This is a genomic window from Azospirillum halopraeferens DSM 3675 (assembly GCF_000429625.1).
Lineage (GTDB): Bacteria > Pseudomonadota > Alphaproteobacteria > Azospirillales > Azospirillaceae > Azospirillum > Azospirillum halopraeferens.
The window spans coordinates 56,419-106,705 of record NZ_AUCF01000026.1 but is presented as its reverse complement, the minus strand read 5'-3'; the positions used below and the strand labels follow the sequence as shown (position 1 = coordinate 106,705).

Below are 50,287 nucleotides of genomic sequence, written 5' to 3'. Positions count from 1 at the left end.
TCCAGTCCGGGAAACGGGCTCTGTTGTCCCTGGAGGCCCGCGGAATGCCATCTGCCACTCTCAAAATACCTGAACCGTCTTAGACAGGAGGCCCCATCTCCTGAGAACGTGGGGCCATCATGGCGAAGCGGACACCACCCGAATTGGCCCCTGATGTCCGGGAGCACGCCGTTCGGATGGTGTTCGAGCCTGCCGGGATGCGCCGCGGCTTGGTCATTGCGCCGCGAACAGGAACTCGATCACGTGCCTGATGTGCGCCTCCGAGGCGCGGCGGGCCCTTTCGCTGTCGCGGGCCATCAGAGCGTCGAGGATGTTGCGGTGATCCGCCTCGTAGACGGCGCGTCGCTCCGGCGTGACGCTGACAAACTTCAGCTGTCCCCATTCGGCGTAGGTTCGCACCTGCTGGACGTGGTTGCAGATCAGGCGCACGAAGTTGTTGCGCGTTGCGTCGGCAATGGCCAGGTGGAATGCCCCGTCCCAGTAATCGAACTCGGGCACGGTGGTGGCGGCTTCGCTGCGTTCGACGCACTCCTTCATCTTCACGAGATCCGGCCGGGTCGCGTTGATCGCGGCCAGACCGGTGAACTGCGGTTCGAACAGCAATCGCGCCCGGGTCACCTCACCGGGGCTGAGTTGGTCGATGTCGAGCGGAGCGGCCTGACTGAAGGAGGTTCGCGCCTCCGATACGAAGGTCCCCCGTCCGACCGCCCGGCTGATGTGACCTTCGCGCTCCAGTTCGTCCAGCGCCTTGCGGACCAGGGTGCGTGATATGGCGTGCTGATCGGCCAGCTCGCGTTCGGTCGGGAGCCGGTCGCCCGGTTTGAGGGTGCCACCATGGATCTCCCCGAGGATTTTTTCCTTCAACCCAACCATTGGTGATTGTCCCGTTGCTTCAATGCGCCGGTTCCCTGTGGGGCGCCGGTTCCCTGCGGGCCGTGCGCCGATCGATCGGAGGATAGATGGCACTTTTCACCGGCAAATGGAACGGAACGCGGCGGTCGGCACACCGGTGCGCAAAAATGCGTTGACCAATTTCCTGCTATGGTGCAACCTTTCATGATAATTGGTTTGCTTGAGCGCCGGTGAAGGGGTTCACGGGATTGCGCGATTCGACGCGGCCGGCACCCCATCGACCCGGACCGCAATGACTGGCTTGCCAACCCGATCACCGAATGAGGCCGGACGATGAGCACAGCGCGGCCGCTCCGCAGAGGACGGCAGTAATGCAGCTTAACGCTCTGCAACTGAAGGAAATGGCCACCGCGGTCCTGGTTGCCCACGGCGTGCCGGAAGCGTTTGCCGACGACCAGGCCGACCTGCTGGTCGAAGCCGAACTGCGGGGTTTGCCGTCGCACGGCGTCCTTCGTCTGCCGCGGATTGTTGAGCGCATCCGCAACCGGGTGATCGATCCGTGCGCAACCGGATCTCCGAATTGGTTCGGCCAAAGCTTTCTTCAGGTCGATGGCCGGGGCGGGCTCGGACCGGTCGTGGCGCTGGCGGCGTTGCAGGCGGCCCGCGAGCGGGCTGAGGAGACCGGAGTCTGCGTCGCCGCGGTGGCGAACGGCAATCATCTGGGGATGCTCGCCTGGTATGTGGAGCGGCTCGCCGGCCAGGGACACGCCGCGATCGCCATGACGACCAGCGAGGCCCTGGTTCATCCCTGGGGCGGCCGGGTCGCCATGATGGGCACCAATCCCATCGCGATCGGCGTTCCCGCCGTACCGGACCCTTTCATCCTGGATCTGGCGACCAGCGTGGTTGCCATGGGCCGTATCCACGACCACGCCGATCGGGGTGAGCCGATTCCGCAGGAATGGGCGCTCGACCGTGACGGCAACCCGACCACGGATCCCGAGGCGGCGAAGAACGGCGCCATCGCACCGTTCGGCGGAGCCAAGGGCTATGCCCTGGGGCTCGGGATCGAGGTGCTGGTTGCGGCCCTGACCCGATCGGCCATTGGTCGCAACGTCGCCGGCACGCTCGATTCGGAGCGGCCCTGCAACAAAGGAGACCTGTTCATCGTGTTCGGACAGCAAAATTCCGCCGCAACGCGGCTGGTTTCCTCCTATCTGGAGGAGGTCCGTCGCAGTCCCGCCGCTCCCGGCTTCGCTGCGGTGGATGTGCCCGGCGACGGCATGCGCCGGCGCCGTGCCGCGGCGCTCAGGGACGGCGTTTGGATCGCCGACGATCTCTGGCACCGTCTCCGGCGCCTGCGGGCGGGGGAGGTCGGAGCATGAGGGCGTTCGGAGTCCAACGCTCGCCGCGGACCATCCTGTTCGGGGCGGGCCAGCGCGCGGCCCTGGCTCACCTCGTGCGGCCCCATGGCCAGCGGGCGATGATCTGCACCGACAGCCGGTTCGGCGCCGATCCCTTGTTGAGCGGCATGGCCGCCAGCCTGCGGGACGCCGGCCTGACCGTCGGAGTCTACGACGGCACGCTCGCCGAGCTTCCCATGAGTTGCATCGATGAAGCGGCGCAGGCCGCACGTGACATCCGGCCGGATGTGATCGTGGCGGTCGGCGGCGGCAGTTGCATCGATCTTGGCAAGCTGGTGGCCGTGCGCCTGACCTATGACGGCCCGCTGTCCGACCTGTACGGAGAGTTCAGGGTGCCGGACGGCGTGCTGCCGGTGATCGCCGTGCCGACCACCTCGGGCACCGGTTCGGAGGTGACGCCGGTGGCGGTGCTGGATGATCCGGGACTTGGCGTCAAGATCGGCATTTCCAGCCCGAACCTGATCCCGCACGCCGCGGTGTGCGATCCCGAACTGACCCTGAGCTGCCCGCCCGGCCTGACGGCGAACACCGGGGCCGACGCCATGACCCACGCCATCGAGGCGTTCACCACCCTGCGCCGCGATCCGACCCCCGATCTCGGTGTCGCCAACGTCTTCGTCGGCAGCAACGTGATCAGCCACATGCAGGCGGCAACGGCCATCCGCTGCCTTGCCGGCCATCTGGAACGCGCGGTCCGCGACGGCTCCGATCCGGTTGCGCGCGAACAGGTGATGCTGGGCGCCCTGCTGGCCGGCCAGGCCTTCGGTACCGCCGGGACGGCCGCCGCCCACGCCATCCAATATCCGGTGGGAGCCTGCACCCACACGCCGCACGGGCTCGGTGTGGCCCTGCTGCTTCCCTATGTGATGGAGTTCAACCGCCCCGACTGTGTCGGGATCTTCGCGGACATCGCCCGGCTGTTCGGCCTGCCGGACGCACCGGACGATCTCCTGTCGCGACAGGCGATCGACGCCGTGGACGGGCTGTTCGGCCGCATCGGCATTCCGAAATCACTGGCCGCGCTCGGCGTCCGTGAAGCCGACCTGGGCACGATTGCCGAGCAGTCGCTGACGGCCCGGCGTCTCGTGAAGAACAACCCCCGCCCGCTGGACCTCGACGGCGTCCGGCGGATCATCGCGGCTGCCTTCGAAGGCAACCGCGACCTCCTGCGCTCCTGAGGCCCCATGACCACCACCCTGTACGACCACATTGCCGGTGACTGGCTTTCGGAGGTTCCGACCGGTCTGTTCATCGGCGGCCGCTGGCGCCCCTCCTCCTCCGGTGACTGCATCGACGTGATCGATCCGTCCATCGAGCGGTGCCTCGCCCGAGTGGCCGACGGCACCGTCGACGACGGCCTCGCTGCGGTCGAGGCCGCCGCCGCCGCCGCTGCCGGATGGGCCGCCACGCCGCCGCGCCGGCGCGCTGAAATCCTGCGCCGGGCGTTCGAACGGATGACCGCCCGGGCTGCCACTCTGGCGAAGCTGATTTCGCTGGAGAACGGGAAGGCGCTGCGCGATGCCGAGGGCGAGGTGGCCTATGCCGCGGAATTCTTCCGCTGGTACGCCGAAGAGGCGGTGCGCATCGACGGCAGCCTCGGCCTGGCCCCGGGCGGCGCCAACCGCATCCTGGTGCAGCATCAGCCGGTCGGGATCTCGGTGCTGGTCACCCCGTGGAACTTCCCGGCGGCGATGGCGACCCGTAAGATCGGCCCGGCCCTGGCCGCCGGCTGCACCTGCATCCTGAAGCCTGCCACCGAAACGCCGCTGACCGCGCTGGCGGTTGCCCAAATCCTTGCCGAAGCGGGGGTTCCCGACGGGGTGGTCAACGTCGTCACCACCCGCCGATCGGGTCCGGTGGTCAGCGCCATGCTCCATGACCCGAGGGTGCGCAAGCTGTCCTTCACGGGCTCCACCGCGGTCGGGCGAACGCTTCTGCGCGAAGCCGCGGATCAGGTGATCGGCTGTTCCATGGAACTCGGCGGCAACGCGCCCTTCCTCGTGTTCGAGGACGCCGATCTCGATGCGGCGGTGGAGGGGGCGATGGTGGCCAAGATGCGCAACGGTGGCGAGGCCTGCACCGCGGCCAACCGCTTCTACGTCCATCGCTCGGTGATCGACGCGTTTGCCCGCACCTTCGCCGATCGGATGGCCGGGGTCCGCATGGGACCGGGCGTCGATCCCGCGACCGGCCTCGGCCCGCTGGTCAATGCCGCCAGCCGGAGCAAGGTGGCCGCCCTGGTCGAGGATGCCGTCCATCGCGGTGCGAACGTGCTGACCGGCGGACAGGTGCCGTCCGGCGCCGGCTATTTCTACCCGCCGACCGTGCTGACGGACGTGGCTGCGGACAGCGCCCTGCTGCGCGAGGAAATCTTCGGGCCGGTGGCGCCGATCATGCCCTTCGATACCGAGGACGAGGCGATCGCCGCCGCGAACGACACCGAATACGGCCTGGTGGCCTATGTCTACACCGGGGACCTGGCCCGCGGCCTGCGGGTCGGGGAGCGTCTGGAAAGCGGCATGATCGCCCTCAACCGCGGTCTCGTCTCCGATCCCGCGGCGCCGTTCGGCGGCGTGAAGCAGAGCGGTCTGGGGCGGGAGGGGTCGCATCACGGGCTGCTGGAATTCATGGAGGTCAAGTACATCGCGACCACCTGGTGACCGCCGCTCCCCCGGCTCCGGGGCGGCAGCGCCCCGGAGCCGAACGCCCCTCCGAACCATTCATGTGTATTGGTTATACCATCTTCGTCCCGCCACCGGGTCCGCGGTGGCGGAAGAGGCACGCGGATCACGGGCGATCTACAGGCTGACGTCGTACCCGCGACGCACCGATGCGTCCAGGCGGGGGCGGTTGCTGATGAACGCCAGCGCGTGTTCTATGCTGGTCCGGGTCTCGAAAAGAGGGGACAGCACCGCGTCCTTCATATCCTTCGGGTCCACCGACGTTCTGAAGAAGCTCACGGACATCACCGCCGCGACCTTTTCCTGTTCCAGGATGGGAACGCCGACGGTCGTCATGCGGACCGGCTCGGTCTGCGGGTCGCGCGTGGCGTATCCGTCGCGCCGAACACGATCCAGATAACGACGGAACGCCGCCTCCTCCTTCTCTCCGAATTCGGCCGGCAAACTCGTGCGCATGCGGGCAAGATGCTGCTCACGCTCTTCTTCGCCACAGAACGCCATATAGGCGCGGCCCATTGCCGACTTGAGCAAATCCGGGCGCTGGCCGAGGACGGTGTTGGTATGAACGACAGGGCTGATCGTTCCTGTCCAATACAGAATTTCTATCGCATCTCCGTCGATGACTCCCAGCCCTACCGGCCATCTGATCTGCCTGGTAAGCCCGATTGACAATGGACGGGCGATTTCGATCACCCGGGGAATTCCGCTGTAGCCTTGGGACAGTTCGGTAACTTTCTGGGCCACGCGATAGCCACCGCACATGTTGTCGCGGATCACATAGCCCTCGTGCATCAGCGTCTCCAGCATCCGCACGACCGTCGGGCGCGGAATGCGGGTCTCGGCGTGAATCGAGTTCACCGTCGCGATGGATTGTTCATTGACCACCTTCAGTACGTGCAGGGCGCGGCATACGGAATTGACCGGAGGATAAGAGCGGTCAAGCGGGTTTGTAAAACCTCGTCGGGAATTGGTACGGCAATGCACGTTTGTCTGAGATTCGCTACGGGGGTCTTTTGCCATAGCTTTATCCGAGCGAAGTTGCCATCGGATTTACCGTAGAAATCCCGCCCATATTTCCGCTTTCCTTTCAGCCGCAGCGCCGGACAACCCGCCCGAGCGGAGGTCCGGCCCCCAACGAAAGCACAATGATTTGCGTTTCGCAACGTGAAATCAGTCCAGATTCCCGGGCCGGCCCGCGGGTGGAATCGTCCCCCACCAAGACTTTAATCATGTCATTGATTATAAATGGTATTTTCCGGTCAAGCGAGCGGGGTGCGCCGTTTGTTCCGGGCCGATCCCACGGACATCCGCCCGCTCCGGGGGTGGCGGTATCCTCGGTCCCGGCTTGTTGAGGGCTTTGCGACAAGCTATCCCTGTCCCGGCAGCCACGTGGAGAGTTCGGCGCCTGACCTCACGGTCCGGGCACTGAAAACACCACGTCGACGTTACTTTATTCTCGATGACCTGAATAATTTGGCTCCGTAAATGCAGCGGATGCTGATCGGACATCACTGTCATCGGGACAATATTCTCCGGTTTTCGCAATAGTTTCTCTGAACAACAGACCGATCGAGGAGGACCACAGTGTATGATCTAAGCGATCCACGGTCGCGCATGGCCGCTTCGGCCTCGCCGCGGGCGACCGCCGCACCAACCGTCTTCGCTGCGGCCGAATACGGCCTTTTCTACAAGACGGAGCCGCAGGTTGTTGCGGACGGCGCCGGGACCTGGCTGACCCGCGGGCAGAATTTCCTGGTCGGCTACAGCGAGGTCGATCCGGGCGGCGCGTTGGCGCGACGCGAACAGGTGGACGAATATGTCCTGCTGCTTCCCGATCGCGACACACCGGCCATTGTCGAAGCCGGCCGTGAACGGATCGAGGTCGACGGCTTCTCGCTGGTGATCGTCCCACCGGGAGACAGCCGCATCACGCTGCCAAAAGGGGGCCGCGCGACCCGCATCTTCTCGACCCGGTCGGATGACCTCAACGCGCTCTGCTCGAACGCCCATTCCTACGCCGAGCCGCATCCGAACGTGACGCCGGCCGAACCCTGGCCGGACCCGGTGGGGGGCTTCCGCATTCGCGTCTACAGTCTCGACGTGCCGCCGACGCCCGGACGATTCGGCCGAATCTTCCGCTGCACGACGGTCATGGTCAACTACCTGGACGAACAGCATGGTCCGCGCGACACAGCGAAGCTGTCGCCGCACAGCCATGACGACTTCGAGCAGGGATCGCTGGCGCTGGCCGGAACCTACACCCACCATCTGCGCTGGCCCTGGACACCGAACCTGAACGCGTGGAGGGACGATGAGCATGCCCTTGTGGAAACGCCGTCGCTGACGGTGATCCCGCCGCCGGCGATCCACACCTCTCGCGGAATGGACGCCGGTCTCAACCAGCTGGTGGACCTTTTCTCCCCGCCGCGCATGGACTTTTCCGAACAAGGCTGGGTGCTGAACGCCGACGAGTATCCGATGCCGTCATCCCCGGAGTGACGGCGTGCAACGCGACGCCTCACGCAACGGCCTTGCGCAGGCGGGATGGGCAGCAAGCTCGCCTCCCGGCGTGCCGGGGCCGCGGCCGGGGTGGTGCGGCACGGGGGCGAGCCGGCGATGGGCGAGGCCTGTCGAACCGCCTCGCCCCGGGCTGCCGGGTTCGCGACCGAAACCCCGGGATGCGCCGCCCTCGGCCGGTCTTTGCGCCTCGGAGTGTGCGCGGCCGCGGCGGACGGCCACCCCGGTGATGTCACCGCAACGTTCAAGCCGAGAGAAAACCGATGATCTATGATCTTGACGACCTGAGCCCCGACATCGCCGACGACATCGCCTGGATCGCACCGGACGCGATGGTGATCGGCAACGTCCGGCTGCAAGGTGACAGCAGTGTGTGGTTCGGTGCCGTGCTGCGCGGCGACAACGACCGGATCGACATCGGGGTCGCCAGCAACATCCAGGACGGTTGCATGCTCCACACCGATCCCGGCTTTCCCTTGACGGTGGGCGATCGCTGCACCGTCGGCCATCGCGCGATCCTTCATGGCTGCACGGTCGGTGCGGGCTCGGTGGTCGGAATGGGGGCGACGATTCTCAACGGCGCGGTGATCGGCCGCAATTGCATCATCGGCGCCAATGCGCTGGTGACCGAGGGCAAAACGATCCCCGACAATTCGATGGTGATCGGCTCTCCCGGAAAAGTGGTGCGCACGCTGGAGGCGGCGGCGCAGGCGGACCTTCATGCGCTGGCCGACCACTATGTCCATAACGGCCGCCGGTTTGCCGCCATGCTCCGGAACCCGCGCCTGCGCTGATAGGGAAGGCACGGAAGCGGCGCTCGGTCGCAGCGCAGCGTCGCTCCGCCTGTCATTCCGGATCTGCTGCACGATCTTCCTGTTGGCGCGTTTGACGAGGCATGTCCCGTCGCGCCTGTCACCGGCCATGGTGACGCCGGATGCCTCACCTTGGCGCGGTGCCCGCGCCACCGCGCACCCCTTGGTCGTCACATAAACGGTCTTCTGCGTTCTGAAGCCCGGCACCGGCCGGGTCAACGGCTTCGGCTTGCCGTGGTCGGCCTCCACCGCGTCGTCCTGGCCCCTCCCCTGCCGGTGCTTTCTTTCTCTTCGGGACCTTTGCCTCGGTCTTCCGGTTCGTCAGGGCCGTGAGTGATCGGCGAAGACGCCGCGCTCGGCCATTCCATGCTTCGGGCCCCGATGGCGGACCCCGCGCCGGCAAAGCCGGCGCACCGCCCCGAGCACGATCTCGTTCCCCACCGTGACCGAGGCGGCTTGCCGCCTTTCGGTGTGTTTCGCGAGTGCGCGGCAGTGGCCCGACGCCGGCAGCCGGCCGTCGCTTCCCGACCCGCCTGCAAAGGTTTCATTGTCCGAAAACAAGCGTGAGGACGATTGGGGGACACAGCGCGATTTGTTCTAATACCGCCGTAGTACAGTCCGACAGCGCATCTACGGGCCGGAGCTCTTCCGATTTCGGCACGCTCATACGCCGCGGCAGACGGCGCCTGTTACGCAATCACCAGGGAGGAACACCAATGGACACGCTGAATCCGGAAACCCGCCTGAACCGCAGGTCCGTCCTGCACGGCCTTGCCGGCACGGCCGCCGTGGCCCTGTCCGGCGTCCGGCCCGGCGAAGCCCTGGCCGCGACGTTTCCGAGCAAGCGGATCACCGCCATCGTCCCGTTCGGCGCCGGAGGCGGCTCCGACACGCAGACGCGGATCTGGGGTGAAGCGATCGCCCCGCTGATCGACCAGCGCGTCGTTGTCGAGAACGTCGCGGGCTCCGCCGGCGTGGCCGGCACCAAGCGGGGCATCGCCGCCGATCCGGATGGCCACACCGTGGTGGTCGGCGCAGCATCGACGATCGCCATCAATCCCTTCACCAACAAGGCCGCCGACTACAACCCGTCCGTCGACCTGCAACCCGTGGCGCTGCTCGGCTATACGCCCTATGTCCTGGTCGTGGCCAATGATCTCAAGATCAGGACCCTGGCGGAGCTGATCGAATACGGCAAGGAACATGATGGCAAACTGACCCATGCCGGCTGGACCGCCGTCGGCGAGCTTGCCCGCAAGGGTCTCGAACTGCGGACGGGTCTCAAGATGAGGCCCGTGCCCTACAAGGGCAGCATGGAAGCGATAACCGACGTCATCGCCGGACGCGCTTCGGCGAGCATTGTGGACATTTCCACCGCAATCCCTTTCACGGGAAAGACCGTCGGATCGGGGAGCGTCACGCCGATCCTGATGACCGGGCCCGACAAGTCTTCGGCGCTGCCCTGGGTGCAGACGACCAGAGAGGCGGGCCTGAAAGATTATGTCATCGACTCCTGGACAGCGGTTTTCGTGCCGAGGAAAACGCCGGCCGACATCGTCGAATTTCTCAACACCAAGACCCGCCAGGCGTTGAAGACGGAGAACGTCAAGGCACGCTACGCCGATCTCGAGATCGAGCAGCGCGACTACGACGTTGACGTCATGCAGGCTTTCATAGCGCGGCAGATCAGTGGCTGGAAGGCGCTGATCGAGGAGATCGGTTCCGCCGATTGACGGGCGCCATTGTCGACCCGTGACCGGGGACGCCCGGGGATTGCGTTCCGGTCAGGATCCGTTCCGTCCACATGGAATCCGAGTATGACGTCCGAACCAATGGATATACGACGCCAGGACACCGTCCCGTGCTATGCGCGCATCAACGTGATTGGCGGCGCGGTCATGGTCTTCATCGCCGGTCTCGTATGGTGTGGCGCGATCACGCTTGACCTCGGCACGATCGCCGACTTCGGGGCCGGCGCCATGCCGGCGGCCCTGTCGATCATTCTGGCCGCCGCCGGCGGCGTGGTGCTGATCCTGGGCTTCATCCAACGCGACGAAGAGGCCGAGCGGGTCGAGTTTGCGGTCGCGCCGGTGGCCATTCTTGCGATCGCCATCGCGATGTTCGGCTTTTTCGTCCGCGGAGGAGATTTCGGCCTCGTCTCGACGCCGCAGCTTGGCCTCATGGTCGTCGGGCCGCTCACCGTGTTCATTGCCGGTTGCGCCACACCCGAGATGCGCGTGCGAGAACTCCTGCCGATGTCATTCGGGTTGACCGCGATGGTCCTGCTTGTGTTCTGTGATATTCTTAGCGTGACGATCCCGGTCTTTCCCAAACTCATACAGGACACCGTTTCCTCATCGTTCGGCCTCGATGTGGCGATGAGGGGCGTCTACCTCGCCTATGGGGCGCTCGCCGCAACTCTCCACGTCGCTTTGCCGGGAGTGGGGGGCAACCGACGTGACTGACCTTTTCGATCATCTGCTCCTCGGCTTTTCCGTGGTGCTGTCGGTCCAGAACATCCTGCTGTGTCTGGTCGGCTGCCTCGTGGGCACCCTGATCGGCGTGCTGCCGGGAATCGGTCCCCTGGCGACCATCGCCATTCTGATGCCGCTTACCTACAATTCCGAGCCGGCCGGTGCGCTCATCATGCTCGCGGGCATCTACTACGGCTCACAGTATGGTGGTTCGACCACCGCGATCCTCGTGAACATGCCGGGGGAATCCTCCTCGGTCGTGACGGCACTGGATGGCCATGCGATGGCGCGTCAGGGGAAGGCCGGCAAGGCGCTCGGCATCGCCGCGATCGGGTCGTTCATTGCGGGAACCTTCGCTACGCTCGTCATCGCGACTCTCGCCATTCCGCTCTCGAAGATGGCGCTCAGCTTTACCGCCGGCGACTATTTCGCCTTGATGGTGCTGGGTCTGAGCCTTGCCATCGTGGTTGCCGGCGGCTCCCTTCTCAAAGCATTTTGCATGCTGATCATCGGCGTGATCATGGCGCTGGTCGGCGCGAACCCGGTCACCGGCGAGCCGCGCCTGACCTTCGGCAGCGACGTGCTTTACGATGGCTTCGACGTCGCCATCGTCGCCATGGGCCTGTTCGGCATCGCCGAGATCCTGCGCAATCTCGATAGCCCCGAGGGGCGGCCGTTCGTCCGCGACGCGGTCGGGGGCTTGCTGCCGACCCGAGAAGACATGCGGAAATCCGCGGGCGCCATCACCCGCGGGTCGCTGCTCGGTTCCGTAATCGGCATCATTCCCGGAAATGGCGCAACCCTCTCCTCGTTCGTGTCCTACGCTATGGAGAAGTGGGTCGCCCGACGTCCAGAAGAGTTCGGCAGGGGCGCCATCCAGGGTGTGGCGGGCCCCGAATCCGCGAACAACGCCGCCGCCCAGACGACCTTCATCCCGCTTCTCACCCTTGGCCTGCCGTCGACGGCGACCATGGCGCTGGTCGGAGGGGCGATGACGTTGCACGGCGTCATTCCGGGGCCGCGGGTGATCAGCCAGCATCCCGACCTCTTCTGGGGCATGATCACCTCGATGTGGATCGGCAATCTCATGCTGGTGATCATCAACCTGCCTCTGATCGGCATCTGGGTGAAGTTCCTCAAGGTGCCCTACCGTCATCTGTTTCCGATGATCGTGCTGATCTGCTGTGTCGGCATCTACTCGATCAATTCGCAGCCGTTCGACGTGCTGCTGGTCGGTATCTTCGGAATTATCGGCTATGGACTGCACAAGCTGAGGTTCGAGCCGGCGCCGTTGCTGCTTGGGCTGGTGCTCGGCGGCATGCTGGAAGACAACCTTCGCCGCGGCCTCATCCTGAGCGGCGGGGACATCGGGGTGTTCCTGGGCGCGCCGCTGACGCTCGCCCTCCTCACGGCGGCGGTTATCGTCGTCGGCTCTGCGCTGTCTCCGTCGATCGCCCGGAAACGGCAACAGTTGCAGGAAGAGGACTAGGCGATCCGGCGTCGGGCCGGTGCCTCAGACCGGTCGGCGCACCGGTTCATCATCCCTTCAAACCGCACCCCGGGGTCGCGTCGGCGCACACCGCACCGGCCACCCGTCACAGACAAAAGAAACAGGAGAATAGGATGCGTGTTGACGATAACCGACTTGCACTGACGCAAACGCTCCATGCGTTGTTGATCGACTACTGGCATGATGTCGACACCAACTGGGGCCGAAACGCCCCGGACTACTACACCGACGACGGACTCTTCGTGGGGTCTGCGGCCGCCTATGAAGGTCGCGAGAAGATCCGCGCCTTCTACAAATGGCGGGAGGACCGCGGGGATCGGACGGTCGTGCATTCGGTCCAGAATTTCCGGGCCATGTTCGACGGAGGCCCCGACAAGGCTCTCTGCCACTGGGTCCTGATGCTGTATGCCGCCGACGGGAAACCCGTTCTGCCGACGCATCCGCCGATCCAGATCGCCTACATGACGGATCGCCTGGTGAACACCGACGAGGGATGGAAGGTCACCTATCGACGGTTCGAACCGTGGTTCGAGGGCGGTACGCCGCCGACCAACCCGGTGCTCGATGAAGACTGAATGGACACCCGCGCCTTTGGCAGAGCATGGCACACCGCCGTGTGAACCGTACGGGCAAGCCCCCGCGCGCTCCAACCCGAATTGAAGATGCAGAGGACTCATGCAGGACGTTGTAATCGTAACGGGCGCGAGCAGCGGCATCGGTGCCGCGACCGCGCGTCTGCTCGGCGCCGCCGGCGCGTGCGTCGTCGTGAACTACAAGAGTTCGAAGAACCTGGCGGAGGATGTGGTCGCCGGCGTCGAGGCGGCCGGCGGCAGGGCCATTGCCGTTGCAGCCGACATGGGATCGGAAGCCGACATTCTTCGGATGTTCGACGAGACCGACCGGGCGTTCGGTCCCCCGACCGGACTCGTCAACAACGCGGGCATCAACGGGCCGAAGCACCGCACCGCCGAGACGTATGAGTTCCGGGAGACGATGGACATTCTCGCGGTCAACACGGTCGGCGTGCTGATCGCCTGTCGTGAGGCGATCAAGCGGATGTCGACGAAGCACGGCGGAAAAGGTGGCAGCATCGTCAATGTATCGTCGATCGGCGCACTGACCGGTTCGCCCGGCCGTTTCATCCACTATGCGGGGTCGAAGGCCGCCGTTGACACGATGACAAAGGGTCTGGCGGTCGAGGTCGCGCGTGACGGCATTCGTGTCAACGCCATCCGCCCCGGCATGGTCGATACCCCGATCCATGCCAAGGCCGGTCAGGCGGACAGGGTGAGGGAATTCGCCGCCCAGACCCCCCTCGGGCGGGCCGGTCTGCCGGAGGAGGTGGCGGAAGCCATCGTCTGGCTGCTTTCGAACAAGGCGTCGCTTGTCACCGGGGCGGTCCTGGATGTGATGGGCGCCCAGCGTTAGCGTCGTCACCGTCGCACGGATCGGCCGATGTCGGCTACGACGCGCGCGTCAACGCGCTGCCGGGCGGGGGCGTGCCGTCGTCCGGCAAGGCCGGGGAAGGCCATGGTGGCCGTCACCCCCTGATTTTCCGGTTTCACGATGCCCGCGCCCTGCGCGCGGGAAAGGATGAACCATGTCGACCACACCCGCCCCGACGGGCTTCCGCAAACGTTTCATCGCGGGCGAGACGCTCATCGGGACCTTCATCAAGACCCCCGCGACGCATCCCGTCGAGATACTCGGCCAAATCGGTTTCGAGTTCGTCGTCATCGACGAGGAACATGCGCCGTGGGACCGTGTCGCCATCGACCGCGCCCTGCTGGCCGCGCGGGCGTCCGGGACTGCCGGCATCGTGCGCGTGGCGGAACCAACCGCCGCCAGGATCCTGGCCGTTCTCGACGACGGTGCCGCCGGCGTCCTGGTTCCGCATGTCAACTCGGCCGCGAAGGCCGGAGAGATCGCCCGGGCCTGCCGTTTCCGCGGCGGGCGGCGCGGCTTTTCCAACACGACCCGCGCCGGCGATTTCGGCGCCGTCGGCATGTGGCCCCATGTCGAGGCTCAGGACGCAGCGGTCACCTTCATCGCGATGATCGAGGATCCGGAGGCGTTGGATGAGATCGATGCCATCCTGGATACCGACGGTCTCGACGGGGTCTTCATCGGGCGCGGCGACCTCACGGTGGCGCTGGAGGCGCCCGCCATGGACGCACCCGGGATCATCGGGGCCTGCGAAGCCATCATCGCCGCAGCCGGGAGGGTGAGGAAACCGGTGGCGGTGATGGTCGCCACCGCAGAGGATGCGCGCCGGTTCCACGAGATGGGGGCGACGACCTTCATCGTCTCGTCGGACCAGGGGTTCATGCGCCAGGCGGCCATGAAAGCCTATGCCGACATTTCCACCGCGGGTGCGAGGACCGCCTGAACGGCCGTCGGGAAGGAGTCGAACCATGACCTCTGGGAAAGTGATCATCACCTGCGCGGTGACCGGGTCGATCCACACGCCGTCCATGTCGCCGCATCTTCCGATCACCGCCGCGGAGATTGCGGACGCCGCGATCGGTGCTGCGGAGGCCGGCGCGGCGATCGTCCACCTGCACGCGCGCAATCCGGAGAACGGGCTGCCCGACCAGTCGCCGGAAGCGTTCGAGCCGATCCTCCGGGTGATCAAACAGCGGTCGGACTGCGTGGTGAACATCACCACGGGCGGCGCCGCCACCATGACCGCCGAAGAGCGCCTGAGACCGGTCGCGACCTTCAAGCCGGAGGTCGCGTCGCTCAACATGGGGTCGATGAATTTCGGGCTTTACCCGATGCTCACCCGCTTCAAGGAGTTCAGGCACGATTGGGAGCGGCCCTATCTCGAAGGCTCACGGGACCGCGTCTTCAGGAACACCTTTGCCGACATCGAATATATTCTGACGACCTGCGCCGAGAACGGGACGCGCTTCGAGGTCGAATGCTACGATATCGGCCACCTCTATACCCTTGCTCATTTCGCTGACCGCAAGATCATCCATCCTCCCTTCTTCGTGCAGAGCGTGTTCGGTATCCTGGGTGGGATCGGGTCACATCCGGAAGACGTGCTCCACATGAAGCGCACCGCGGACCGGCTGTTCGGCGACCAATACTCATGGTCGGTGCTGGGGGCGGGCGCCAGCCAGATGCGCATCGCCGCCCAGGCCGCGGCGATGGGCGGCAACGTGCGCGTCGGCCTGGAGGATTCGATCTGGCTCGGTCCCGGACAACTGGCCAGGACCAACGCCGAGCAGGTGGTCAAGGTGCGGGGCATCATCGAAGGGCTGGGCCTGTCGACCGCCACGCCCGCGGAAGCCCGCGACATCCTGAAGCTCAAGGGCGGCGACCGGGTGGCGTACTGAACCGAACCGTACCGGACCTCTCGAAGGTCCTTCGGCTTGAGGCATCACCAACCTTGCAGAGGCCGTCGCCCACCTCGGCGACGGCGCCTGCTCGCGCTCAACCGGGAACGGGCCGCGGTGCAGCCGTCGGCCGGCCGGCGCCGCAAGCCGGAGCGCGACCGCCGGGAACGGCCGCAAACCCGCCGAACCGACCGAGGATGTTCCCGCCGCAACCCGTCACGGCCGACGGCGAACCGGCTGACATGACCGACCGGAGTGTGGATCGCGGGATGGACCGATCCCGGCACAGCGTACGGGTTGCGCGGTATGCCTACGCCGGCCGGGCCGGCGTCACCACGCCCCCGGGCGACGCCCGGTGCTGTTGCAGGTGCTCGATCAGGGCGCGCAGCTTCGGCGCGAGGTTCCTGCGCCCGGGGTAGTAGAGATAGAAGCCGGCGAAGAACGGGCAGAACTCCTCCAGGATCGGCACCAGGTCCCCCCGGGCGATGGCCGGGCGAAAGCTCTCCTCCATACCGAAGGTGATGCCGGCGCCGGCGATGGCCAGCTTGATCATCAGGGCCATGTCGTTGGTGGTGAAGCGCGGGGCCACGGCAACGCTGAACTCCTTGCCGTTCTCGGCGAATTCCCAGCGGTACGGGGCCACCCCCGGCGCCGGGCGCCAGCCGATGCAGGCGTGGGACGCCAGGTCCGCCGGGTGCGACGGCACCCCGAAACGGTCGCGATAGGACGGTGCGCAGACCGCCAGTTGCCGCTCGTCCCCCGCCACGGGTACGGCGATCATGTCCTGCTCGATCACCTCACCCAGGCGCACGCCCGCGTCGTAGCCCTCCGCCACGATGTCGAACGTGTCGTCGGTCACGGTGATGTCCAGGTCCACCTCGGGATGCTTGCCGGCGAAGGCCGCGAGAAACGGGCCGGCAAGGAACCGGTCGGCGATCGACGACACGGCGAGCCGCAGCCGGCCGCGCGGACGCCCCTTCAGCGCCTCGGTCCGGTCGACCGCCGCGCGCATGTCGGCGACGGCCGGCGCGATCTCGGCGAACAGCCGTTCGCCGGCCTCGGTCAGGCTGACGCTGCGCGTGGTGCGCAGGACCAGCGCGATGCCCATGCCCTCCTCCAGCCGGCGCACCGTCTGGCTGACGGCGGACCGGGTCACCCCCAACCGGTCGGCCGCCGCGCGGAAACTCCGCTCCTCGGCCACCAGGACGAACACGGCCAGCGCGTTGAGATCAGGTTCCATCGGCAACCCCCGATGTCCCGGATAGCCGGGCTCCACCGTGACCGTCAATCCGGGATTTGACAAATACGGGACGGGTGCAGACACCGTGATCGACACCGCTCTCCGCCATCCGGGGGGCGCCGGCAGCCGGAGGCATCGCCATGACCGCGACCGCGCACCTGAAACGCACCAACCGATTTCGCCGGGTTTTCACCGCGTTCTGTGGGATTCTGATCCTCGCCGGACTGGCAATTGCCGGCAGCGTCCTGGTCTTCCCGGTCGAGATGCTGGACGACGAGGGCCGGTTGCCGGGCGAAATGCCGCCGGCCTTCGCCTTCGGGCTGCTTCTCGCCGCCCTCGGGGTGCTGTTGGCGGCAGCCGGCGGGGCCGTCGCGCTGCTCCGGTCGGTGTGGCGCGCCACGCGCCACCGGCGTCCATGAGCGGACCGCGGCACCGCCCCTCCGCGATTGTTTAGCACATGTTGCCAAACCGGTAATCGGTCATCGTCTTATCGGAACAATGCCAACCGGCCATCTTCCGGAGACGCCATCGCGTGGCGTCACCACAGAGGACCGGATCATGACCATCGACAAAACCATTCTCATCACCGGCGCCTCCGGCGGCATCGGCGCCGGCATCGCCCGGGAGCTGGCGGCGGCCGGCGCGACGGTGGTGCTGGGCGCCCGGCGCGTCGAGCATCTGGAGGCGCTCGCCGGGGAGCTGAACCGGGCCGGCGGGACGGCGCTCGTGCACCCGCTCGACGTGACCGATCGCAGGAGCGTCGCCGCCTTCGCCGACGCCGCCCGTGCCGCCCGGGGGCGCGTCGACGCCATCGTCAACAACGCCGGGGTGATGCCGCTGTCGCTCATGGCCTCGATGAAGGTCGAGGAGTGGGAGCGGATGATCGACGTGAACATCAAGGGCGTGCTCTACGGCATCGCCGCCGTCCTGCCGGAGATGACGGCGCGCGGGTCCGGCCACATCATCAACATCGCCTCGATCGGAGCGCTGGCCGTGTCGCCGACCGCCGCCGTCTATTGCGCCACCAAGTTCGCCGTGCGCGCGATCTCCGACGGGCTGCGGCAGGAGCACAGGAACCTGCGCGTCACCTGCATCCACCCCGGCGTGGTGGAAAGCGACCTGGCGAACACCATCACCGACCCGGTCGCCGCCGAGGCGATGAAGACCTACCGCGCCGTCGCGCTCAAACCGGACGCCATCGCCCGCGCCGTGCGCTTCGCCATCGAACAGCCCGACGACGTCGACGTGAACGAGATCGTCGTCCGCCCCACCGCTGCCACCTGAGGAGGCCGGCGTGACCGGAACCCTGCACATCCCCCTGCACACCCCCCTGCGCCGTGCCGCCGCAGCCCTGCTGCTGGCCGCACCCCTGGCCGCCGCGACCGCCGCGCCGGCCGTTGCCGACACGACCGAGGAGCGGCTCGGCCGCGGCGAGGCCGTGATCCGCAGCCTCAACCACGGACAGCCCCAGCCGACGCTGGAGCGCATGCGGCAGGAGTTTCCCTTCCTTGCCGACGCGACCGGGGCGTACGCGCTGGGCGACGTCTGGTCGCGGCCGGGCCTCGACAGCCGGACGCGGCAGCTTGCCGCGGTCGCCGCCTTTGCCGCCACCGGGCAGACCGCGTTCATGAAGGTCCACGCCGGCTACGCCCTCAACATCGGCGTGTCCGAGGAGGAGCTGAAGGAGATCGTCTACATGATCACCGTGCCATCGGGCTTCTCGCGGGCCATTTCCGCCTCCCAGGCGCTCTCGGAACTGTTCGCCGAGCGCCGGACCGCCCCGTCCGCAACGGAGAGCCCTTCGCCATGACCCCCGTCCGACACCTTGCGCTGGCCATTGCCGTCGGCGCCGCGCTCATCATCCCGACGGAAGGCCCCGCCGCCATGAACGATCCCGCCGCCGCACGTCAGGACCACCCCTATGTGGGGATGTGGGTCACCGACGACGGCCACGTCCGGCACAACCTGCTGCCGAACGGCCGCTACGACGAGGCCCGCGGGGACCGCGAAAGCGCCTACCGGGGGCGCTACGAGGTCCGCGGAGATCACATCGACTATTGGGACGACACGGGCTTCACCGCCGACGGGACGTTCATCGACGGCGTGCTCCATCACGGCGGCATGATCCTGCGCCGCCGGGAATGATACCAACGGCACCTGAAGGGTGCCGTTGGTATCAACCCTCTCGATCAATGCCCGGGCATTGATCTGCCGGGTTTCACGGCCGGAAAATGATGGAAGTGATCATTTTCCGGCCGTATGACACGCACGCACGGGAAAGCCTCCGGCCGCTCACGCCGTCCGCAGGCTTTCCGCCCCGTCGCCGGCGGGGGCCAGGTCCGGCAGGGCGTGCGGCAGGTCGATGGTGATGCGCGTGCCGCCCTCCCCCGACTCCACGCCCAGGTCGGCGCCGAGAACGGCGGCGCGGCGGCGCATGTTGGCGATGCCCCGGCCGCCCGGGCGTTCGGCGAAGCCGCCGCGGCCGCGGTCGGCGACGACGATGCGCACGGCGCGCCCCGGCCGTTCCGCCGGGGCCGGCGCCATGGCGATGGTCACCTCGCGGCAGCCGGAATGGCGCACGGCGTTGGTGACCGCCTCCTGCAACAGGCGGAACAGGGCCAGCGCGTGCTCCGAGCGCAGCCCCTCCACGTCGGGCAGGGGGGCCATGCGCCAGTGCAGCTCCATCCCCTGGGCCTGGAGCTGCGGGCCGATGCGTTCGCGGAACAGGGCCAGCATCATGGCCAGGTCGTTGCCCACGTCGTCCAGGGACGCCACCACCAGGCGCAGGTCGTCCAGGGCGCGGCGGGCGGCCAGCGCCACCTCCCGGTACTCCGGCCCCCGCAGTTCGCACTGCGCCACCATGGAGACGAGCTGCCCGGCCAGCCCATCGTGCAGGTCGCGGGTCAGGCGCAGCCGTTCGCTCTCCAGCGCGGTGGCGCGGATCTGCGCCTGTTCGCGGGCGAAGCTGGCGCGCAGGGCCTCCTCCGCCGCCGCCACCTCGCGGCGCAGCTTGGCGTTGAAGCGGCTGACCTCGTTCAGCGCCATGGCGAACCGCCACATCAGGGTGGCGCTGATGACCGTCAGCAGGAAGGGCGCGGCGAAGCGGCTGAGGTAGGGGCGCTGGTCCGCCAGGACGCCGAGAAAGACCAGGGCGTCATGGCCCATCAGCGGCATGATCGCCAGCAACCCGCCGCAGATGATGCGCGCCGCCGCGTGGTTGCGCCGGAAGGCGGCGTTGATGACGATGCCCGCCGACACGATCGCCATGGCCAGCGCCCAGGGCATGGCGCCCAGCAGCCACAGCCAGCGGAACCAGGGCTGGAACAACCCGGGGTCGGCGGCCACCGCCGCGAAAGCGGCGCTGACCACCCCCGGCACCACCACCGCCCACCGCAGGGGCAGCGGCCGGGGACGCCCCACCAGGCTGGCCATCAGCCCCGGCAGCAGCGTCGCCTGCCACAGCCCCGTCAGGTTGGCCGCCCGCAGCAGCCAGTCCGGCCAGTTCGCCCCCGCCAGGAACAGCGGCAAGCCGTGCAGCACGCCCAGCCCCAGGATGATGCCCATGGTCAGGTGCGTCCACTCCTCGCGGCGGCCCAGCCAGACGATCAGCAGCGACAGGGCGAGCGCCGCCTGCCAGGCGATCAGCAGGCGCGGCAGGGTGACCAGCAGCGCCTCGCGCGCGCGGTAGGCCGGGCGCACGGCGGCGTCCGGTCCGACGAAGACGCGGTCGATGTGGCCGGCGGTGCGCGACCAGCCCTCCATCCGGAGATCGAGCGCGTTCTCACCCGCACGCAGCACCGGCGGCGGAATCGTCACCAGGAACGGGCCGGCCTGGTTGACGAGGGCCCCCGTGCGCACCGGACGGCTGTCGGCCAGCCGGTAGCCGTTGACCGACACGATCAGCCGCGACCCGAAGGTCGGGACGTACACCGCCCACGGCTCCGCCGCCTCGTCCGGCCGGCGGTCGAAGGTCAGGCGGTAGAGGCCGGTGCAGGACACCTGCCCGTCCGGCGGTTCGCAGCGGTGGGGCAGCCCGACCGGGCGGCCGGGGTCCGCCGGCACCGGCGCGTCGAGGGCCGCCAGGTCGGTGTAGAGCGCACGGTCGACGGCCAGGGCCGCGTCGGGCACCACCGGCCGCCCGGAGGACGCGGCCACCGCCACCCCCGCCAGCACCAGCAGGGCGTAGAGGACGGCCAGCCGCCACGCCGGCGGCACGCGTACGGCCATGGCGTCACTCCGACAGCTTGATCAGCTTCATCTCCACGGCGGCGAAGACCGCCTCGCTGCGCGAATTGACCTCCAGCTTGCGGTAGATGTTCTTGATGTGGCTGGGCACGGTCTGCCGGCTGATGCCCAGCCGGTCGGCCAGATCGTTGTAGGTGAAGCCCTTGGCGATGCCCCAGAGGATGTCCATCTCGCGCGACGTCAGCAGCGGCGGCGCCGCGGCCGGGGCCTCCGGGGCGGCCTCCGCCGGGGCGGCGTGCACCCGGCGGATGATGTGGCGGGCGATGGCGGCGGAGATGGGCGAGCGCCCCTCCATCAGGTCGCGCACGGCGGTGATCAGGTCGATGGGCCGCGCGTCCTTCAGGATGTAGCCCGACGCGCCGGCGCGCACCGCCTCCATCACCGTCACCTCGTCGCCCAGCACCGAGATGACCATGATCTCCGTTTCGGGATGGCGCCGGCGCACCTCGCGGATCAGGTCGGTGCCGTGGCCGTCCGGCAGCTTCAGGTCGGTGACCAGCACCGACGGCCGGGCGCGCTCCAGGGCCGCGCGCGCCTCCGCCAGCGTTCCCGCCGCCGCCAGCAGGGCGATCCCCTCGCCGCCCGCCAGGGCCGCCGCCAGGAAGTCGCGGGTCGGCGCGTCGTCCTCCACCAGGATCACCGTGATGCCCTGCTCCACCGGCCCCTCCGCTCGCCCGACACCCGACTATAAGGGGGTGGTGCCGGCCGCGGCCATACCATGAACAGGGTATGGTGCGGCCGGGGCGTCCGGGCGCAGCCCCTCCGCCAGCAGCAGGCCGAGATCCCCGGCGGCGGCACCGGCACCGGCGCGCACGCGGATGGCGAACACCGCCTCCCCCGCCTCCGGCAGGTCGGCGCCGGGCGGGGCGGCGGCGATGCCGGCCCCGCACCAGCGGGCGGTGCGCAGGGTCACGGCGATGCCCGCACCCACCGCGGCGCGCAGGCCCGACAGGCTCTGGCTGGTGGCGGCGATGCGGTAGCGGCGCCCGGCGCGCTCCAGGGCGGCCAGGGCGGCGTCGCGGAAGCCGCAGGGCGGGTCGAGCAGGGCCAGCGGCACCGCCCCGTCGTGCCGGACCGGGCCGTCGGCGGACGTCAGCCACACCATGGGCTCGCGGATCAGGCCCACCTCGTCGGGGGCCGGCTTCAGGCGCATGGCCACCATCACGTCGATGCCGCCGGCCTCGAACGCCGCCGTCAGGTCGGCCGTGCGCCCGACGCGCAGGTGCAGGCGCACCCGCGCGTGGGTGCGGGCGAACAGGCGCAGCAGAGGCGGCAGCCCGTGCTCGGCCACGTCCTGGGTGGCGGCGACCGTCAGGGTGCCACCGGCGCGGCCGCCGCGCAGGCTCATCAGCGCCGCCCGGTGCATCTCCAGGATGCGGCGGGCGTGGCCGGCCAGCTCCTGCCCCGCGTCGGTCAGCACCCGCCCGCGGCCGGCCGGCAGCAGCAGCGGCTCCCCGACGATCTCCTCCAGCCGCTGCATCTGGGCGGTGACCGCCGACGGCGACCGTCCGACCGCCGCCGCCGCCCGGTTCAGCGTGCCGCCGTCGACGAAGGCCAGGAACGTCTTCAGGAGATCGGGGTCCAGGTGGTCCATGGTTCGGTCGCATCGAATTGACCGTTCCATATTATTCGATTTTTTTGTGCCATCAAGCGCGGCAGGGTGAAGCCGTCGATCACGAGGGAGGCTTCCATGCCCATCATCACCGTCGCGCTGACCGCACCCCCCGACGCCGCGCTGTCCGCCCGCATCGCCGGGGAGATGACGGCCCTGACGCAGGAACACCTGCGCAAGGACCCGGCGGTCACCGCCGTGGCCATCCACTACGTCGACCCCGCCCACTGGTTCGCCGGCGGCCGGTCCCTGGCGGACCAGGGAACGCACACCTTCTGGCTGGACATCAAGGTGGTGGACGGCACCAACACCAAGCCCGAACTGGCCGCCTACATGGACGCGGTGTACGCCGCCATGGGCCGGCTGGCGGGCGGCGTACACCACGAAAGCTACGTCCTGATCCACGAGGTCCCGGCGGCCGCCTACGGCTTCGGCGGCCTGACGCAGGAACACCGCTTCATCGCCGGACGCCTCGCCGTGCCGGCGCGGTGACCTCGGCGGCGGGGCACGCCGGCTGTCCCGGCACGGTCCCCAGCGAGGGGGTCAGGCGCTTGGCCATGCACTGCTCCCGCAGCAGGGTGCGCAGGCGCTCCTCCATGGGATGGCCGGTGCCGGCCAGGTTCTCCAGTTCCAGCGGGTCGTTGGTGAGGTCGTACATCTCGTATTCGTCGGGGGCGGGGGCGACGGTGGTGGTGCGCCGGTAGGTGACATCCCGGGTGCCCGCCCGGTCGGTTTCGCGCTCCATGTTGCGGTCGATCACGTTGCGCACGCCGTCGGCGACGGGCTGGCCCGGCGAGGTCCAGTCCTGCGGGTTCTCGAAATAGCGACCGTACTTCCACAACCGCCCGTCGACCTCCGCCACCACCGCCTCGACGCTGCCCGGCTCGATCACCGACGCGTAGTCGATGCCGATGATGTTGGCCTGGTCCAGACCCTTCGAGGGATCGTCGTCCGACATGTAGTAGATCGGGCCCGCCAGGGACTCCTCGGTCGCCGTGCCGAAGATCAGCGGCGACAGGTCCCGCCCGACGAGCGGCTGCGCGTCCGTGAAGTCGGGTGCCAGGGTGGCGCGCAGGCTCTCGGCGTCGAGACCGGCGAGCCCCAGCAGGGTGGGCAGGATGTCCACATGGCTGGTCGGCAGCGACAGGGTGCGGCCGGCGGGAACGCGGCCTTCGCTGCGGACCACCAGCGGGACGCGCAGGGCCTCCTCGTACATGGTGTACCATTTCTGGAACAGGCCGCCGTGGGAGCCCAGCAGATCGCCATGGTCGGAGGTGAAGACGACGATGGTGTCGTCGCGCTGCGGCGACGCGTCCAGCCGGGCGAGCACCCTGGCGATCTCCCCGTCGACGTCCTCGTGAAGCTGATAGTAGAGCCGGAAGTAATCGTCGGTGACGATGCTCGGCTGCATGAACTTGCGGTAGGAGGTGCGATAGCTTTCCTGCACGCTCGGCTTTCGGCCTTCCAGCGTCTCGTCGGCGGAGTCGGCGAACGCGGCATCGAACAGGTCCCCGGGAACGTGGTCGCCGACGGTGAAGTCGTACGTCCCCGCCGCCGCACCGAGGCGGGCGAAGAACCCCCACAGCGCGATGTCGTGCGGGTTGACGAACGACGCCATGACGAACCAGGGAGCGGCCGCTCCGTCGCCGTCGAGGCCGTCCAGCAGTTCAATGATCTGTTCGGCGAAGCCGGCATCACGGCCGCGCCGGCCGCCGCCGGCCGAGGCGCCGCTGTTGAGGGGATCGGCGCCGTGCGGCTCCGGCCCGATCCAGCCGTCGAAGCCGAAGGGGCCGAGCGGGTTGGCGCTCTGATAATAGCGCTCCGCCTCCGGCAGGCGGTTGCCGTCCGCGTCGAACGTGTCGACCGGGGTGTGGGTGCCGGGCACCGTCAGGTTCTCGTCCGACACGTGCCACTTGCCGCGCCAGAAGGTACGGTAGCCGGCGGCCCGGAAATAGTGCCCGATGGTCGGCACGGTGCGGGGATGGAGCCAGTGCATGTCCGGATCGTACGCCGCCTTGGCCGCGCCGTCGGTCTGGCTGACCCCGTGCAGCGACGGGTAATGCCCGGTGTACAGGCACGCCCGGCCGGGCGCGCAGGCCATGGAGGCGGCGTAATGGCGCCCGAAGCTCGTCCCCCCTTGCGCCAGCCCCTTCTGGGCGGTCAGGTAGGTGTCGCGAAACGCCGCGAGATCGGCCGACTCATAGGGCATGGGCGCCCGTTGCTCGTCCACCATGATGACCAGGATGTTGGGCGGCCGCTCGTTGAGCGACGCCCCGGCACGCGCCGAACCGGCTGACGTCATCGCTTTCCCCATTGAAATATTCGCTTGCGATGTCGGCAACGCCGGCCGCGCCATTCCAATACATACTTGTGTACTTTGATCCAATCTGGAGTATCCAGGCGCGCAATCCGGGCGTTTGCAGACTCTGAAGTCTGGCATTTATTCGGAAAGCACGCAAGTTTCTGCTATGTCACTGCTTGGGACGACAAGTCTCGGCAGGCCCTCACGCCGTCCGCGGTGCGGCCCCCGGGCGGCGCGGGCGGGTGGCGGCGAGGCCGGAGGCCACGGTCAGGGCGGCGGCGGCCAGCAGGGGCCAGCGGGCGCCGCCCCAGTCGCCGCCGGCCAGGGCGACGGCGGCGGCGATGACCGGCGGGCCGATGAACTGGCCGATGGCGGAGCCCTGCATCAGCATGCCGTTGGCGGCACCCATGTGGCCGGGCGACGGGGCGTGGGCGGGGGCGCCGGCGAACAGGCAGGTGGGGATCATGCCGGCGGTGAAGGAGAACACCAGGCACAGGGCGAATCGCGCCGCATCCGGCAGGGCGTGGCTGAAGATGCCCAGGGCGGCCAGGGCCATGCCGGCCGAGCCGGCGGCGACCAGCCGGCGGGCGGCCACGCCGCGGCGCAGGTTCCAGCCGCCGAACAGGTTGCCGGGGATGTTGACGGCGATGACCAGCGCCGTCATCAGCGCCGCCGCCGCGGGGGTGGCGCCCACATCGGCGGACAGGAAGGTCGGCAGCCACACCATGAGCGACACCCACTGGAACGCGTAGGCGCCGAAGGCAAAGCCCAGCAGCAGCAGGCCGGGGCGGACCAGCGTCTCCGCCACCACCCGCACCGGCGTGCCGGCCGGGCGCTGCGGCAGGGCGACGGCGGCGACCGCCCGGTCCACCGCCACCAGCGCCGCCAGGGCCAGGCCGGCCACCGCCAGCCACAGGCCGCGCCAGCCCGCCGCGTCCAGCAACAGCGGGGCGATCACCAGGCCCAGCGCCATGCCCGTGGGCATGAAGACGCTCCACAGGGACAGGGCGAAGGCGCGGTCGCGCTCGGCCGCCGCCGCCAGCACCACCGCCGGCAAGGCCACGACCACGGCGATGAAACCGATGCCCTCGACGAAGCGGCTGGCCAGCATGCCCGCCAGCCCGTGGCTGAAGGCACCGCCGGCACCGCCCGCCGCCAGCAGCAGGAAACCGGCAAGGATCAGCCGCCGCCGGCCCAGCCCGTCGGCCGCGGCACCCACCGCCAGCGCCAGCAGCATGCCCAGCAGGTTGAAGGTGGACACGACGAACCCCGCGTCCACCAGACCGATGCCCAGTTCGGCGCGCAGCGGCGTCAGGGCCGGCGGCACCTTGCCCAGGTGCAGGGCGGCGACGATGCCGCCGGCCAGCGCCGTCAGCACCACCGCCCAGCGGGTCGAAGCCGGCAGGGTCACGCCTTGTTCGCCCGCATCTGCGCGATGTGGTCGCGGTAGCGCATGTCCTCGGTGCGCACGTGCTCGTCCAGCCAGCGCCCGAGGAAGGCGTTGACCGTCTCGCCGATCTCGAACGAGGATTCCACGGACCGCTCGTACGACATCTTCACCGCGTTCAGCCATTCCACGAACAGGCGGTGGCGCTGCACGTGCTCCTCATAGCCGGGGTAGCCGGTGCGCCGCATCAGCTCCTCCTCGTGGGCGAAGTGGTCGCGGGCGTAATGCTCCAGCCGGGCGATGATGTCGGACAGCACGTTCTCCGCCACGTCCGCCTGCTCCAGCGTGTGCAGCAGCCGGAACAGCTCGCGGTGCTCCGCGTCGATGTCGGGCACGCCCACGCTCATGTCCGGACGCCATTCGTAGGTGCTCATGTCGGCGGTCTCCCGATCGCTACAGCAGGGCCAGGGCCAGGCCGGGGAAGAGGATCAGCAGGGTCAGGCGCACCACGTCCGACAGGATGAAGGGCGTGACCCCGCGGAAGATGGCGCTGATCGGCACGTCCGGCGCCACCGACTTGATGACGAAGACGTTCATGCCCACGGGCGGGGTGATCAGCCCCATCTCCACCGCGATCACCGTGACGATGCCGAACCACACGGGGTCGAAGCCCGCCGCCTGGGCCAGCGGGTAGACCACCGGCACGGTCAGCAGCAGCATGGCGATGCTGTCCATCACGCAGCCCAGCAGCGCGTAGAGCACGAGGATGCACAGCAGCACCGCCAGCGGCGCCAGGTTCAGGCTCTGCACGAACTCCACCAGCGAGAACGAGATGCGCGACACCGACAGGAAATAGCCGAAGATCTCCGCGCCGATGATCATGAAGAAGATCATGGCCGACAGCATCAGCGTCTCTTCGACCGCCTCGCCGAACTGCTGGAAGGTCATGCCGCGGAACAGCGCCACCAGGAAGGCGCCGAAGGCGCCGATGGCCGCCGCCTCGGTCGGGGTGAAGAAGCCGCCGTAGATGCCGCCGATGATGAAGGCGAAGATGCCGCCGAACGGCACCAGCCCCTTCAGGCCGGCCAGCTTCTGGCGCAGGGTGGTCGGCTCGCCCGGCTGGGCCAGCGAGGGCTTCAGAGCCACCACCACGGCGATGGTGGCGCAGTAGAGGAAGAGGCCGAGCAGGCCGGGGATGATGCCGGCGATGAACATGTCGCCGACGCTCTGCTCGGTCACCAGGGCGTAGAGCAGCAGCGCAATGGACGGCGGGATCATGATGCCCAGCGTCCCGCCGGCGGCCAGCGTGCCGGTGGCCAGCGCGTCGGAGTAGCCGTTCTTCTTCATCTCCGGCAAGGCCACCCGGGCCATGCTGGCGGCGGTCGCCAGGGACGAGCCGGAGATGGCGGAGAACACGCCGCACGAACTCATGGCGGCCAGCGCCATGCCGCCGCGCCAGCCGCCGAACAGCGTCTTGGCCCCGGTGAACAGCTCCGTCGACATGCGCGCCTTGGAGGCGAACACCCCCATGAGGATGAACATGGGGATGGGGCTGAAGCTGTAGTTGGACAGCGTCTCGAAAGGACCGCTGTCGAGGATGGACAGGGCCGGGGCGAAGGCGACGATCAGGCCGAACCCGACGAAGCCGGTCGCCGCCATGGCCAGGGCCACCGGGCAGCGCAGCGCGATCAGGATCAGCATCCCGGCGACGCAGAGATATCCGATAAGAGGAGCGCTCATGATGCCCTGACGCTTTCCGAGATCTGCTGGACGGCGACCAGGACACCGCGTACGGCGAGCACGCCGGTCGCAAAGGCCGTGGCGCCGTAGATGTAGGTGAGCGGGATGAGGAGATCCTGGGTGGACTCGCCGGTGAGCGCCACCCGCTGCGCCGCCTCGACGAAGCGGGTGGTCATGCCGATCCCCAGCAGGCCGAAGCCCAGGGTGTAGATGCCGGCCAGCACCCCCTTCACGCGTTCGCTCAGGTTGTTCGTGAACAGGTCGACGATGACCTGGCCCTTGCTGACGGCGTAGGGCAGCGTGAACAGGATGGTAAACAGCAGCGTGAAGTTGACCAGCTCGATGCCGCCGAGGAAGGTGAAATCCACCGACCCGCGGGTGAAGCCGAAGACGCTCCGGCTCACCACGTCGGCAAGGACGATCAGCATCATGAGGATCAGGAGGACGCCGGCGATGTGGTACATCGCCTGCGCCACGCGGAAGGCCGCATCCGCCAGTAGCTTCACCGAGGATCTCCTCTCCCGGAGGGGTGGGCTCAGCGGCAGGTCTGCGCCAGTTCCAGCGCCCGGGCGTAGACCTTGCGGGCCGGCAGGCCCTGGCCCTCGACCTCGGCCAGATAGGCTTCGGTGGCGCGCTCGACCACCGGCTGCCAGGCCGGGTTCTTCGCCCCGCCCTCGATGGTGACGATCTGATGGCCGGCTTTGACGGCGGCGGCGCGGCCCTCGGTGTCCAAATCGTCGAACACCTTGGCGGCCAGCGTCGTCCACGCCTTGCCGGAGTTGTCGTCGATGACCTTCTTCAGGTCGGCCGGCAGGCCCTCGTACAGCTCCTTGTTCATGGTGACGATGAACGACAGGGTGTACAGGCCGACCTCGGTGTGGTGCTTGGCCAGCTCGTTCAGGCGGAAGGCGTGCGCGCCCTCCCACGGCAGGGAGACGCCGTCGATGGTGCCGCGCTGCATGGCCTGGTAGGATTCCGGCGCCGGCATGCCCACGGGCTGGGCCTTGACCTCTTCCAGGATCTTGGCGACGACGGCGGTCGGGCGGCGGATGCGCAGGCCGGCCAGGTCGTCGGGCGAGGTGATCGCCTTGGACGTGGTGTGCAGGTGCCCGGGGCCGTGGGTGAACATGAACAGCGGCCGGGTGTCCTTGTACTCGTCGGCGATCAGGCCCTCCTCGTACAGGGACTGGATGATGCACGAGCCGTGGGCGGCGTTGTCCACCACGCCCGGCAGTTCCACCACCTGGGTCAGCGGGAAGCGGTTGGCGGTGTAGCCCTGGACGGTCGCCGCCATGTCGGCGATGCGGCTCTTCACCGCCTCGTACTGGGCCGGCGCCTTGGCCAGGGTCTGGGACGGGTAGATGTCGACGGCGATCCGCCCGTTGGAGTCCTGCTTGACCTTGTCCGCCCACACCTGGAACAGGTCCTTGTGGGTGGTCGACACCGCCGGCCAGAAGTGGGAGAAGCGGAGCGTCACGTCGGCCGCCGCGGCCGGAGCGGCGACGCCGTAGGCGACGGTGCAGACGATCGCGGCACCGGTGAACTTCCTGAGCATATCGGTTTCCTCCCAACGATGTTGTGCGGTCACGCGCGATCGGTGATCGCGACGGCCGTGGGTCGACTCAGGCGAAATCCTCGGTGTCGATTTCCGCCAGAGTGGATTCGGGGTAGCGCGGGCCGTCCACGGTCCCGCGGTTGATCAGCGATTCCAGGCGCGCCACCGTGGCCGGGTCGAGCGACAGGGTGGCGGCGCCGGCGTTCTCGCGCAGGTGGTCGATGCGCGTGGTGCCGGGGATCGGCACGACGTGGGGCGCCTTGGCCAGCGTCCACGCCAGCGCCAGTTGCGCCGGCGTGCAGCCCGCCTCGCGCGCCACCGCCGCCAGGCCGTCCAGCAGCGCCAGATTGCGGGCGTAGGCGTCGGGCCGGAAGCGCGGCAGGCCGCGCCGGATGTCGCCCGGCGCCAGCGTCGCTACGTCGCCCAATCCCCCGGCGAGGAAGCCGCGGCCCAGCGGCGAAAAGGCGACGAAGCCGGTCCCCAGCTCGGCGCAGGCGTCGAGCACGGCGATCTCCGGATTGCGCGTCCACAGCGCGTACTCGGACTGCACGGCGGCGACGGGGTGCACCGCGTGGGCCCGGCGCAGGGTGGCGGCCGACACCTCCGACAGGCCGTAGCCGCGGATCTTGCCCTGCGCCACCAGCCCGGCCAGGGCGCCGGCGCTGTCCTCCACCGGCACCGCGGCGTCGAGGCGGTGCAGGTAATAAAGGTCGATGACGTCGGTGCGCAGGCGCCGCAGCGCCTCCTCGCAGGTCCGCCGGATGGCCTCCGGCCGGCCGTCAATCGTCCGCTTGCCCGTGGCGTCGGGGCCCAGGCCGCACTTGCTGGCCAGCAGGTACTCGCCCCGCCGGTGCCCCACCGCCTCGCCCACCAGCGTCTCGTTGGCGCCGCCGCCGTAGAGGAAGGCGGTGTCCAGGTGGGTGTAGCCGAGGTCGAGCGCCTCGTTCAGCAGGCGCACCGCCGTCGCCCGGTCGGGCGGCACGCCGTAGGCGTGCGACAGGTTCATGCAGCCGAGCCCGATCGCCGAAACGGTGAAGGGCCCCAGGCGGCGTTGCGGCATCGTGCCCATGTCAGCCATCCGCGTTCAGGCATTGCTCCAGGCGGTGCAGCGTCTCCATGGCGGGCAGGCACCGCGCCACGGAGGCGTTGGGCTCGCGGCCGTCCCGGATGGCGCTGAAGAACTCCCGGTCGATCAGCTCGATTCCGTTGTTGGAGACGGCGACGCCCGACAGGTCGATGCGGTTGCCCTCCCCGTCCTCCAGGTCGTCGTAGCGCGCCACATAGGTGCCGTTGTCGCAGATGTAGCGGAAGTACGCTCCGAGAGGTCCCTTGTTGTTGAACGACAGCGACAGGGTGCAGAGCGCCCCTGAGGGCACCTTCATGCCGATGCTCATGTCCATGGCGATGCCCAGATCGGGATGCATCGGCCCCTGGAGCGCGAACACCTGCGAGGCGGTCTGACCGGTCTGGTACTGGAACAGGTCCACCGTGTGGCAGGCGTGGTGCCACAGCAGATGGTCGGTCCAGGTGCGCGGCTTGCCCAGCGCGTTCATGTTGGTGCGGCGGAAGAAATAGGTCTGCACGTCCATCTGCTGGATCGTCAGCTCCCCCGCCCTGATCTTGTTGTGCACCCACTGGTGGCTGGGGTTGAAGCGTCTGACATGGCCGGCCATCGCCACCAGCCCCGTCCGCTTCTGCACCTCCACCAGGCGCCGGGCGTCGGCGACGGTGTCGGCCATGGGGATCTCGACCAGCACGTGCTTGCCCGCTTCCAGGCAGCGGATGGCCTGGGCGGCGTGCAGGGGTGTCGGCGTGGCGAGGATCACCGCCTCCACGTCCGTGCGCGCCAGGCTCTCCTCCAGGTCGCGGGTGGCGTGGGGAATGCCGCGGTCCTTCGCGAACCCCTCGATGTCGTCGGGCCCGCCGCCGACCACGGACACCACCTCGATGCCGTCGATGGCGGCGACGGCGTCCAGATGCTTCATGCCGAAGGCGCCGGCGGCACCGGCAACGCAGATCTTCATGGTGTGGGGCTCCCGATCACTGGTGCTCGCAGGCGAGGACAAGGTGGCCGACCGCCGTGTTGGAGGCCGGCACGTGATAGTGGCGATGGAGCTGGCGCACCGGGCCGCCCAGCGCGCCGCGCATGACCAGCCACATCACCAGCTCGATCCCCTCCGACCCCGCCTCGCGCAGATACTCCACGTGGGGGATCGCGGCGGCGGCTTCCGGGTCGGACACGATGAGGTCGAGGAAACGGTTGTCGAAGTCCGGGTTGATCAGCCCCGCCCGCTCGGCCTGGAGCTGGTGGGACATGCCGCCCGTGCCGAAGACCACCACCCTGAGGTCCTGCGGGAAGCTCTCCACCGCCCGGCGGATGGCGCGGCCCAGGTTGAGGCAGCGGTTGCCGGTGGGCGGCGGGTACTGCACCACGTTGACCGCCAGCGGGATGACCGGGCACGGCCAGGCGTCCGGCTGCCCGAACAGCAGCGACAGCGGCACCGTCAGCCCGTGGTCGACCTCCATCCGGTTGACGATGGTCAGGTCGAACTCGTCCAGGATGACGGACTGGGCGATGTGCCAGGCCAGCTCCGGATGACCCTTGACCACCGGCACCGGCCGCGCCCCCCAGCCCTCGTCCGCCGGCACGTACTCCGCAGCACAGCCCAGCGCGAAGGTGGGGATGACGTCCATGGAGAACGCGGTGGCGTGGTCGTTGTAGACGACGATGGCGACGTCGGGCTTGAGGTCCGCCATCCACCGGCGCGACGGCTCGAAGCCGGCGAACAGGGGCTGCCAATAGGGCTCCGCGGTCCGGCCCTGGTCGATGGCCACGCCGATGGCCGGGACGTGGGAGGTCGCCACGCCGGCGACGATCTCAGCCATTGCCCCACTCCTTCTTGCTGCGGTTGCCGTCGATGGGCCGGCCGCCGGCCAGCATCATCGCGCGGTATTCGTCTTCGGTGACGCCGGTCATGCGGGCGGCAAGCTGCTGGAAATTGATGCCGTCGGTCGCCGCCAGCTTGGACGTGTAGTAGATGTTCCCGCCCAGCCGCAGCATGCCGTTCCAGTCGCGCTCCAGCACGGCGCGGCGCTGCTCGTCGCTGAGGGGGAAGCGGTTCAGGTAGCCCTGCTCGTCCGCCTTGAACGCCTCGCGGTTGGCGGCGTGGCGCAGCGACATGCAGAACATGTTGAGATGGTAGCCCCGGCGCGACTGCTCCGCGTCGAACACGTAGGTGCCGGGGATGTCGGCGTAGGCGGGCGGCGGTACCTGCCGGCGCGCCGGGGCGTGGCCCAGCCCTTCCAGCACCCGGTCGGCGCGGGCGGCGTAGTCCTCGCCTTCAGCGGCGGACAGCCCCATGGCGCCGATGCGCTGCTGCCAGTCCACGGTCGCCGCGGCCATGCCGTTGGGCAGCCCCAGCTCGGCCACGGTCAGCGCCACCTCGCGCATCTCGGCGGCGCGGCGCAGCCCGTGGGTCATCACCCGTTCCAGGTTGTAGGCGGCCTTTGCCCGGAAGTCGAAGCCGGGGAAGGTGGCGTCCAGGGAGTCGAGCACCACCGCGTCGACGCCCGCCTTGCGGCCGGCCAGCACGCATTCGGCGAACAGCGCCTCCATCCCCTTCATCATGACGGAGCGGATCATCTTGATGGACGAGGCGGTGCCCACCTCGCCCTCGGCGATCTTCACGTCCATGTCCAGGGCGGCCAGCCGCTCGGCCGCGACCGCGGCGTGGGCGCCGCTCAGCAGCAGGGGCGTGCGGTGCCGCTTCGGGTACACCGGGGCCATCACCGCCACGTCCACGTAGAGGCCGCGGCCCGCCTGCGCCACGGCCGCGGCCGACCGGCGCTTGGTCCCCGGCGCGCAGGAGTTGCCGTCGAGGAACAGGGCCCCCCGGGCCAGCAGCGGGGCGGCGGCGGCGGCCACCTTGCCCGCCTGGTCGGCGGTGACCAGCGAGAACACCAGGGCCGCACCCTCCAGCGCCTCGGCCGCGGTGGCGCAGCCGCGGATGCCGGCGCGCTCGTAGTCGGCCAGCTTGCCGGCGCGCACCGCCGGGTCGGGATGGTCGGTCTTGATGTCGTAGGCCGTGACGGCGGCGGCGCGCTCGGCGCCCCAGCCGGAGACGAAGGCCGAGGCCGCCTCGCCGAAGCCGATGCAGGCTATGCGCAACTGGTCGGGCATGAGCTTCACGATGTCCGGTTTCGTTCCGGCGGGCCCGCCGCGGCGGCCCGCCTCCCACCCTCACGGTGTATCACCCGATTGCATGAGGGCATAATTGATTGCCGTACCTCCCTATTCATTTTTTGCATAATGGCACGGCAATCAGGTGGCGTGGATGACCCGCCCCGCCTCCTTCATCAGGGCGATGAAGCGGGCCTGGGCGGCGGTCGGGCGCCAGTCCGTGCGCAGGGTGTAGCCGATGGGCCGATTGGTGTGGGGCAGCCGCAGGGGCAGCGGCGCCAGCAGCCCCCACTGCATCTCGTGGCGGATCTGGTGCAGCGAGATCAGGGTCAGCCGGTCGCTGGCCGTCAGCAGGCCGCGGATCAGGTTGATGGCGCCGGTCTCCACCAGGCTGCGCGGCGGCGGCACGCCGGCCTCGGCGAAAAGCTGGTCGAAATGGGCGCGGGTGGGGGTGCCGCGCCGCGGGATCACCCAGCCGCAGGCGGCGATGTCGGCGATGTCCGGGCGCGGCTTCTGGGTCAGCGGGTGGCCGGCCCGCCCGACCACCGCCAGCGGGTCATCGAACAGCGGTTCCTGCACCACGTCGTCGATTGGCACGGGGTTGCGCAGCGCCCCCACCAGCAGGTCCAGGTCGCCCTGGCGCAGCCCGTGCAGCAGATCCTCGTAGGGGCCGTCCACCACCTCCACCCGGGCCTCCGGGCGCTCGCGCAGCAGGGCGTTGATGGCGGTGGGCAGCAGGAAGGTGCGGGCCAGCGGCATGGCGCCGATGACCACGCGGCCGGAATCGGCGCGCTTGCGGTCGTCCAGCTCCTCCAGGCCCTTGTCATACTCCACCAGGGCCAGCTTGGCGTGGAGCACCAGCGCCTCGGCCGGGCGGGTGAGGGCGATGCCGCGGCTCGCCTTCTCGAACAGGGGCACGTCGGCCAGGTGCTCCAGCTCGCGCGCCGCCCGGTGCAGGGCCGGCTGGGAGATGCCGACGGCGCGGGCGGCGAGGGAGAAGTTGCGGGCGTCGGCAATGGCGATCAGGGCACGGAGTTGCACGCCGGTCAGCAACTGCTCCAGGTTCTGCGGCGGCCGGGTGCCGCGCCGCCCCGCCGCCCGCACGATCTCCGCCACCCCCGACTGAAGGTGGCGCAGCATGCGCTCCACCCGGTCGTCGAACAGCCGCCCCGGCTCGGTCAGGTACACCCCGTCTGGGCGCCGCTCGAACAGGGTGACGCCCAGCGCCGCCTCCATCTTGGCGATGGCCTGGGTGATGGCGGGCTGGGAGATGAAGACGTGGCGCGACGCCGCGCTGATCGACCGGCTCTCCGCCACCGCGCGGAAGGCGCGCAGGTGGCGGAGGTTGGGCACCTCTCTATTCATTTCATGCTCTCGCTGCACCGCAACAAACGTGGGTATAGCAAAATCTTATACGGTTCGCGTGACTTTGAAATGGGAAATCGGCGGGGAGTGCGGAATGCTGACGATGACGAGGGCTACGGCCGCGCCGGCCCGCCGGACGCCGGCCGGCGGGGCCGCGACAAGAGGGAATCCCGGAACCATGAGCGAGAAGAAAACGGCCCTGGTGATCAGTGCCCACGCCGCCGACTTCGTGTGGCGGTGCGGCGGCGCCATCGCGCTTCACCAGAAGCTCGGCTACGAGGTCACCATCGTTTGCCTGTCCTACGGCGAGCGCGGCGAGTCCGCCAAGCTGTGGAAGCAGGGCGCCACGCTGGAGCAGGTGAAGGCGGCGCGGCGGACCGAGGCGGAAAACGCCGCCGCCGCCCTGTCGGCCCACGACATCCGCTTCATGGACCTGGGCGACTACCCGCTGGATGTGGACCGTGACGCCAAGATGGCGCTGGTGGAGATCATCCGCGCGGTGCAGCCGAAGTTCATGATGAGCCACTCGCTCTGGGACCCGTACAACACCGACCACATGGGCGCCACGCGCATCGCCCTGGAATGCCGCATGATCGCCCAGGCGTGGGGCCACAACCCCGGCCAGAAGGTGCTGGGCGCCCCCCAGCTCTACCTGTTCGAGCCGCACCAGACCGAGCAGATGGGCTGGAAGCCCGACGTCTTCCTCGACATCTCCGAGGTGTGGGACCAGAAGCGCGCCGCCATCGAGTGCATGGAGGGGCAGCAGCACCTCTGGGACTACTACACCAACCTGGCGCAGAACCGCGCCAACCACTTCCGCCGCAACTCCGGCGGGCAGGCCGGCGGGCGTGCCGCGAAGTACGCCGAGGGGTTCCAGTCGGTCTTCCCCCGCACCGTGGATGAGCTGTGATGACCGTCGTCGTGCAAAACATCTCACGTCCCGATCCCGCCACGGTGGCCGGCCTGGCGGAGTGCGGCGTGTCCACCGTCCACGAGGCGCAGGGGCGCAAGGGGCTGCTGGCCTCGTACATGCGCCCGATCTACGCCGGCGCCCGCGTCGCGGGGGCTGCCGTCACCATCTCCTGCCCGCCCGGCGACAACTGGATGTTCCACGTCGCGATCGAGCAGGTGAAGGCCGGCGACATCGTGGTGATGGCCCCCACCTCGCCCTGCGAGGACGGCTATTTCGGCGACCTGCTGGCCACCTCGCTGAAGGCGCGCGGCGGTGCCGGGCTGGTCATCGAGGCGGGCGTGCGCGACGTGCGCGACCTGACCGCCATGCAGTTCCCCGTGTGGTCCAGGGCGATCTACGCCGCCGGCACGGTGAAGGAGACCCTTGGCTCCATCAACGTCCCCGTGGTCTGCGCCGGCCAGCTCGTCAACCCCGGCGACGTGATCATCGCCGACGACGACGGCGTGTGCGTGGTGCGCCGGGAGGAGGCCGACGGCGTGCTGGAGAAGGCGCGCGCCCGCACGGCCGCCGAGGAGGACAAGCGCCGCCGCCTGGCCGCCGGCGAGCTGGGGCTCGACATCTACGACATGCGCGGGCGCCTGGCGGCCAAGGGCCTGAAGTATGTCTGAGGCGCGCTGCATGTGGATGCGCGGCGGCACGTCGAAGGGCGGGTACTTCCTGGCCGACGACCTGCCCGCCGACACCGCGGCCCGCGACGCCTTCCTGCTGCGGGTCATGGGCTCACCCGACCCGCGGCAGATCGACGGCATGGGCGGCGCCCACCCGCTGACCTCCAAGGTGGCCGTGGTGCGCCCCTCGCAGCGCGCGGATGCGGACGTGGACTACCTGTTCCTGCAGGTGTTCGTCGACCGCGCCGTCGTCACCGACGCGCAGAACTGCGGCAACATCCTGGCCGGCGTCGGCCCCTTCGCCATCGAGCGGGGGCTGGTACCGGCGGCGGACGGCGAGACGCGGGTGCGCATCCACATGGAGAACACCGGGCAGACCGCGGTGGCGCGGGTGTGCACGCCGGGCGGCCGGGTCCGCTACGCCGGCGACGCCCGCATCGACGGCGTTCCCGGCACCGCCGCACCCGTCCCGCTGGAGTTCATGGACACCGCGGGGTCGAGCTGCGGCGCCCTGCTGCCCACCGGCCGCGCCGTCGACGTGATCGACGGGGTGGAGGCGACGCTGATCGACAACGGCATGCCCGTGGTGGTGCTGCGGGCCGCCGACCTGGGGGTGCGCGGCGACGAGACGCCGGAACGGCTCGACGCCGACACGGCCCTGAAGGCGCGGCTGGAGAGCATCCGCCTGAAGGCCGGGCCGCTGATGAACCTGGGCGACGTCGCCGACAAGTCGGTGCCGAAGATGACCCTGATCGCCCCGCCGGCGGCCGGCGGCGCCATCGCCACCCGCACCTTCATCCCGCACCGCTGCCACGACGCCATCGGCGTGCTGGGGGCGGTCAGCGTCGCCACCGCCTGCGCCCTGGCGGGCTCGCCCGCCGCCGCCCTGGCCGTGATGCCGGACGGCCGCACCCGCACCGTGTCGGTGGAGCACCCGACCGGCGAGACCACCGTGGTGCTGGAGATGGCCGCCGACGGCTCGGTCGCCACCGCCGCCATCCTGCGCACCGCCCGCAAGCTGTTCGACGGCATCGTCTACGCCGATTGAGGAACCCGACCCATGGACGCCGATTACCTGCCGTTCCATCCCGACCCGTCGCGGCCGGCCTACCGGCCGCCGCCGGGGGCGGTGGACGCCCACTGCCACGTCTTCGGCCCGGCCGACCGCTTCCCCTACGCGCCGGAGCGCAAGTACACCCCGTGCGACGCGCCCGCGGAGAAGCTGTTCGCCCTGCGCGACTTCCTGGGGTTCGAGCGCAACGTCATCGTCCAGGCCACCTGCCACGGCCGCGACAACCGCGCCCTGGTGGACGCCTGCCGGGCCGCCGGCGATCGGGCGCGGGGCGTGGCCTCCGTGCGCGCCGACATCTCCGACGACGAGCTGGCGGAGCTGCACGAGGCCGGCGTGCGCGGCGTGCGCTTCAACTTCGTCAAGCGGCTGGTGGACGCCACCCCGCGCGAGGTCTTCCTCGGCATCGCCGCGCGGATCGCCCGGCTGGATTGGCACACCGTGGTCTATTTCGAGGCGCCGGACCTGGAGGGGCTGATCCCCTTCCTGAAGGAGCTGCCGACCACCGTGGTCATCGACCACATGGGCCGCCCCGACATCGCCGCCGGCGTCGACTCCCCCGGCTTCGCCCGCTTCATCGGACTGATGGAGGACCCGAAGTTCTGGTCCAAGGTGAGCTGCCCGGAACGGCTCAGCGTCCAGGGTCCGCCCGGCTACGACGACGTGGTGCCGTTCGCCCGCACGCTGGTGGAACGGTTCCCCGACCGCGTGCTGTGGGGCACCGACTGGCCCCACCCCAACATGAAGTCCCACATGCCCGACGACGGCGCGCTGGTGGACGTGATCCCGCGCATCGCCCCGACGGCCGAGCTGCAGCAGGCGCTGCTGGTCGACAACCCCATGCGCCTCTACTGGTCCTGATCCCCGGTCACCGAGCAACGCCCGCGCGAAGAAACGCCCCGAGGGTTGGAGACAAACAGAACAAATCCCAGGAGGAACTCTCGTGCGCCAGACACCCCATGCCGAGCAGGCCCCGATTCCCGGCACCACCATCTTCGACGGCCGGATGGCGATGAAGGGCTACGCGCTCAACAAGATGTGCTTTTCGTTCAACGAGAAAGCCAACCGCGACGCCTTCCTCCAGGACGAGGAGGGCTACATGGACCGCTACGGCCTGAACGAGGAGCAGAAGCAGGCGGTGCGCAGCCGCGTCGTGCTGGCGATGATCGCGGCCGGCGGCAACATCTATTACCTGGCGAAGCTGGCCGGCATCTTCGGCCTGACCGTCCAGGACGTCGGCGCCCAGCAGACGGGCATGAGCGTCGAGGATTTCAAAGCCATGCTCGTCGAAGCCGGGAGGCACTGATATGGCCCGCATCGTCGGAGGCATCACCACCTCGCACATTCCCGCCATCGGCAACGCCATCGCGAAGAATCTGCGCGACGACCCGTACTGGAAGCCGTTCTTCGACGGCTACCCGCCGGTGCTGGAATGGCTGGACCGGACGCAGCCGGACGTGGCCATCGTCATCTACAACGACCACGGCCTGAACTTCTTCCTCGACAAGATGCCGACCTTCTCGATCGGCGCGGCGCAGGAATACCGCAACGCCGACGAGGGCTGGGGCCTCACCCCCCTGCCACCCTTCCGCGGCGCGCCGGAGCTGTCCTGGCACCTGATCGAGGGGCTGGTGGCGGAGGAGTTCGACGTCACGAGTTGCCAGGAGATGCTGGTCGACCACGGCTTCGCCGTGCCGGTGTCCCTGCTCTGGCCCGACCGCACGACGACGGCGCCGGAGGGGCAGATCCGCACCATCCCCGTGTGCGTCAACACGGTGCAGCACCCGCTGCCCAGCCCGAAGCGCTGCTACAAGCTGGGCCAGGCCATCGGCCGCGCCGTCGCCTCCTTCCCCGAGGACCTCAAGGTGGTGGTCATCGGCACCGGCGGTCTGTCGCACCAGCTCGACGGCGAGCGGGCGGGCTTCATCAACAAGCCCTTCGACCTGATGTGCCTGGAAAAGATCGTCGACGACCCGGAATCCCTGATCGACCTGTCGATCCACGATCTGGTCCGCGAGGCCGGCGCGCAGGGGGCCGAATTCATCCTGTGGATGGCCATGCGCGGCGCCCTGCAGGGGCAGGTGACGAAGCTGCACGGCAACTACCACATCCCGATCTCCAACACGGCGGCCGGTCTGCTGCTGCTGGAGAACGCCGCCTGACACTACGGGTGTCCACCGCGTGCCCTCTCCCGGGCAAACGCGCACCTCGGGCGGGAACGGCGCGGCTCCGGCCGGTCCGTTCCCGCCGATTTCTTCCCGGAGTTCACCGGTGATGGACGACCTGATCACCCTGAAGACCCTCGGCCTCGCCACCGCCCGCCGGCTGGCCGAGGCCGCCGTATCCCGCGCCGGGGCGATGGGGCTGCGCATCCACGTCCACGTGGTCGACCACGCGGGCGAACCGCTGGTCTATCTGCGCATGCCCGGCGCCCCGCCCCCCGCCCGTCTGGTGTCGGAGCGCAAGGCGTGCACCGCCGCGTCCTACCGCCAGCCGACGGCGGCGTGGAAGGACAAGCTGGCCCACAAACCCCACGTCGCCATGGGCCTCGCCGCCCACCCGCGCATCGCGCTGATCGGCGGCGGCGTGCCGATCCTGCACGACGGCACGGTGGTGGGCGCCATCGGCGTCGCCGGCGCCCTGGAGGAACAGGACATGGAGATCGCCGCCGCGGCGCTGGCCGAGGTGATCGGCTGAACCGCGGCGGCGCGCCCGCGGGTCAGCTCGCCGGACGGGCCGCCGCGTCGCCGGGCAGACCCTCCCGGAACAGATCGGGCTGCTCCGGCCCGTCCACGATCAGCGTCCCCACCAGGCCGCGGGCGGCGCGGGACAGGGCGTGGTCGACCAGGATGTATTCGCCGGGGACCTCGAGCTTCATCTCCACCGCCGCGGCGCCGCCGGGCGGCACCAGGATGGTTTGCACGTCGCTCAGGCGCTTGCCCGTCAGCGAGCCCAGGTCGTAGACCGTGTCGAAGATCTCGCCGATCACGTGGAAGCTGGACGTCTTGTTGGGGCCGCCGACGCCGAAGTAGATGCGCACGGTCTCGCCCACCCTGGCGCGCAGCGCGTTGTCGCCGGTCAGCGCCTGCGCGGCGCCGTTGAAGACGTAGTATTCCGGCTGCTCGTTCATCAGCTTGTCGTAGCTCTCGGTCAGCTCGCCGGCGGTGCCGAAGGGCTCCTCGGTGTAGATCTCGCCCTGCATCACGTAGAATTCCCGGTCGACCGGCGGCAGCCCGCCTTCCGGCTCCACCAGGATCATGCCGTACATGCCGTTGGCGATGTGCTGGGCGGCCAGCGGCACCGCGCAATGATAGACGTAGAGGCCGGGGTTCAGCGCCTTGAAGGTGAACCCCCTGGTTTCGCCGGGGGCGGCGGTGGTGGCGTGGCCGCCGCCGTGCAGGCCGGTGACGGCGTGGAAGTCGACGTTGTGCATCAGCGCGCTGTCGTCGTGGTTCTTCAGCGTCACCTCCACGGTGTCGCCCACGCGCACCCGCAGCAGCGGCCCCGGCACCTTCGGCGCGCCGCCGGCCTCGGTGAAGGTCCAGTAGCGGTAGGTGGTGCCGTCGGCCAGGGTGCCCGTCGCCTCGATGGTTTCCAGGTCGACGCGCACGGTCTGCGGCGCGCGGGCGCCGATGGCGGCGGGCACCTCGGCGGCGCTGCGCACGATGTCGGCGACCGGGACGGCATCGTCGGCGCGCACCGGCGCCGCAAGGGCGACCATCACGGCAAGGGCGGCGGCGGTGGAGGCGAGGAGGGAACGGCGGATCGTCATGGCGCAAGCCTTTCGGTTCGGGAGCCCGGTGAGGACCGGGGAGCGTTGGCCGAACGATGGTCCCGATTCCGGCCGCGGTGTTTGTCGGGGAACAAACGCGCCGGGCGATGACGGGGGCCTGCGTCAGCCTGCCGCATCCCGTCCCCGCTGCCGTCCCGCTGTTTGCGGCGGCGCAACGACGCGGCGCGGCGACTGCCTATCGTTGCGGGCGACACCCGTCGTCCGGAACCGGAGACCGCTTCCCCATGACCACGCCCATCACCGCCCCGGCCGTGGATCTGCGCCCGCGCAGCGCCCTGCCCGTCCTGTTCAACTATGGCTTCCGTCCCTTCTTCCTGCTGGCCGGCCTGTCCGCGCCGCTGCTCGTCGTCGTCTGGCTGCTGGTCCTGGCCGGTCGCGTGGCGATGGACGGGGCGGTGTCGCCGCTGGCCTGGCACGCCCACGAGATGCTGTTCGGCTTCGCCGCCGCCGCCGTCGCCGGTTTCCTGCTGACCGCGGTGCCGAGTTGGACCGGCACCGCCGCCCTGTCCGGGCGCCCGCTGGCCGCCCTGGTCGCCCTGTGGCTGGCCGGGCGGGTGGCCTCCCTGCCGGCCTTCGCGGGCAGCGCTGCGGCGGCGGCCGTCGACCTCGCCTTCCTGCCGGCGCTGGGGCTGGCGCTGGCCCTGCCGCTGGTGCGCGCGGGCAAGTGGCGCAACATCGCCTTCCTGGCGCTGCTCGCCCTGATGACCGTCGGCAACCTGCTGATCCGGCTGGAGTGGCTGGGCCTGCCCGGCGGCGATGCGGCGGCGGGGACGGCGCTGGTCACCGGCGTCGTGCTGATGATGGTGGCGGTGATCGGCGGCCGCATCCTCCCCGCCTTCACCCGCAACGCCCTGAAGGCGCGCGGCGACACCACCGTGGTGGCGGCGCCGGGCCCGGTCGACGCCGCGGCCCTGGCGCTGACCGCCGCGGTGGTCGTCGGGGACGTGCTGGCCCCCGCGGCGACGGCCGCCGGCTGGCTGGCCCTGGCGGCGGCCCTGGCGCACGGGGTGCGGCTGGCCCGCTGGCGCGGCGACCGCACGCTGCGCGACCCCCTGCTGTGGAGCCTGCACGCCGGCTATGCCTGGATCGTCGCGGCGCTGGGGCTGAAGGCGGCCTGGCTGCTGGGCGACGCGGCGGGGGCCGCCGCCTGGCTGCACGCCCTGACCGCCGGCGGCTTCGCCACCATGATCCTGGCGGTGATGAGCCGCGCCGCTCTGGGCCACACCGGCCGGCCGCTGGTGGCACCGCGCGCCACCGCGGCGGCGTTCGGCGTGCTGACCGCCGCCGCCGTGATCCGCGTCGCCGCACCGGCCCTGCCCGGCATCGAGTACACCCACGCCCTGGCCGCCGCCGGCCTGCTGTGGACGCTCGCCTTCGCCCTGTTCGTCGCCGACTACGCCCCCATCCTGCTCCGCCCCCGCGCCGATGGGCGGCCGGGATGAGCGCCCCCTTGACGCAGACCCCGGCCATGGGCTTTCCCGCCTTCTACGACGCCGCTCCGCGGCTCCTCGTCCGCGATCCGCTCTGCGCCTTTCTCGGGGCCGCCGATGACGGGCTGATGGTCTACGGCTACGCCGACGCGGTCCGGCTCGCCGGCCATTCCTGCCCCACCGTGGCCGGGGCGTGGCTGATGACCGTGCGCGCCCTGCGCCACCTCTACGGCGATGCGGTGCCGGAACGCGGCACGATCGCCGTGCTGGTGCGCGCCGCATCCGACGAGGGTGTGGCCGGCGTCATGGCCGCGGTCGCCGCCCTGCCCACCGGCGCCGCCGGCGAGGGCGGGTTCAAGGGCATCGGCGGCCGGTTCGACCGTCGCGACCGGCTGTCGTTCGGCGCCGGCATCGCCGGAACCCTGGCCTTCGTGCGCGATGACACCGGGGCCGGGGTTGCGGCGACGCTGGACACCGGCGCCGTCCCGCCCGACCCGGCCATGCGCGACCTGCTGCCCCGTGCCGCCGCCGGCACCGCCACCGCGCCGGAGGAGGCGCGGTTCCGCGCGCTCTGGCAGGACCGCGTCCGGCGCATGCTGGTGGAGCATGCGGACGACCCGCGGCTGGTGTCGCTGGCGCCGCTGCCGGCCGGGTGTTTGCGCCGGGACAACGACGCTGCGAGTGAGTGGCGGTAGCGTTCCGGACACCGGGGCGGTCCGCCGCCCCTCCCGCCACGCCGGACCATTGCACCATGTACGTCTGCATCTGCAACGCCCTCACCGAACGCCGCGTGCGGCAGGCCGTGCGCGACCGGCGCCCGGACAGCGTCGCGGCGGTGTACGCCGCCTGCGGCGTCACCCCGCAATGCGGCAAGTGCGCCGGCACCATCGCCGTCATCCTCGAAGACGAGACCGCCCCCGCCCTGCGCCTCGCCGCCGAATAGCACCCGGACGGAGACCCCGCCAATGACCGCCGACCGTTTCGCCCGTTACGCCGACCGCCGCATCCCGCGCTACACCAGCTATCCCACCGCCCCCCATTTCTCCGCCGCGGTGGACGCCGGGACCTACCGGAGCTGGCTGGCCGGGCTGCCGGCGGACCGGCCGGTGTCGCTCTACCTGCACGTCCCCTTCTGCCGCTCCATGTGCTGGTACTGCGGCTGCCACACCACCATCACGAAGGTCGACGAGCCCATCGTCGATTATCTCGGCACGCTGCGGGCCGAGATCGCCGCGGTCTGCGACGCGCTGCCGCACCGCCAGCCGGTCGGCCACGTCCATTTCGGCGGCGGCACCCCCACCATCCTGGAGCCCGGCGACTTTGAGGCGCTGATCGCCCTGCTGCGCGACCGCTTCGCGCTCGCCCCCGGGGCGGAGATCGCGGTGGAGATCGACCCCCGCACCCTGACCCGCGCCATGGCCGGGGCGCTGGGGCGGTCCGGGGTGACGCGCGCCAGCTTGGGCGTGCAGAGCTTCGACCCCGTGGTGCAGCGGGCGATCAACCGCATCCAGAGCTATGAGCGCACCGCCGCCGTGGCCCGCGGCCTGCGCGACGCCGGGGTGGCCGGCATCAACCTGGACCTGATCTACGGCCTGCCGCACCAGACGGTGGCATCGTGCCGCGACACCGTCGCCCGCTGCCTGGAGCTGGCGCCCGACCGCTTCGCCGTCTTCGGCTACGCCCATATCCCCGACTTCAAGCCCCACCAGAAGAAGATCGACGAGGCGGCCCTGCCCGACGCGGCCGAACGCCTGGCGCAGGCGGAGGCCATCGCCGCGGCGCTCGAAGACGCCGGCTACCGGCGCATCGGCCTGGACCATTTCGCCCGCGCCGACGACCCCATGGCCCTGGCCGCCGCGGCGGGAACCCTGCGCCGCAACTTCCAGGGCTACACCACCGACCCCTGCGACACGCTGATCGGCCTCGGCGCGTCGGCCATCGGCCGGCTGCCGCAGGGGTACGTGCAGAACGCCGTGGTGCTCGGCACCTACGCCAAACGCGTGGCGGCCGGCGGGCTGGCCACCGCCAAGGGCTACGCGCTCACCCCCGACGACCGGCTGCGCGCCGCGGTGATCGAGCGCATCCTCTGCGACTTTGCCGTCGATCTCGACGCGGTGGCGGCACGGCACGGCGCCGACGCGGCGGCGCTGCTGGCCGGGGCCGACCTTGCCCCGCTGGAGGCCGACGGGCTGGTGCGCACCAGCGGCCGGCGCATCGCCGTGCCCGAGGACGCCCGCCCCTTCGTGCGCGCCGTCGCCGCCCGCTTCGACGCCCACCTTGCCGCCTCGACGCGCCGCCACGCCCCGGCGGTGTGATTGGGGGAACAATCGCGGCGCCGATGCGATAGACTGCGGCAGTATGCCGCATCTCGTGCGAGGTCCCCATGCCGCTGACCCCCGATCCGGCCGTGCTCCACGGCATGGCCCTGTTCGCCGGGCTCGACCGGGAGGCGCTGGCCGACGTGGTCCGGCAGGCGCACACGCGCCGCGTTCCCCGGGGAACGCGCATCTTCGCCCAGGGCGACCCGGCCGCCGCCGGACACGCCCTGATCGACGGTCGGGTGAAGATCGTCCAGACCGGGGCGGAGGGGCAGCAGGTGGTGATGCGCTTCATCGGCCCGGGCGAGATGTTCGGCACGCTGGCGGTGTTCGCCGGCGGCATCTACCCCGCCGACGCCGTCGCCGTGGCCGACAGCGTGGAGATCCACTGGACGGCCGCCACCATGACCGCGCTGATGGAGCTGCACCCGCGCATCGGGCTGAACGCGCTGCGCATCATCGGCGGGCGCTTGCAGGAGGTGCAGAGCCGGCTGCGCGAGCTGTCCACCGAACGGGTGGAGCGGCGCATCGCCCACGCCCTGTTGCGCCTGGTCCGCCAGGCCGGCCGCCGCGTCGACGCGGGGGTGGAGATCGACTTCCCCCTGTCGCGCCAGGACGTGGCGGAGATGACGGGCACCACGCTGCACACCGTCAGCCGCACCCTGTCGGCGTGGGAAAGCCGCGGCATCGTGGAAGGCGGGCGCCAGCACGTGCTGATCCGCAAGCCCCACGCCCTGGTGGCCATCGCCGAGGACCTGCCGCCGGCGGCGCCGGGCTGACCGGGCAGCGGGAACTCCGCCGGCGGACGGCCGGTTGAGGTGTGCGGCGGGTGCCCCGACGGGGGCCGCCCCGCCCATCCATCAACCGGATCGTTTCGGAGGAGACCCCATGACCCGTCACCGTTTCCTGGCGCTCGGCTCCGCCGCCGCCCTCGCGCTGGCCTGCCTCGGCGGCACGGCCGCGGCCCAGTCGGACGTCCCCGCCACCGCCACCTCTCCCTCGGCGGAGGCCGGGTCCCCGACGACCGGCGCGCTCCCCGGCGATTCGCTGATGGAGCGGCGCGAAGGCGCCATCGGCGGCGAGCCGGTCACGCAGGGCGATGACGCCGCAGCCGACGACTCCATCACCGATGACGCCGCGTCGGACGACCCCGTCACTGATGACGCGGCGAGCGATGATGCCATCACCGACGACGCCGCGACCGATGACGCCGCCGTCGACGGAACCGCGACGACCGACGACACCGACGCCGCCGGACAGGCCGTGGCGCCCACCGGCGATCTGCCCGACGACACCCTGATCGAGCAGCGCGAAGGTGCCTTCGGCGGCAGCGTCACCCAGGGCGGCGGCGAGGGCTCCGGGCAGCAGTAACCGGCCCGCAGCGGCGGTCCGACGGCAACAGGATGCCGCGGCGCGTTTGCGCCGGCGCAAAGACGGGACGGGGGCCGGGCTCCATGATGGGGTCCGGCCCTTCGGGAGACACCGTCATGACCGCCGCCATCCCCTCCGTTCCCTCTCCCGACCTCACGGTGGCCGAGGCGCTGGCCGCCTGGCCGGTGCTGGTGCCTGTGTTCCTGCACCGGCGCATGGCCTGCCCCGGCTGCGCCATGGCCCCGTTCATGACGCTGCGCGAAGCGGCGGAGTCCTATGGCGTGGACGCCGACGCCCTGGTCGCCGACCTGATCGCCGCCGCGGCGGGCGCCGCCGTCCCGGCCGGCCCGTTCCCGCCGCCCCTGCCCCACCGGGCGGAGGCGGCGGACGACGGCGTCGGCGTCAGCGCCCCGCCGCCTGGCGGCGCAGTTCCTTCAGTTCGGTGAAGCGGGCGGTGACGTCGCGCATGACCGCGGCCATGCCCAGCATGGCGCCGTCCGCATCCTTCAGGGGCACGATGGTGAACTCCACCGAGATCCGCGTGCCGTCCTTGCGGGTCGCCGGCACCGACAGCAGGTCGCCGCTGCCGTAGCGGCTCTCCCCCGATTTCATCACCTGGTCATAGCCGTCCCAGTGGCGCTGGCGCTGGCGTTCGGGAATGATGATGTCCAGCGACTGGCCCAGCGCCTCCGCGGCGGTGAAGCCGAAGACCCGCTCCGCCCCTTCGTTCCAGAAACGGATGATGCCCTCCCGGTCGGAATAGGCGATGGCCTCGGCGGGGCTGTTCAGCAGCGCCAGCCCCAGCCGTTGCAATTCGTCGGTGTTCATCGGTCCTCCCTCGGGTTGTCGCGCCGCATCCTAAACGTCCAGCACCAGCCGCGCGCTCCGGGCGCGCGAGACGCAGATCATCATGGTCCGGCCGGCGGCGCGCTCGGCGTCGGACAGCACGCTGTCGCGGTGGTCGGGCTCACCCTCCAGGACGGCGGTCTCGCAGGTGCCGCAGATGCCCTGCTCGCACGAGGAGTCGACCCGCACCCCGGCGGCGTCCAGCGCCTCCAGCACGCTCGTTCCCTCCGGCACCGTCACGCTGACGCCGGTGCGGGCGCACACCACCTCGAACGCCCCGTCCGCGGCGGCATCGCCGGCATCGGCAACGTCCCCGGCGGGCGGCGTGAACCACTCGAACCGCACGGACCCGGCCGGCCAGGCCGCTGCTACGGCGGCGGTAGCCACCGCGTCCATCAGCCGCTGCGGGCCGCAGCAATAGACCAGGGTGTCGGGAACGGGCGACGCCAGCAGCGCATCCACCGCCAGCCGGTCGCCGGCGTCGGCGGCGTGCACCACCACCCGTCCCCCGCCGATGGCGGCGAGTTCGTCGCGCAACGGCGCCCCGGCGGCGCTGCGCACGCAGTGGTGCAGCGTCCAGTCCGCGCCGCGCCGGGCGGCTTCCCGCGCCATCGGCAGCAGCGGCGTGATGCCGATCCCGCCGGCTACGAACAGGTAGCGGGGCGACGGGTCGAAGCGGAAGCTGTTGCGCGGCCCGCTGACGGTGACCACGGTGCCGGGCCGGAGCGCACCGTGGACGAAGCCCGACCCCCGCCCGCCGGGCACCGCGAGCACGGCGATGGTGTAGGCGTGGCGGTCCGCCGGGTCGCCGCACAGGGAATAGGAGCGCACGCCGCCGTCCGGCAGGTGCAGGTCAATGTGCGCCCCCGGCTCCGCCGGCGGCAGGGCCGCGCCCCGGGGGTCGCGCAGCAGCACCGATACGACCCCCGGCGCGATGCACGCCACGCGCTCGGCGCGCAGCGTCAGGGTCCCCGGCGGTGTTTCCATGCTCATGGCGTCTCCTTCGGCGGGTGCGGCAAAAGCCTTGATTCCTCGTCCCCCCGCCCCGGGGTCGTCAAGCGGCGGCGCCGAATGTTTCCGGATGGCGGAACCGGCGCCCGCATCTAACATTCCTTGCCAGTGAATGTTATCCTGCCCCGCCACCGATGGGAAGGGCGGCGTCACCCCCCGCATCATCGGCGGCTGACGGACGCGGTGCCGGTTTGCTATGGTGAAGACCGCGGGCCGGGGCCGCCGCCGGGGCGGCGGCGAAAGCATGCACCCGTGATGCAGGGATCTTCGGCCGATGCGCCTGTCCACCTACACCGATTACGCGTTGCGGCTGCTGATGTGCCTGGCCCTGCGGCCGGACGAGCTGATGACCATCCAGGACGTCGCCGACCGCTACGCCATCTCCAAGAGCCACCTGATGAAGGTGGCGCACCACCTCAGCCTGGCCGGGTTCGTCCATTCCGTGCGCGGCCGCAACGGCGGCCTGCGCCTGGGCCGCCCGGCGGAGCACATCCGCCTGGGCGACGTGGTGCGCCTGACCGAGGAGGACCTGTCGGTGGTGGAGTGCATGGCCGGCCCGGACGCCGACCGCGTCTGCCCGCTGATCCCGGCCTGCGTGCTGAAGGTGGCCCTGCGCGAGGCGCTGGAGGGGTTCCTGGCGGTGCTCGACACCTACACGCTGGCCGACGTTGTGAAGCCGCGCAACACGCTGGCCCGCCTGCTCGACCTGCCGGCGCCGGGGGCGGAGGTGCGGGGGGCCGGACCGCCGGCCTGACCGCGGGGGCCGGTCAGGCCAGCAGCCGGTCCAGCAGGGCGTGCAGGCGGCGCAGCTCCTGCCATTGGGCGTCGCTCAGGCTCTGGCCGTGGCGGCGCAGGTCGCGGATGTCCGCGTCGGCGAACTCCCGGGCAATGCGCCCGGCGGCGGCGACCAGGCGCGCCATCGGCTCCGCCGCCGGGCGTTCCGCCGTCCCGCCGTCGCGCTTGGCGGCGCGCAGGGCCTTGACGGTCAGCCCCTCCCGGGCGGCGTCCCACAGGCGCCGTTGCAGATCGGGGTCGTCGATGGCGGCGATCTCGGTCAGCACGCTCTTGGGGACATGGCGGTGGGTGGTCTCGTACGCCTCCAGGATGGCGGCCGGCAGGCGCAGGATGGACAGGGTGCGGGTGACGTCAGCCTGGCTGCGGCCGATGGCGCGGCCCAGCGCCTCGTGGGTGTAGCCGTGCCGCTCCACCAGCCGGGCGAAGGCGCGGGCCAGTTCCAGGGCGTCCAGATCGACGCGCTGGATGTTCTCGATCAGCGCCAGCTCGTCGGGGTCGCCGTCGGTGATGATGGCGAAGACGGTGCGCCGCCCGATCATGGCGCAGGCGCGCAGGCGCCGTTCCCCGGCCACCAGCCGGTAGCCGTCGCCGTCCGCCGGCTGCACCAGCACCGGCTGTTTCAGCCCGTGCCGCTCGATGGAGCGGGCCAGCTCCTCCAGCGCGTCGGCGTCGAAATGGCGGCGGGGCTGGTCGGGGTTGCGGGCGATGCGGTCGATGTCGATCTCCAGCAGGCGCGGGAAATCGGCGGACAGACCGAACAGGGCGTCGCCGCCGCGCTGCGCCGCCTTGTCGAAGATCTGCGTGCTGGTGCGGGCGAGCTTACGCGACATGGG

Annotated in this window: 54 protein-coding genes and 1 pseudogene (1 of these 55 cut by a window edge); 32 read left to right on the top strand and 23 right to left on the bottom strand. The window is 70.0% G+C overall.

Features of this window, described 5'->3' with window-relative positions:
- Window positions 1–213: 213 nt before the first annotated feature.
- The gene (locus tag G472_RS0119370) at window positions 214–873 is read right to left on the bottom strand and encodes a FadR/GntR family transcriptional regulator (protein ID WP_035693076.1); all 660 of its coding nucleotides are present in this window, start codon (window positions 871–873) and stop codon (window positions 214–216) included.
- Window positions 874–1,223: 350 nt separating this feature from the next.
- Between G472_RS0119370 and G472_RS0119365 the strand changes: the two genes are divergently transcribed.
- The 3 genes from G472_RS0119365 to G472_RS0119355 are packed head-to-tail and all read left to right on the top strand — an operon-like array spanning window position 1,224 to window position 4,936.
- Window positions 1,224–2,237 carry an Ldh family oxidoreductase gene (locus tag G472_RS0119365; protein WP_029009697.1) on the top strand — a complete coding sequence of 338 codons (1,014 nt, stop codon included), beginning with the start codon at window positions 1,224–1,226 and terminating at the stop codon, window positions 2,235–2,237.
- Window positions 2,234–3,454, top strand: coding sequence for an iron-containing alcohol dehydrogenase (locus G472_RS0119360; protein WP_029009696.1), 1,221 nt, complete (start codon window positions 2,234–2,236; stop codon window positions 3,452–3,454). Before G472_RS0119365 ends, G472_RS0119360 begins: the two co-directional genes overlap by 4 nt.
- A 6-nt stretch (window positions 3,455–3,460) precedes the next feature.
- Window positions 3,461–4,936, top strand: coding sequence for an NAD-dependent succinate-semialdehyde dehydrogenase (locus tag G472_RS0119355; protein WP_051341034.1), 1,476 nt, complete (start codon window positions 3,461–3,463; stop codon window positions 4,934–4,936).
- Between the two features lie 138 nt (window positions 4,937–5,074).
- Here the strand turns inward: G472_RS0119355 and G472_RS37415 are convergent, their stop codons facing one another.
- Window positions 5,075–5,977, bottom strand: a complete 903-nt coding sequence (locus tag G472_RS37415) for an IclR family transcriptional regulator domain-containing protein (protein ID WP_084536776.1) — start codon at window positions 5,975–5,977, stop codon at window positions 5,075–5,077.
- Window positions 5,978–6,571: 594 nt separating this feature from the next.
- Here G472_RS37415 and G472_RS0119345 point away from each other — a divergent pair.
- Both G472_RS0119345 and G472_RS0119340 read left to right on the top strand, forming a co-directional pair.
- The gene (locus G472_RS0119345) at window positions 6,572–7,456 is read left to right on the top strand and encodes a cupin domain-containing protein (RefSeq protein ID WP_245593531.1); all 885 of its coding nucleotides are present in this window, start codon (window positions 6,572–6,574) and stop codon (window positions 7,454–7,456) included.
- A 281-nt stretch (window positions 7,457–7,737) separates the two neighbouring features.
- Window positions 7,738–8,268 carry a gamma carbonic anhydrase family protein gene (locus G472_RS0119340; RefSeq protein ID WP_029009693.1) on the top strand — a complete coding sequence of 177 codons (531 nt, stop codon included), beginning with the start codon at window positions 7,738–7,740 and terminating at the stop codon, window positions 8,266–8,268.
- A 147-nt stretch (window positions 8,269–8,415) separates the two neighbouring features.
- Here G472_RS0119340 and G472_RS40270 read toward each other — a convergent pair.
- Window positions 8,416–8,565: pseudogene (locus tag G472_RS40270) on the bottom strand (transposase domain-containing protein); the annotation flags it as partial.
- A 437-nt stretch (window positions 8,566–9,002) separates the two neighbouring features.
- On the opposite strand from G472_RS40270, the gene G472_RS0119335 reads away from it, so the two are divergent.
- The 7 genes from G472_RS0119335 to kce all read left to right on the top strand — a co-directional run bounded on the left by G472_RS0119335 (window position 9,003) and on the right by kce (window position 15,614).
- Window positions 9,003–10,019, top strand: coding sequence for a Bug family tripartite tricarboxylate transporter substrate binding protein (locus G472_RS0119335; protein WP_029009692.1), 1,017 nt, complete (start codon window positions 9,003–9,005; stop codon window positions 10,017–10,019).
- Window positions 10,020–10,103: 84 nt separating this feature from the next.
- Window positions 10,104–10,751, top strand: a complete 648-nt coding sequence (locus G472_RS0119330) for a tripartite tricarboxylate transporter TctB family protein (RefSeq protein WP_029009691.1) — start codon at window positions 10,104–10,106, stop codon at window positions 10,749–10,751.
- Window positions 10,744–12,249, top strand: a complete 1,506-nt coding sequence (locus G472_RS0119325; RefSeq protein ID WP_029009690.1) for a tripartite tricarboxylate transporter permease — start codon at window positions 10,744–10,746, stop codon at window positions 12,247–12,249. Before G472_RS0119330 ends, G472_RS0119325 begins: the two co-directional genes overlap by 8 nt.
- A 134-nt stretch (window positions 12,250–12,383) precedes the next feature.
- Window positions 12,384–12,845: a nuclear transport factor 2 family protein gene (locus tag G472_RS0119320; RefSeq protein ID WP_035693073.1), complete on the top strand. Its 462-nt coding sequence runs from the start codon at window positions 12,384–12,386 to the stop codon at window positions 12,843–12,845.
- A 100-nt stretch (window positions 12,846–12,945) separates the two neighbouring features.
- On the top strand, window positions 12,946–13,698 hold the full coding sequence (locus tag G472_RS0119315) for an SDR family oxidoreductase (RefSeq protein ID WP_029009688.1): 753 nt from the start codon (window positions 12,946–12,948) through the stop codon (window positions 13,696–13,698).
- A gap of 172 nt (window positions 13,699–13,870) precedes the next feature.
- The gene (locus G472_RS0119310) at window positions 13,871–14,659 is read left to right on the top strand and encodes an HpcH/HpaI aldolase family protein (protein ID WP_029009687.1); all 789 of its coding nucleotides are present in this window, start codon (window positions 13,871–13,873) and stop codon (window positions 14,657–14,659) included.
- Between the two features lie 25 nt (window positions 14,660–14,684).
- Window positions 14,685–15,614 carry a 3,5-dioxohexanoate:acetyl-CoA acetone transferase gene (gene kce, locus G472_RS0119305; protein WP_029009686.1) on the top strand — a complete coding sequence of 310 codons (930 nt, stop codon included), beginning with the start codon at window positions 14,685–14,687 and terminating at the stop codon, window positions 15,612–15,614.
- A 310-nt stretch (window positions 15,615–15,924) separates the two neighbouring features.
- Here kce and G472_RS0119300 read toward each other — a convergent pair whose 3' ends face one another.
- The gene (locus tag G472_RS0119300) at window positions 15,925–16,854 is read right to left on the bottom strand and encodes a LysR family transcriptional regulator (protein WP_029009685.1); all 930 of its coding nucleotides are present in this window, start codon (window positions 16,852–16,854) and stop codon (window positions 15,925–15,927) included.
- Between the two features lie 140 nt (window positions 16,855–16,994).
- On the opposite strand from G472_RS0119300, the gene G472_RS0119295 reads away from it, so the two are divergent.
- From G472_RS0119295 to G472_RS0119280, 4 genes are all read left to right on the top strand, one after another.
- A complete protein-coding gene (locus G472_RS0119295; protein ID WP_029009684.1) occupies window positions 16,995–17,273 on the top strand; it encodes a hypothetical protein in 279 nt (92 codons plus the stop codon).
- Window positions 17,274–17,412: 139 nt separating this feature from the next.
- Window positions 17,413–18,138, top strand: a complete 726-nt coding sequence (locus G472_RS0119290; RefSeq protein WP_029009683.1) for an SDR family oxidoreductase — start codon at window positions 17,413–17,415, stop codon at window positions 18,136–18,138.
- 10 nt (window positions 18,139–18,148) lie between these two features.
- Window positions 18,149–18,664, top strand: a complete 516-nt coding sequence (locus G472_RS0119285; RefSeq protein ID WP_245593530.1) for a carboxymuconolactone decarboxylase family protein — start codon at window positions 18,149–18,151, stop codon at window positions 18,662–18,664.
- A complete protein-coding gene (locus tag G472_RS0119280; protein WP_029009681.1) occupies window positions 18,661–18,999 on the top strand; it encodes an Atu4866 domain-containing protein in 339 nt (112 codons plus the stop codon). Before G472_RS0119285 ends, G472_RS0119280 begins: the two co-directional genes overlap by 4 nt.
- Before the next feature lie 147 nt (window positions 19,000–19,146).
- On the opposite strand, the gene G472_RS0119275 is transcribed toward G472_RS0119280, so the two are convergent.
- From G472_RS0119275 to G472_RS34340, 3 genes are read right to left on the bottom strand one after another with little or no spacing between them, the layout of a single operon-like run.
- Window positions 19,147–21,081, bottom strand: a complete 1,935-nt coding sequence (locus G472_RS0119275; RefSeq protein ID WP_029009680.1) for an ATP-binding protein — start codon at window positions 21,079–21,081, stop codon at window positions 19,147–19,149.
- Window positions 21,082–21,085: 4 nt separating this feature from the next.
- Window positions 21,086–21,757: a response regulator transcription factor gene (locus G472_RS0119270; protein ID WP_029009679.1), complete on the bottom strand. Its 672-nt coding sequence runs from the start codon at window positions 21,755–21,757 to the stop codon at window positions 21,086–21,088.
- A gap of 27 nt (window positions 21,758–21,784) precedes the next feature.
- Window positions 21,785–22,693 (bottom strand): LysR substrate-binding domain-containing protein, encoded by a 909-nt coding sequence (locus G472_RS34340; RefSeq protein WP_051341032.1) that lies wholly within the window; start codon window positions 22,691–22,693, stop codon window positions 21,785–21,787.
- 96 nt (window positions 22,694–22,789) lie between these two features.
- On the opposite strand from G472_RS34340, the gene G472_RS0119260 reads away from it, so the two are divergent.
- Window positions 22,790–23,203 (top strand): tautomerase family protein, encoded by a 414-nt coding sequence (locus G472_RS0119260; protein WP_029009678.1) that lies wholly within the window; start codon window positions 22,790–22,792, stop codon window positions 23,201–23,203.
- Here the strand turns inward: G472_RS0119260 and G472_RS34335 are convergent.
- The 11 genes from G472_RS34335 to G472_RS0119205 form a co-directional block, all read right to left on the bottom strand.
- Window positions 23,169–25,013 (bottom strand): sulfatase-like hydrolase/transferase, encoded by a 1,845-nt coding sequence (locus tag G472_RS34335; RefSeq protein WP_211100217.1) that lies wholly within the window; start codon window positions 25,011–25,013, stop codon window positions 23,169–23,171. The two genes, G472_RS0119260 and G472_RS34335, sit on opposite strands and share 35 nt — an antisense overlap.
- 202 nt (window positions 25,014–25,215) lie before the next feature.
- A complete protein-coding gene (locus G472_RS34330) occupies window positions 25,216–26,424 on the bottom strand; it encodes an MFS transporter (protein ID WP_051341030.1) in 1,209 nt (402 codons plus the stop codon).
- A complete protein-coding gene (locus G472_RS0119245) occupies window positions 26,421–26,834 on the bottom strand; it encodes a bacteriohemerythrin (RefSeq protein WP_029009677.1) in 414 nt (137 codons plus the stop codon). The genes G472_RS34330 and G472_RS0119245 overlap by 4 nt, the downstream gene beginning before the upstream one ends.
- Window positions 26,835–26,853: 19 nt before the next feature.
- Complete coding sequence (locus G472_RS0119240) at window positions 26,854–28,140, bottom strand: TRAP transporter large permease (protein ID WP_029009676.1); 1,287 nt, start codon at window positions 28,138–28,140, stop codon at window positions 26,854–26,856.
- Complete coding sequence (locus G472_RS34325) at window positions 28,137–28,646, bottom strand: TRAP transporter small permease (protein WP_211100216.1); 510 nt, start codon at window positions 28,644–28,646, stop codon at window positions 28,137–28,139. The genes G472_RS0119240 and G472_RS34325 overlap by 4 nt, the downstream gene beginning before the upstream one ends.
- A gap of 29 nt (window positions 28,647–28,675) precedes the next feature.
- Window positions 28,676–29,695: a TRAP transporter substrate-binding protein gene (locus tag G472_RS0119230; RefSeq protein ID WP_029009675.1), complete on the bottom strand. Its 1,020-nt coding sequence runs from the start codon at window positions 29,693–29,695 to the stop codon at window positions 28,676–28,678.
- A 67-nt stretch (window positions 29,696–29,762) separates the two neighbouring features.
- Window positions 29,763–30,764 carry an aldo/keto reductase gene (locus G472_RS0119225; protein ID WP_245593529.1) on the bottom strand — a complete coding sequence of 334 codons (1,002 nt, stop codon included), beginning with the start codon at window positions 30,762–30,764 and terminating at the stop codon, window positions 29,763–29,765.
- A 1-nt stretch (window position 30,765) separates the two neighbouring features.
- The gene (locus G472_RS0119220; protein ID WP_029009673.1) at window positions 30,766–31,719 is read right to left on the bottom strand and encodes a Gfo/Idh/MocA family oxidoreductase; all 954 of its coding nucleotides are present in this window, start codon (window positions 31,717–31,719) and stop codon (window positions 30,766–30,768) included.
- A 16-nt stretch (window positions 31,720–31,735) separates the two neighbouring features.
- A complete protein-coding gene (locus tag G472_RS0119215) occupies window positions 31,736–32,581 on the bottom strand; it encodes a class III extradiol dioxygenase subunit beta (protein ID WP_029009672.1) in 846 nt (281 codons plus the stop codon).
- A complete protein-coding gene (gene ligA, locus G472_RS39810) occupies window positions 32,574–33,875 on the bottom strand; it encodes a protocatechuate 4,5-dioxygenase subunit alpha (protein WP_245593532.1) in 1,302 nt (433 codons plus the stop codon). The genes G472_RS0119215 and ligA overlap by 8 nt, the downstream gene beginning before the upstream one ends.
- 141 nt (window positions 33,876–34,016) lie before the next feature.
- Complete coding sequence (locus tag G472_RS0119205) at window positions 34,017–35,240, bottom strand: LysR family transcriptional regulator (protein WP_029009671.1); 1,224 nt, start codon at window positions 35,238–35,240, stop codon at window positions 34,017–34,019.
- Window positions 35,241–35,418: 178 nt separating this feature from the next.
- On the opposite strand from G472_RS0119205, the gene G472_RS0119200 reads away from it, so the two are divergent.
- The 7 genes from G472_RS0119200 (at window position 35,419) to G472_RS0119170 (ending at window position 40,587) form a co-directional block, all read left to right on the top strand.
- A complete protein-coding gene (locus G472_RS0119200) occupies window positions 35,419–36,150 on the top strand; it encodes a PIG-L deacetylase family protein (protein ID WP_029009670.1) in 732 nt (243 codons plus the stop codon).
- A complete protein-coding gene (locus G472_RS0119195) occupies window positions 36,150–36,821 on the top strand; it encodes a 4-carboxy-4-hydroxy-2-oxoadipate aldolase/oxaloacetate decarboxylase (RefSeq protein ID WP_029009669.1) in 672 nt (223 codons plus the stop codon). The genes G472_RS0119200 and G472_RS0119195 overlap by 1 nt, the downstream gene beginning before the upstream one ends.
- Window positions 36,822–36,831: 10 nt before the next feature.
- Window positions 36,832–37,869 carry a 4-oxalomesaconate tautomerase gene (locus tag G472_RS0119190; RefSeq protein ID WP_029009668.1) on the top strand — a complete coding sequence of 346 codons (1,038 nt, stop codon included), beginning with the start codon at window positions 36,832–36,834 and terminating at the stop codon, window positions 37,867–37,869.
- 12 nt (window positions 37,870–37,881) lie between these two features.
- Window positions 37,882–38,751: an amidohydrolase family protein gene (locus tag G472_RS0119185; RefSeq protein WP_029009667.1), complete on the top strand. Its 870-nt coding sequence runs from the start codon at window positions 37,882–37,884 to the stop codon at window positions 38,749–38,751.
- An 82-nt stretch (window positions 38,752–38,833) separates the two neighbouring features.
- Window positions 38,834–39,196, top strand: coding sequence for a protocatechuate 4,5-dioxygenase subunit alpha (locus G472_RS0119180; RefSeq protein ID WP_029009666.1), 363 nt, complete (start codon window positions 38,834–38,836; stop codon window positions 39,194–39,196).
- A 1-nt stretch (window position 39,197) separates the two neighbouring features.
- The gene (locus G472_RS0119175) at window positions 39,198–40,052 is read left to right on the top strand and encodes a class III extradiol dioxygenase family protein (protein ID WP_029009665.1); all 855 of its coding nucleotides are present in this window, start codon (window positions 39,198–39,200) and stop codon (window positions 40,050–40,052) included.
- 112 nt (window positions 40,053–40,164) lie between these two features.
- Complete coding sequence (locus G472_RS0119170) at window positions 40,165–40,587, top strand: GlcG/HbpS family heme-binding protein (RefSeq protein WP_035693063.1); 423 nt, start codon at window positions 40,165–40,167, stop codon at window positions 40,585–40,587.
- 22 nt (window positions 40,588–40,609) lie between these two features.
- Here G472_RS0119170 and nirK read toward each other — a convergent pair whose 3' ends face one another.
- Window positions 40,610–41,662 (bottom strand): copper-containing nitrite reductase, encoded by a 1,053-nt coding sequence (gene nirK / locus G472_RS34315; protein WP_084536773.1) that lies wholly within the window; start codon window positions 41,660–41,662, stop codon window positions 40,610–40,612.
- A 245-nt stretch (window positions 41,663–41,907) separates the two neighbouring features.
- On the opposite strand from nirK, the gene G472_RS0119160 reads away from it, so the two are divergent.
- From G472_RS0119160 to G472_RS34305, 7 genes are all read left to right on the top strand, one after another.
- Window positions 41,908–43,125 (top strand): NnrS family protein, encoded by a 1,218-nt coding sequence (locus G472_RS0119160; protein ID WP_051341029.1) that lies wholly within the window; start codon window positions 41,908–41,910, stop codon window positions 43,123–43,125.
- 8 nt (window positions 43,126–43,133) lie between these two features.
- A complete protein-coding gene (locus G472_RS34310; RefSeq protein ID WP_245593528.1) occupies window positions 43,134–43,808 on the top strand; it encodes a hypothetical protein in 675 nt (224 codons plus the stop codon).
- 56 nt (window positions 43,809–43,864) lie between these two features.
- Window positions 43,865–44,056 (top strand): (2Fe-2S)-binding protein, encoded by a 192-nt coding sequence (locus G472_RS0119150; RefSeq protein ID WP_029009662.1) that lies wholly within the window; start codon window positions 43,865–43,867, stop codon window positions 44,054–44,056.
- A 22-nt stretch (window positions 44,057–44,078) separates the two neighbouring features.
- Window positions 44,079–45,428, top strand: coding sequence for an oxygen-independent coproporphyrinogen III oxidase (gene hemN / locus G472_RS0119145; RefSeq protein ID WP_029009661.1), 1,350 nt, complete (start codon window positions 44,079–44,081; stop codon window positions 45,426–45,428).
- 68 nt (window positions 45,429–45,496) lie between these two features.
- Entirely contained in the window at window positions 45,497–46,210 is a 714-nt protein-coding gene (locus tag G472_RS0119140; protein WP_029009660.1) for a Crp/Fnr family transcriptional regulator, read from the top strand.
- A 109-nt stretch (window positions 46,211–46,319) separates the two neighbouring features.
- On the top strand, window positions 46,320–46,802 hold the full coding sequence (locus G472_RS0119135) for a hypothetical protein (RefSeq protein WP_029009659.1): 483 nt from the start codon (window positions 46,320–46,322) through the stop codon (window positions 46,800–46,802).
- Window positions 46,803–46,918: 116 nt separating this feature from the next.
- Window positions 46,919–47,248, top strand: coding sequence for a DUF1858 domain-containing protein (locus G472_RS34305; protein ID WP_035693061.1), 330 nt, complete (start codon window positions 46,919–46,921; stop codon window positions 47,246–47,248).
- Here the strand turns inward: G472_RS34305 and G472_RS0119125 are convergent.
- Together G472_RS0119125 and G472_RS0119120 are read right to left on the bottom strand one after the other, a co-directional pair.
- Window positions 47,205–47,630: a PAS domain-containing protein gene (locus G472_RS0119125; protein ID WP_029009658.1), complete on the bottom strand. Its 426-nt coding sequence runs from the start codon at window positions 47,628–47,630 to the stop codon at window positions 47,205–47,207. The two genes, G472_RS34305 and G472_RS0119125, sit on opposite strands and share 44 nt — an antisense overlap.
- Window positions 47,631–47,660: 30 nt before the next feature.
- Window positions 47,661–48,641: a PDR/VanB family oxidoreductase gene (locus G472_RS0119120; RefSeq protein ID WP_029009657.1), complete on the bottom strand. Its 981-nt coding sequence runs from the start codon at window positions 48,639–48,641 to the stop codon at window positions 47,661–47,663.
- A gap of 292 nt (window positions 48,642–48,933) precedes the next feature.
- Between G472_RS0119120 and G472_RS0119115 the strand changes: the two genes are divergently transcribed.
- Window positions 48,934–49,413 carry an RrF2 family transcriptional regulator gene (locus G472_RS0119115; RefSeq protein WP_029009656.1) on the top strand — a complete coding sequence of 160 codons (480 nt, stop codon included), beginning with the start codon at window positions 48,934–48,936 and terminating at the stop codon, window positions 49,411–49,413.
- Window positions 49,414–49,426: 13 nt separating this feature from the next.
- On the opposite strand, the gene G472_RS0119110 is transcribed toward G472_RS0119115, so the two are convergent.
- The gene (locus tag G472_RS0119110) at window positions 49,427–50,284 is read right to left on the bottom strand and encodes a ParB/RepB/Spo0J family partition protein (protein WP_029009655.1); all 858 of its coding nucleotides are present in this window, start codon (window positions 50,282–50,284) and stop codon (window positions 49,427–49,429) included.
- On the bottom strand, window positions 50,274–50,287 hold the 3' end of the coding sequence (locus G472_RS34300; protein ID WP_051341027.1) for an AAA family ATPase. 1,036 nt of this gene lie beyond the right edge of the window; the window shows 14 of its 1,050 coding nt (coding positions 1,037–1,050); its start codon lies beyond the right edge, outside the window; its stop codon occupies window positions 50,274–50,276. Before G472_RS34300 ends, G472_RS0119110 begins: the two co-directional genes overlap by 11 nt.

Excerpts from the sequence above, each read along its gene's own strand:
- G472_RS0119370 (WP_035693076.1), bottom strand. The coding sequence starts at position 873 with ATGGTTGGGTTGAAGGAAAAAATCCTCGGGGAGATCCATGGTGGCACC.
- G472_RS0119365 (WP_029009697.1), top strand. The coding sequence starts at position 1,224 with ATGCAGCTTAACGCTCTGCAACTGAAGGAAATGGCCACCGCGGTCCTG.
- G472_RS0119360 (WP_029009696.1), top strand. The coding sequence starts at position 2,234 with ATGAGGGCGTTCGGAGTCCAACGCTCGCCGCGGACCATCCTGTTCGGG.
- G472_RS0119355 (WP_051341034.1), top strand. The coding sequence starts at position 3,461 with ATGACCACCACCCTGTACGACCACATTGCCGGTGACTGGCTTTCGGAG.
- G472_RS37415 (WP_084536776.1), bottom strand. The coding sequence starts at position 5,977 with ATGGCAAAAGACCCCCGTAGCGAATCTCAGACAAACGTGCATTGCCGT.
- G472_RS0119345 (WP_245593531.1), top strand. The coding sequence starts at position 6,572 with ATGGCCGCTTCGGCCTCGCCGCGGGCGACCGCCGCACCAACCGTCTTC.
- G472_RS0119340 (WP_029009693.1), top strand. The coding sequence starts at position 7,738 with ATGATCTATGATCTTGACGACCTGAGCCCCGACATCGCCGACGACATC.
- G472_RS0119335 (WP_029009692.1), top strand. The coding sequence starts at position 9,003 with ATGGACACGCTGAATCCGGAAACCCGCCTGAACCGCAGGTCCGTCCTG.
- G472_RS0119330 (WP_029009691.1), top strand. The coding sequence starts at position 10,104 with ATGACGTCCGAACCAATGGATATACGACGCCAGGACACCGTCCCGTGC.
- G472_RS0119320 (WP_035693073.1), top strand. The coding sequence starts at position 12,384 with ATGCGTGTTGACGATAACCGACTTGCACTGACGCAAACGCTCCATGCG.
- G472_RS0119315 (WP_029009688.1), top strand. The coding sequence starts at position 12,946 with ATGCAGGACGTTGTAATCGTAACGGGCGCGAGCAGCGGCATCGGTGCC.
- G472_RS0119310 (WP_029009687.1), top strand. The coding sequence starts at position 13,871 with ATGTCGACCACACCCGCCCCGACGGGCTTCCGCAAACGTTTCATCGCG.
- kce (WP_029009686.1), top strand. The coding sequence starts at position 14,685 with ATGACCTCTGGGAAAGTGATCATCACCTGCGCGGTGACCGGGTCGATC.
- G472_RS0119300 (WP_029009685.1), bottom strand. The coding sequence starts at position 16,854 with ATGGAACCTGATCTCAACGCGCTGGCCGTGTTCGTCCTGGTGGCCGAG.
- G472_RS0119295 (WP_029009684.1), top strand. The coding sequence starts at position 16,995 with ATGACCGCGACCGCGCACCTGAAACGCACCAACCGATTTCGCCGGGTT.
- G472_RS0119290 (WP_029009683.1), top strand. The coding sequence starts at position 17,413 with ATGACCATCGACAAAACCATTCTCATCACCGGCGCCTCCGGCGGCATC.
- G472_RS0119280 (WP_029009681.1), top strand. The coding sequence starts at position 18,661 with ATGACCCCCGTCCGACACCTTGCGCTGGCCATTGCCGTCGGCGCCGCG.
- G472_RS0119275 (WP_029009680.1), bottom strand. The coding sequence starts at position 21,081 with ATGGCCGTACGCGTGCCGCCGGCGTGGCGGCTGGCCGTCCTCTACGCC.
- G472_RS34340 (WP_051341032.1), bottom strand. The coding sequence starts at position 22,693 with ATGGACCACCTGGACCCCGATCTCCTGAAGACGTTCCTGGCCTTCGTC.
- G472_RS0119260 (WP_029009678.1), top strand. The coding sequence starts at position 22,790 with ATGCCCATCATCACCGTCGCGCTGACCGCACCCCCCGACGCCGCGCTG.
- G472_RS34335 (WP_211100217.1), bottom strand. The coding sequence starts at position 25,013 with ATGACGTCAGCCGGTTCGGCGCGTGCCGGGGCGTCGCTCAACGAGCGG.
- G472_RS0119245 (WP_029009677.1), bottom strand. The coding sequence starts at position 26,834 with ATGAGCACCTACGAATGGCGTCCGGACATGAGCGTGGGCGTGCCCGAC.
- G472_RS0119240 (WP_029009676.1), bottom strand. The coding sequence starts at position 28,140 with ATGAGCGCTCCTCTTATCGGATATCTCTGCGTCGCCGGGATGCTGATC.
- G472_RS0119230 (WP_029009675.1), bottom strand. The coding sequence starts at position 29,695 with ATGCTCAGGAAGTTCACCGGTGCCGCGATCGTCTGCACCGTCGCCTAC.
- G472_RS0119225 (WP_245593529.1), bottom strand. The coding sequence starts at position 30,764 with ATGGGCACGATGCCGCAACGCCGCCTGGGGCCCTTCACCGTTTCGGCG.
- G472_RS0119220 (WP_029009673.1), bottom strand. The coding sequence starts at position 31,719 with ATGAAGATCTGCGTTGCCGGTGCCGCCGGCGCCTTCGGCATGAAGCAT.
- G472_RS0119215 (WP_029009672.1), bottom strand. The coding sequence starts at position 32,581 with ATGGCTGAGATCGTCGCCGGCGTGGCGACCTCCCACGTCCCGGCCATC.
- ligA (WP_245593532.1), bottom strand. The coding sequence starts at position 33,875 with ATGCCCGACCAGTTGCGCATAGCCTGCATCGGCTTCGGCGAGGCGGCC.
- G472_RS0119205 (WP_029009671.1), bottom strand. The coding sequence starts at position 35,240 with ATGAATAGAGAGGTGCCCAACCTCCGCCACCTGCGCGCCTTCCGCGCG.
- G472_RS0119200 (WP_029009670.1), top strand. The coding sequence starts at position 35,419 with ATGAGCGAGAAGAAAACGGCCCTGGTGATCAGTGCCCACGCCGCCGAC.
- G472_RS0119195 (WP_029009669.1), top strand. The coding sequence starts at position 36,150 with ATGACCGTCGTCGTGCAAAACATCTCACGTCCCGATCCCGCCACGGTG.
- G472_RS0119190 (WP_029009668.1), top strand. The coding sequence starts at position 36,832 with ATGTGGATGCGCGGCGGCACGTCGAAGGGCGGGTACTTCCTGGCCGAC.
- G472_RS0119185 (WP_029009667.1), top strand. The coding sequence starts at position 37,882 with ATGGACGCCGATTACCTGCCGTTCCATCCCGACCCGTCGCGGCCGGCC.
- G472_RS0119175 (WP_029009665.1), top strand. The coding sequence starts at position 39,198 with ATGGCCCGCATCGTCGGAGGCATCACCACCTCGCACATTCCCGCCATC.
- G472_RS0119170 (WP_035693063.1), top strand. The coding sequence starts at position 40,165 with ATGGACGACCTGATCACCCTGAAGACCCTCGGCCTCGCCACCGCCCGC.
- nirK (WP_084536773.1), bottom strand. The coding sequence starts at position 41,662 with ATGACGATCCGCCGTTCCCTCCTCGCCTCCACCGCCGCCGCCCTTGCC.
- G472_RS0119160 (WP_051341029.1), top strand. The coding sequence starts at position 41,908 with ATGACCACGCCCATCACCGCCCCGGCCGTGGATCTGCGCCCGCGCAGC.
- G472_RS0119150 (WP_029009662.1), top strand. The coding sequence starts at position 43,865 with ATGTACGTCTGCATCTGCAACGCCCTCACCGAACGCCGCGTGCGGCAG.
- hemN (WP_029009661.1), top strand. The coding sequence starts at position 44,079 with ATGACCGCCGACCGTTTCGCCCGTTACGCCGACCGCCGCATCCCGCGC.
- G472_RS0119140 (WP_029009660.1), top strand. The coding sequence starts at position 45,497 with ATGCCGCTGACCCCCGATCCGGCCGTGCTCCACGGCATGGCCCTGTTC.
- G472_RS0119135 (WP_029009659.1), top strand. The coding sequence starts at position 46,320 with ATGACCCGTCACCGTTTCCTGGCGCTCGGCTCCGCCGCCGCCCTCGCG.
- G472_RS34305 (WP_035693061.1), top strand. The coding sequence starts at position 46,919 with ATGACCGCCGCCATCCCCTCCGTTCCCTCTCCCGACCTCACGGTGGCC.
- G472_RS0119125 (WP_029009658.1), bottom strand. The coding sequence starts at position 47,630 with ATGAACACCGACGAATTGCAACGGCTGGGGCTGGCGCTGCTGAACAGC.
- G472_RS0119120 (WP_029009657.1), bottom strand. The coding sequence starts at position 48,641 with ATGAGCATGGAAACACCGCCGGGGACCCTGACGCTGCGCGCCGAGCGC.
- G472_RS0119115 (WP_029009656.1), top strand. The coding sequence starts at position 48,934 with ATGCGCCTGTCCACCTACACCGATTACGCGTTGCGGCTGCTGATGTGC.
- G472_RS0119110 (WP_029009655.1), bottom strand. The coding sequence starts at position 50,284 with ATGTCGCGTAAGCTCGCCCGCACCAGCACGCAGATCTTCGACAAGGCG.